Origin of the sequence: Priestia aryabhattai B8W22 (assembly GCF_000956595.1) — a bacterium.
GTDB classification, from domain to species: Bacteria; Bacillota; Bacilli; order Bacillales; family Bacillaceae_H; genus Priestia; species Priestia aryabhattai.
In genome coordinates, this window is the sequence record NZ_JYOO01000001.1 from 57,672 (window position 1) to 115,342 (window position 57,671).

Annotated in this window: 51 protein-coding genes and 3 pseudogenes (2 of these 54 cut by a window edge); 10 read left to right on the forward strand and 44 right to left on the reverse strand. The window is 37.4% G+C overall.

Features of this window, described 5'->3' with window-relative positions:
• The 12 genes and pseudogenes from N178_RS00240 to N178_RS00290 form a co-directional block, all read right to left on the reverse strand.
• A protein-coding gene (locus tag N178_RS00240) for a DUF3231 family protein (protein ID WP_045289484.1) crosses the window boundary here: on the reverse strand, positions 1–77 show its start. The gene continues 958 nt to the left of window position 1, outside the view; 77 of the gene's 1,035 nt are visible here — the first part of the coding sequence; the start codon lies at positions 75–77; its stop codon lies beyond the left edge, outside the window.
• 107 nt (positions 78–184) lie between these two features.
• On the reverse strand, positions 185–1,345 hold the full coding sequence (locus tag N178_RS00245; protein WP_237758348.1) for a Ger(x)C family spore germination protein: 1,161 nt from the start codon (positions 1,343–1,345) through the stop codon (positions 185–187).
• Positions 1,345–2,867 (reverse strand): annotated as a pseudogene (locus N178_RS00250) (spore germination protein). The gene N178_RS00245 and the pseudogene N178_RS00250 overlap by 1 nt, the downstream one beginning before the upstream one ends.
• The gene (locus N178_RS00255; protein WP_045289486.1) at positions 2,854–3,951 is read right to left on the reverse strand and encodes an endospore germination permease; all 1,098 of its coding nucleotides are present in this window, start codon (positions 3,949–3,951) and stop codon (positions 2,854–2,856) included. Before N178_RS00255 ends, N178_RS00250 begins: the two are co-directional and overlap by 14 nt.
• A 194-nt stretch (positions 3,952–4,145) precedes the next feature.
• The gene (locus N178_RS00260) at positions 4,146–4,718 is read right to left on the reverse strand and encodes an HTH-type transcriptional regulator Hpr (RefSeq protein WP_033578720.1); all 573 of its coding nucleotides are present in this window, start codon (positions 4,716–4,718) and stop codon (positions 4,146–4,148) included.
• 231 nt (positions 4,719–4,949) lie between these two features.
• Entirely contained in the window at positions 4,950–6,164 is a 1,215-nt protein-coding gene (locus N178_RS00265; RefSeq protein WP_045289493.1) for a cystathionine gamma-synthase family protein, read from the reverse strand.
• A 191-nt stretch (positions 6,165–6,355) separates the two neighbouring features.
• Positions 6,356–6,493 (reverse strand): hypothetical protein, encoded by a 138-nt coding sequence (locus N178_RS26835; protein ID WP_169746644.1) that lies wholly within the window; start codon positions 6,491–6,493, stop codon positions 6,356–6,358.
• A 134-nt stretch (positions 6,494–6,627) separates the two neighbouring features.
• Positions 6,628–8,505: a sigma-54-dependent Fis family transcriptional regulator gene (locus N178_RS00270; RefSeq protein WP_045289495.1), complete on the reverse strand. Its 1,878-nt coding sequence runs from the start codon at positions 8,503–8,505 to the stop codon at positions 6,628–6,630.
• Positions 8,506–8,768: 263 nt separating this feature from the next.
• Positions 8,769–10,148 carry a dihydrolipoyl dehydrogenase gene (gene lpdA, locus N178_RS00275; RefSeq protein WP_045289498.1) on the reverse strand — a complete coding sequence of 460 codons (1,380 nt, stop codon included), beginning with the start codon at positions 10,146–10,148 and terminating at the stop codon, positions 8,769–8,771.
• 16 nt (positions 10,149–10,164) lie between these two features.
• Positions 10,165–11,391, reverse strand: a complete 1,227-nt coding sequence (locus N178_RS00280; RefSeq protein WP_045289500.1) for a dihydrolipoamide acetyltransferase family protein — start codon at positions 11,389–11,391, stop codon at positions 10,165–10,167.
• 25 nt (positions 11,392–11,416) lie between these two features.
• Positions 11,417–12,451 carry an alpha-ketoacid dehydrogenase subunit beta gene (locus tag N178_RS00285; protein ID WP_013082775.1) on the reverse strand — a complete coding sequence of 345 codons (1,035 nt, stop codon included), beginning with the start codon at positions 12,449–12,451 and terminating at the stop codon, positions 11,417–11,419.
• 18 nt (positions 12,452–12,469) lie between these two features.
• Positions 12,470–13,462: a thiamine pyrophosphate-dependent dehydrogenase E1 component subunit alpha gene (locus N178_RS00290; protein WP_045289503.1), complete on the reverse strand. Its 993-nt coding sequence runs from the start codon at positions 13,460–13,462 to the stop codon at positions 12,470–12,472.
• 473 nt (positions 13,463–13,935) lie between these two features.
• On the opposite strand from N178_RS00290, the pseudogene N178_RS00295 reads away from it, so the two are divergent.
• Positions 13,936–15,271, forward strand: a pseudogene (locus N178_RS00295) (ArsB/NhaD family transporter).
• A gap of 79 nt (positions 15,272–15,350) precedes the next feature.
• On the opposite strand, the gene N178_RS00300 reads toward N178_RS00295, so the two are convergent.
• The 3 genes and pseudogenes from N178_RS00300 to N178_RS00310 form a co-directional block, all read right to left on the reverse strand.
• Positions 15,351–16,727 (reverse strand): NCS2 family permease, encoded by a 1,377-nt coding sequence (locus N178_RS00300; RefSeq protein WP_045289505.1) that lies wholly within the window; start codon positions 16,725–16,727, stop codon positions 15,351–15,353.
• A 255-nt stretch (positions 16,728–16,982) separates the two neighbouring features.
• Positions 16,983–17,309 (reverse strand): Na-translocating system protein MpsC family protein, encoded by a 327-nt coding sequence (locus N178_RS00305; RefSeq protein WP_013082771.1) that lies wholly within the window; start codon positions 17,307–17,309, stop codon positions 16,983–16,985.
• 36 nt (positions 17,310–17,345) lie between these two features.
• Positions 17,346–18,781 (reverse strand): annotated as a pseudogene (locus N178_RS00310) (FAD/NAD(P)-binding protein).
• Between the two features lie 390 nt (positions 18,782–19,171).
• Between N178_RS00310 and N178_RS00315 the strand changes: the two are divergent.
• The gene (locus N178_RS00315) at positions 19,172–20,074 is read left to right on the forward strand and encodes a COX15/CtaA family protein (RefSeq protein ID WP_045289507.1); all 903 of its coding nucleotides are present in this window, start codon (positions 19,172–19,174) and stop codon (positions 20,072–20,074) included.
• Positions 20,075–20,130: 56 nt separating this feature from the next.
• Here the strand turns inward: N178_RS00315 and N178_RS00320 are convergent, their stop codons facing one another.
• From N178_RS00320 to xylA, 14 genes are all read right to left on the reverse strand, one after another.
• Positions 20,131–21,015 carry an SDR family oxidoreductase gene (locus tag N178_RS00320; protein WP_016763765.1) on the reverse strand — a complete coding sequence of 295 codons (885 nt, stop codon included), beginning with the start codon at positions 21,013–21,015 and terminating at the stop codon, positions 20,131–20,133.
• A 337-nt stretch (positions 21,016–21,352) separates the two neighbouring features.
• On the reverse strand, positions 21,353–21,847 hold the full coding sequence (locus N178_RS00325) for a universal stress protein (RefSeq protein WP_026106550.1): 495 nt from the start codon (positions 21,845–21,847) through the stop codon (positions 21,353–21,355).
• Positions 21,848–21,997: 150 nt separating this feature from the next.
• Positions 21,998–22,294 (reverse strand): cytochrome o ubiquinol oxidase subunit IV, encoded by a 297-nt coding sequence (gene cyoD, locus N178_RS00330; protein ID WP_025751946.1) that lies wholly within the window; start codon positions 22,292–22,294, stop codon positions 21,998–22,000.
• Positions 22,295–22,894 (reverse strand): cytochrome o ubiquinol oxidase subunit III, encoded by a 600-nt coding sequence (gene cyoC / locus N178_RS00335; RefSeq protein WP_045289515.1) that lies wholly within the window; start codon positions 22,892–22,894, stop codon positions 22,295–22,297.
• Between the two features lies 1 nt (position 22,895).
• The gene (gene qoxB / locus N178_RS00340; RefSeq protein ID WP_014460555.1) at positions 22,896–24,863 is read right to left on the reverse strand and encodes a cytochrome aa3 quinol oxidase subunit I; all 1,968 of its coding nucleotides are present in this window, start codon (positions 24,861–24,863) and stop codon (positions 22,896–22,898) included.
• A gap of 1 nt (position 24,864) precedes the next feature.
• The gene (locus N178_RS00345) at positions 24,865–25,803 is read right to left on the reverse strand and encodes a ubiquinol oxidase subunit II (protein ID WP_045289892.1); all 939 of its coding nucleotides are present in this window, start codon (positions 25,801–25,803) and stop codon (positions 24,865–24,867) included.
• 406 nt (positions 25,804–26,209) lie between these two features.
• Entirely contained in the window at positions 26,210–27,307 is a 1,098-nt protein-coding gene (locus N178_RS00350; protein WP_045289523.1) for a chitobiase/beta-hexosaminidase C-terminal domain-containing protein, read from the reverse strand.
• Between the two features lie 28 nt (positions 27,308–27,335).
• Entirely contained in the window at positions 27,336–27,647 is a 312-nt protein-coding gene (locus N178_RS00355) for an AtuA-related protein (RefSeq protein WP_045289525.1), read from the reverse strand.
• The gene (locus N178_RS00360) at positions 27,628–28,962 is read right to left on the reverse strand and encodes an acyclic terpene utilization AtuA family protein (protein ID WP_045289527.1); all 1,335 of its coding nucleotides are present in this window, start codon (positions 28,960–28,962) and stop codon (positions 27,628–27,630) included. Before N178_RS00360 ends, N178_RS00355 begins: the two co-directional genes overlap by 20 nt.
• A gap of 10 nt (positions 28,963–28,972) precedes the next feature.
• Positions 28,973–30,268, reverse strand: a complete 1,296-nt coding sequence (locus N178_RS00365; protein ID WP_045289529.1) for a CitMHS family transporter — start codon at positions 30,266–30,268, stop codon at positions 28,973–28,975.
• A gap of 314 nt (positions 30,269–30,582) precedes the next feature.
• On the reverse strand, positions 30,583–31,992 hold the full coding sequence (locus N178_RS00370; RefSeq protein ID WP_045289532.1) for a sigma-54 interaction domain-containing protein: 1,410 nt from the start codon (positions 31,990–31,992) through the stop codon (positions 30,583–30,585).
• 381 nt (positions 31,993–32,373) lie between these two features.
• Positions 32,374–33,795: a D-xylose transporter XylE gene (gene xylE, locus N178_RS00375; protein ID WP_013082763.1), complete on the reverse strand. Its 1,422-nt coding sequence runs from the start codon at positions 33,793–33,795 to the stop codon at positions 32,374–32,376.
• A 301-nt stretch (positions 33,796–34,096) separates the two neighbouring features.
• The gene (gene xylB / locus N178_RS00380) at positions 34,097–35,599 is read right to left on the reverse strand and encodes a xylulokinase (RefSeq protein ID WP_045289535.1); all 1,503 of its coding nucleotides are present in this window, start codon (positions 35,597–35,599) and stop codon (positions 34,097–34,099) included.
• A 57-nt stretch (positions 35,600–35,656) separates the two neighbouring features.
• Positions 35,657–36,994 carry a xylose isomerase gene (gene xylA / locus N178_RS00385; RefSeq protein ID WP_045289537.1) on the reverse strand — a complete coding sequence of 446 codons (1,338 nt, stop codon included), beginning with the start codon at positions 36,992–36,994 and terminating at the stop codon, positions 35,657–35,659.
• A gap of 234 nt (positions 36,995–37,228) precedes the next feature.
• On the opposite strand from xylA, the gene xylR reads away from it, so the two are divergent.
• Positions 37,229–38,386, forward strand: a complete 1,158-nt coding sequence (gene xylR / locus N178_RS00390; RefSeq protein ID WP_045289894.1) for a transcriptional repressor XylR — start codon at positions 37,229–37,231, stop codon at positions 38,384–38,386.
• 266 nt (positions 38,387–38,652) lie between these two features.
• Here the strand turns inward: xylR and N178_RS00395 are convergent, their stop codons facing one another.
• The gene (locus tag N178_RS00395; RefSeq protein WP_045289539.1) at positions 38,653–39,549 is read right to left on the reverse strand and encodes a TetR/AcrR family transcriptional regulator; all 897 of its coding nucleotides are present in this window, start codon (positions 39,547–39,549) and stop codon (positions 38,653–38,655) included.
• A 267-nt stretch (positions 39,550–39,816) separates the two neighbouring features.
• Here N178_RS00395 and N178_RS00400 point away from each other — a divergent pair, with 267 nt between their 5' ends.
• Positions 39,817–41,049: a cytochrome P450 gene (locus tag N178_RS00400; protein WP_045289540.1), complete on the forward strand. Its 1,233-nt coding sequence runs from the start codon at positions 39,817–39,819 to the stop codon at positions 41,047–41,049.
• A gap of 202 nt (positions 41,050–41,251) precedes the next feature.
• Here the strand turns inward: N178_RS00400 and N178_RS00405 are convergent, their stop codons facing one another.
• Positions 41,252–41,716 (reverse strand): hypothetical protein, encoded by a 465-nt coding sequence (locus N178_RS00405; protein ID WP_045289542.1) that lies wholly within the window; start codon positions 41,714–41,716, stop codon positions 41,252–41,254.
• Positions 41,717–41,932: 216 nt separating this feature from the next.
• Here N178_RS00405 and N178_RS00410 point away from each other — a divergent pair, with 216 nt between their 5' ends.
• The gene (locus N178_RS00410; RefSeq protein WP_016763757.1) at positions 41,933–42,355 is read left to right on the forward strand and encodes a CBS domain-containing protein; all 423 of its coding nucleotides are present in this window, start codon (positions 41,933–41,935) and stop codon (positions 42,353–42,355) included.
• Positions 42,356–42,420: 65 nt separating this feature from the next.
• On the forward strand, positions 42,421–42,546 hold the full coding sequence (locus N178_RS27720; RefSeq protein WP_013056562.1) for a hypothetical protein: 126 nt from the start codon (positions 42,421–42,423) through the stop codon (positions 42,544–42,546).
• A 61-nt stretch (positions 42,547–42,607) separates the two neighbouring features.
• Here the strand turns inward: N178_RS27720 and N178_RS00415 are convergent, their stop codons facing one another.
• Complete coding sequence (locus N178_RS00415; protein WP_045289545.1) at positions 42,608–43,657, reverse strand: aldose epimerase family protein; 1,050 nt, start codon at positions 43,655–43,657, stop codon at positions 42,608–42,610.
• A gap of 189 nt (positions 43,658–43,846) precedes the next feature.
• Complete coding sequence (locus N178_RS00420; RefSeq protein ID WP_045289548.1) at positions 43,847–44,371, reverse strand: DinB family protein; 525 nt, start codon at positions 44,369–44,371, stop codon at positions 43,847–43,849.
• A 316-nt stretch (positions 44,372–44,687) separates the two neighbouring features.
• On the opposite strand from N178_RS00420, the gene N178_RS00425 reads away from it, so the two are divergent.
• On the forward strand, positions 44,688–45,587 hold the full coding sequence (locus tag N178_RS00425; RefSeq protein ID WP_045289550.1) for a hypothetical protein: 900 nt from the start codon (positions 44,688–44,690) through the stop codon (positions 45,585–45,587).
• A 57-nt stretch (positions 45,588–45,644) separates the two neighbouring features.
• Here N178_RS00425 and fsa read toward each other — a convergent pair whose 3' ends face one another.
• Both fsa and N178_RS00435 read right to left on the reverse strand, forming a co-directional pair.
• On the reverse strand, positions 45,645–46,313 hold the full coding sequence (fsa, locus tag N178_RS00430; protein WP_013082751.1) for a fructose-6-phosphate aldolase: 669 nt from the start codon (positions 46,311–46,313) through the stop codon (positions 45,645–45,647).
• A 58-nt stretch (positions 46,314–46,371) separates the two neighbouring features.
• The gene (locus N178_RS00435) at positions 46,372–46,881 is read right to left on the reverse strand and encodes a hypothetical protein (protein ID WP_045289552.1); all 510 of its coding nucleotides are present in this window, start codon (positions 46,879–46,881) and stop codon (positions 46,372–46,374) included.
• A gap of 490 nt (positions 46,882–47,371) precedes the next feature.
• On the opposite strand from N178_RS00435, the gene N178_RS00440 reads away from it, so the two are divergent.
• A complete protein-coding gene (locus N178_RS00440) occupies positions 47,372–47,668 on the forward strand; it encodes a hypothetical protein (RefSeq protein ID WP_013082749.1) in 297 nt (98 codons plus the stop codon).
• Positions 47,669–47,774: 106 nt separating this feature from the next.
• Here the strand turns inward: N178_RS00440 and N178_RS00445 are convergent, their stop codons facing one another.
• Entirely contained in the window at positions 47,775–49,226 is a 1,452-nt protein-coding gene (locus N178_RS00445; RefSeq protein ID WP_045289554.1) for an NADP-dependent glyceraldehyde-3-phosphate dehydrogenase, read from the reverse strand.
• Positions 49,227–49,751: 525 nt separating this feature from the next.
• Here N178_RS00445 and N178_RS26840 point away from each other — a divergent pair.
• Positions 49,752–49,892, forward strand: a complete 141-nt coding sequence (locus N178_RS26840; protein WP_169746645.1) for a hypothetical protein — start codon at positions 49,752–49,754, stop codon at positions 49,890–49,892.
• Between the two features lie 71 nt (positions 49,893–49,963).
• On the opposite strand, the gene N178_RS00450 is transcribed toward N178_RS26840, so the two are convergent.
• Positions 49,964–50,410, reverse strand: coding sequence for a hypothetical protein (locus N178_RS00450; protein WP_045289556.1), 447 nt, complete (start codon positions 50,408–50,410; stop codon positions 49,964–49,966).
• Positions 50,411–50,738: 328 nt separating this feature from the next.
• Between N178_RS00450 and N178_RS25605 the strand changes: the two genes are divergently transcribed.
• Positions 50,739–50,894 (forward strand): aspartyl-phosphate phosphatase Spo0E family protein, encoded by a 156-nt coding sequence (locus N178_RS25605; protein ID WP_016763750.1) that lies wholly within the window; start codon positions 50,739–50,741, stop codon positions 50,892–50,894.
• 136 nt (positions 50,895–51,030) lie between these two features.
• Here N178_RS25605 and N178_RS00455 read toward each other — a convergent pair whose 3' ends face one another.
• From N178_RS00455 to N178_RS00485, 7 genes are all read right to left on the reverse strand, one after another.
• Positions 51,031–51,999, reverse strand: coding sequence for an extracellular catalytic domain type 1 short-chain-length polyhydroxyalkanoate depolymerase (locus N178_RS00455; RefSeq protein WP_045289557.1), 969 nt, complete (start codon positions 51,997–51,999; stop codon positions 51,031–51,033).
• A 556-nt stretch (positions 52,000–52,555) separates the two neighbouring features.
• Entirely contained in the window at positions 52,556–53,902 is a 1,347-nt protein-coding gene (locus N178_RS00460) for an MFS transporter (RefSeq protein WP_045289558.1), read from the reverse strand.
• Positions 53,903–54,480: 578 nt separating this feature from the next.
• Positions 54,481–54,891 (reverse strand): GNAT family N-acetyltransferase, encoded by a 411-nt coding sequence (locus N178_RS00465; protein ID WP_045289560.1) that lies wholly within the window; start codon positions 54,889–54,891, stop codon positions 54,481–54,483.
• An 87-nt stretch (positions 54,892–54,978) separates the two neighbouring features.
• Complete coding sequence (locus N178_RS00470; protein ID WP_045289562.1) at positions 54,979–55,263, reverse strand: DUF5316 family protein; 285 nt, start codon at positions 55,261–55,263, stop codon at positions 54,979–54,981.
• 175 nt (positions 55,264–55,438) lie between these two features.
• Positions 55,439–55,921, reverse strand: a complete 483-nt coding sequence (gene ybaK, locus N178_RS00475; RefSeq protein WP_045289895.1) for a Cys-tRNA(Pro) deacylase — start codon at positions 55,919–55,921, stop codon at positions 55,439–55,441.
• Positions 55,922–56,103: 182 nt separating this feature from the next.
• Positions 56,104–57,093, reverse strand: coding sequence for an ABC transporter ATP-binding protein (locus N178_RS00480; RefSeq protein WP_045289564.1), 990 nt, complete (start codon positions 57,091–57,093; stop codon positions 56,104–56,106).
• Positions 57,086–57,671, reverse strand: partial view of an ABC transporter ATP-binding protein gene (locus N178_RS00485; protein WP_045289566.1) — the 3' portion only. It continues 413 nt past the right edge of the window; the window shows 586 of its 999 coding nt (coding positions 414–999); its start codon lies beyond the right edge, outside the window; the stop codon is at positions 57,086–57,088. The genes N178_RS00480 and N178_RS00485 overlap by 8 nt, the downstream gene beginning before the upstream one ends.

Genomic DNA, 57,671 nt, shown 5'->3' on the forward strand with positions numbered 1-57,671 from the left:
CCCATTTCGGGGGCTGTTAATTTCTCTTTCACGCTTGTTTTTTTTGAACCTATTTTAGTTGGTTTGATTGTTTCCATTTATAATCTCCTAATTCGATTTGTTTTTAGGTCGGTCTTTTCTATTTTATCTATTCTTACACTTTTGATTTAACATTATTAGGTGAGAAATGCAGGTTTTCAGTATTTTAATCTATAGTCGGACCTATTCGCTGTTTGTTTCCGTGCTTAACCTGTACGTTGACCTTCACGTGTATTGAGTCTTTTGTTAGAGGAATGGCCCCGTTGCTTTGAACAGCTTTCCATTTACGCAGTTCTTTTTTGTAAAGAACATGAGAAAGCCTGTAAACATCGCTGTTTATACTTAAGCCTTGCGCGTATGTTTCAATAATTTGTTTCTTAATTTTCTGTTCAGCTTCTTTTTTTATAGTTGATAGTTTTTCGTGCTGCGGCATAACTAAAATCGTTGCTTTTGCCCGAACTTTTATATTAAAGGTTAGATTACTACCTTTTAGAACAGGTTCGATCTTTACTTTTTTCTTGTCTACCACAAGATCAATATCGGAATGATCAGGTAGCCTTACCCGTAAACCAGCTCGTACAAATTCATCAGTTATCCATCTAAGCCCTTTGATTTTATTCTCAGAAAAAACTCCTTTTAATTCAGATGATGTAATAACCACTGCTCCGTTTACTTGAATAGCTGTTTCTCTTTTTTGATCCGTTGTTAAATGTTCTTTAGTCTCAACTAAAGGAATGTTTACTTCGTGACTTGGTTCGTTAAGATGGATAATAAGCTCTCTTAAATCAATTGGTGGAATAAATGAGTTTTGCTTAAAAATCACTTTAGGATCGCTCAAGCGAGAAAGAGCGTTAGATACTTCGAACATAGGGGTAGCTAACAACGTTTTTTTCAAAGGGCTTTTTGTAGCATACATCCAGATGTTGTATCTCGTTTCCCGATAACGATCTAAAAAATCCACCGCAGATTTAACAGCGCCATGCTTTAATGCATCGTCCGTTAAAACAAGGAAAGCTAAGTGCCCAAAAAAGATTCTGCGCTGGGAAATTTGATAATACCTAAAAATAGCTTCATCAATGGTTTTTCCTGTTGCATAGCCAACTTCTACTTTGACTTGACCAGCGCCAGCACCGCTTGCCTCGGATTTTGCCAATAAACTTAAATTGATTGTCTGCAGGTAGAGAACGTAACGATTATCTTTAAAATCTACCCCCATTCCCTGTGCGTATACCATTTGTTCCGGTTCATTCGTATCCCAGCACCCCGAAAGAAACAATAAAAAAGAGCTCATAAAAAGTATAAGTAAGTTCCTTATGGTTCTTTTCACTAACTTCCTCCTTCTTCGCGGGTGGAATCGCTTGGGTTAAGCATACTAGCTCTTGTAGCTTTTTTACTTTCGGGCAGGCGGAAGAGAGATTTTAAAATGTTTTTCGCGTCTAGTCGGGTTGCTAATTCGAAATATGGCACACCAAATGTACGAATGTTTGTAATATAGATCATGACTAAAAAGATGGAAATAAAAAACCCAAAAAACCTAAAATGCTGACACAGATAATACTAAAAAAGCGGATCAGTGAAATGGTTCCTATAAGGGACTGATTTGCTAGTGTAAACGTAGCAATCGTAGAGCCTGCAATAACAACAAGCATGGCAGGACTTGTTAAACCGGCTCTAATGGCTGCATCACCGATAATAAGCCCTCCGATTACACTGAGTGTCTGCCCGACAGAAGTCGGGAGTCTAAATCCTGCCTCTCGAAACAATTCAAATAAAAGAAGCATTAATATGGCCTCAAGAGAGGTAGGAAACGGGACACCTCTTCTTGCTTCAACAACCGTAGCTAATAGGCTGAGCGGAAGCTGATTTTGATGAAAAGCCGTCATTGCAACCCAAAAACCGGGCAAAAAAGCAGCGATAGAAAGCCCGAAGATTCGAAGAACACGCTCAAAAGAGCTGTATAAATATGTATTTTCTTTATCCTCAGATCCTTTTAATAAGTAAAAAAGGTTAATGGGTGTAACATACGCATATGAAGTTCCATCAATTAATATAATGAACCGGCCATTTAACAGAGATTGAACCGCAAAATCAGGTCTCCCTGTATAAGCGTGGCGAGGAAAAAAACTATACGGATTTTTATTAATGAGCTCTTCTAGCTGTGTTCCGCTGAAAATACCGTCTATATCAATATTCGCTAACTTCTCCATAATTTCGTCAAGTATCTTCTTGTCCGCTACGTCTTCCATGTATAAAATGCTTACTTTTGTTTTTGTTCGTTTTCCAATTTCTAAAGATTTTGTTAACAAGGAAACCGATTTAAGACGCTTGCGAATTAAAGCAATATTCACAGGTAAGTCTTCAATAAAATTATCTCTAGGTCCCAATATGGTTACTTCATTTTTCGTTTCTTCTGGACTTCTTTGAGGACGGTCAGAAATATCGATAGACACAACAGCGTGTGGTAATCCAAAATCAATGAATAATTTCCCGGAAAAAATTTCTGAAACTGCCTGTTCTTCATTTTGAACGATAGAAACTGAGGGAAGGTTTAATAATTTTATGATCTTGTCTCCTTCTACTTCCCCCTCTAGCTTAGCGCAGCATTCCTCTAATCTTTTAGGGATCATTCCATATAGCATTTCCGTACTCACTAAACCGGTACAATAAATCATAAGCACTCGTTTGTTATAAAAATAAACGGTCTCGAAGTTAATATCGCCGCATTTTCCAAATAAATCTCTTAACGTACGCTCATTGATGATCTGAGAACGAGAAGAACTTTCTTTTAAAAGACTTTCGCTCTCTTGTTTTTTAGAGCTGTAGTCTTTTTGCTTCTTAAAAAATTCCACTTTTATCCCTCCTTGTTTTATGAGAAATTAGAAAGACTATGACTACTAAGAAAAGAGAAAAAGCAACAAACAGCCAGAAAGTAGCCGGTATGATTGTAAAAAATAAAAGATTTGAAAAAGTAAAGTCTGTTATAGGAGCCAGCGTGCATACAGTGATAACCACTAAAATGAGTAAAAGAAACCTTTTGTGGCCTTTTTGAAATGGAACTAATTCTTTCATAATAAAAAGAAAGGTCGAAATGCGGATGAAGGTACCCGACAGCCACTGATAAATAGATAAAAAGTCAATATGCTCTATAAACTTTCCAAGTGATGCAATTCCCCATTCTTCATAGGGAGGGAAACGTTGCTTAGAGGCTTCTACAGGACCAAATTCAGTAATTGCCCCAATAAGAGGCCCAATTGTAAGGCCCGTTAAGAGAATTCCTGCCACCGCTAAATGCTTATAGCGTATAGGCTGCGGTACTTTGTGCTGCAAAAAAAGCAGCAGCAGCAGCTCTACCATCCCTGATCCTTGAAATACAATACTTTTAATAACCGGAAAATAGCCATTTTCTAAAACAGGCTGCAATAAAGAATAATCTTTAAATTGAAAGTTTGTAAAAGAAACAAAAAAACCTAATAGTACAATAAAAAATAAAAGAAACACGTTTACAATACTAATCGTTCTCATGCTCGTAGCGGCAAGTAAGCAACAGGTAAAACCAAATAATAAAACGAGTATAATTAAAGGTGTTCGCTGAAGAAAAATAATATTGATCCACGTAATCGTCTCTCGTAAGGTGGCAATTTCCATAATGGTCAAATAAGCGATTATAAGAAAAATAACAACGTTGGTAAATGACTTATTCATATGTTTTTTCATCCATTGAAAAAGATGTTCGCCGTTTGTTTTTTTATTTACATATACAAGTAAAGGAACCCATATGAGTGTTAAAAGACAAGTAAGAAGAACAGTGACCCAAGCATCGCGCCCTGCCGTTTTAATTAATGGAGATATAAGCATCACATGAGTTTTTAAGCCAATAAACGTCATCGAAAGAAGGATCAGCTGAAAAACAGAAATTGAGTCTGACTTATTCATGGTAACCACTCCTTCTCTCTGATAAATTTACTACTGGTAGCTTATCCTAAATTTCTCATAATATAATGGAGAATCATTATTCACAAAATAAAAAAGAGCTGTTTTATACGTGAAGTTTCTCACGGATAAAACAGCTCGGTCTGTTATTCACTTATTTTCACGAAGCCCTATTCTCTGCCCATTATTCAGCGCGTTCAATTACTAGTTAGCTGGACTTCTTTCTTATCTTCATTTTCTTCTATTCCCGCTTCTTCTATATTCACAAAAGGTTGATCAGCAACGGTCACTAGGTCGCCGCCGCAAACGTGACGAACAACGGTTACGAGCTCTGGAAAATCGGGAAATTTTCCGTATAAAGTTTTTAAAGGAAGTGCGCCTTTGCACACCTTACTGTTATGTGGTTCATATCCTTTGAGCGTGTCAAGCAATAATTGTTCTCCCTTTTCAGTCAGTTTGATGTAGGTATTTCTTTTATCATTTTCCCTTTTGGATAAATGAAGGCATCCTTGATTTTCTAATTTTTTCGAAAAATTAAATGCTGTAGAGATATGCATAGCGCCTAAGTTAGCTAACTCTGACATAGAGATTTCTCCCGTGCTGCTAGCCAAACATAAAATATGATGCTCATTTACATTCAGACCATAAGGTTTCACCCATTGCTCCCAATCATCTTCTGCAGCTCGCCAGATGGCTTTACTTACCTGCATTAATTTAAATCCAAACAATGATGCATCTTTTATTGTGTATTCATTTTCTTGTTTCGACATACTATCATTCCTTATTTGTAGGCTATTGTAAGTTAGTTTATTTTTAAAGCGTGTAAAAACATTTTTATTTCATCTAATTTATCAGTATACCTACAAAATCAGACGAAAAAATACACGTGCAGTTTAATTTCTCAGCTTTATTCCACAATATCTCTGCAATTTTGAAGAAACGTCTACCAACTAAAAAGAGTTGCTTACCTTATTTTTATTTAAAAAGTAATACATGTCTTTTTAATTACTAATAGGTGATGCAGATTCTAAGTGAGCAAATGCTTGTTCTAAGTCTGCAATTAAATCTTCCGTATCTTCAATTCCTACAGATATGCGAACCAGTCCTTCGGATATTCCAAGAGCTTTACGTTCTTCAAGCGTACATTCTACGTGACTAGTCGTTCTTGCCGGACCGTAAATCGTTTCAACTGCTCCTAAATTACCGGCTTTATTTGCATACGTTAACTTTGGCAGCAAAATTTTAATAGCTTCCATTTCTCCTTTTAACACAAAGCTTAATATTCCACCAAAGCCTTTCATTTGTTTTTTGGCAATATGATGATGAGGGTGTGTTTCCAATCCAGGATAATAGACGGCTTCAACAGCTTCTTTCTTTTGAAGAAATTTAGCAATTTCCAAAGCGCTTCGTTCTTGTTGACGTATACGTAATTTTAACGTCTTCATTCCTCTTAAAATAAGATACGCTGACATGGGGTCCATGGTCGCGCCATTGATTTCACGGTAGTGATACACATGCTGCATTAATTCTTTAGAGCCGCATACTACTCCTCCTAAGGCATCCGCATGTCCGCTTAAAAATTTTGTGGCACTGTGAATGACAAGATCTACTCCTAATTGAAGAGGGTTTTGGTTAATTGGTGTCGCAAACGTATTATCAATAATGACCACTGCCCCTACCGATTTTCCTGCTTTCGCTATTCTTTCAATATCAATAATTTTCATCGTAGGATTTGTAGGAGATTCTAAATACAGCACTTTACATCCTTTATTTACTTCCGCTTCAATTTCTTCATGATTTCCCGTATTACATAAGGTTACATCCACTCCAATGTTAGGAAGAAACTCAGTGAAGATTTTGTTTGTTCCCCCATATGTATCTTTTACCGATACGACTCGGTCTCCGGGTTTTAAAAACGTGTATAATGTGCTGCTAATAGCCGCCATTCCGGAGGAGAATGCGACCGCTTCTTCTGCTTCTTCGAGTATCCTTACTTTTTCTTCAAAAGCTTTAACCGTAGGATTGCTCATGCGATTATACGTATAGCCTGGTTTGTTTCCTAACGCAACTTCTTGCCATTCGTCTACATCATCATAATTATAAGCTACGCTGAAGACGACGGGAACTTGAGTGGCATTATAAGCAAGCGATTCTTTTTCTCCTGCCCATACCGCTTTTGTTCCGTCTTGTACATTTCTAAACTGTTTGTCTGTCATTCACTCATCACCTCTGGTTTTGTTAATTAGATATTGATTAGATTATATATTGTATACAATATACTGTATATAGTACAGAATAATCTGATAATAAAATATACGTACATTCCTCATTAAATTTAAAAAAATTGAGATATAACGAAATCAATTCAATCTAAAGACGAACAAATAGGATACATGAGCTGAACTGCTTATGACACGGCAGTTGATTTCCGTGCAAGACTTCGCTTTCCGCGGGCGGGCGCTGAGCCTCCTCGTCGCATATGCTCCTGCGGGATCTTACCTGTTCCGCTGTTCCCGCAGGAGTCTTCGTCTTGCCCTCCAATCAACTGCTAGAAGAACTTAAACAAATCGAACCTACGCTTACCATAACAAAAAAAACGAACCACTAATCAAAAATCTTGATCAATCAATGGTTCATTTTTTACTTCTTCTAAATTTAAAACAGTTAAAAACTCTCAGCTTACAAATTGAATTTTTTTAATCTGTTATAAAATGTACTTCGTGGTATATCTAACAGCTTAGCGGCCAGTGACACATTTCCCTGAGTTTTGCGTAAAGCATCCATCATTAAGTCTTTTTGAACTTTTTCACGAAATGTGAGTGCGGGTAAGGACGTAAAATCGTTTTCTTGTATTTCTTGTGAAGTATCAGAGTGACAAAGGTTCCTCTGACCACCGAAGTTTAAAGAACCCAAATAATTCAATATTGTCTCTTTTTTTGTGTCGGTGTTTAGCGAAATCTTCAAGCGCTCAAGTACATTAAATAATTCTCGAATGTTTCCGGGCCACTGGTAATCTATCAATTTATCCACTAATTCCTTGGGGAAATTCATATTCCAATCATTCGTTTGACAAAAGTACCGCATAAGATGCGGAATATCTTCTTTTCTTTCCCGTAAAGGCGGAAGATGCACGGGGTACACGTGAAGCCGGTAGTATAAATCTTCTCGAAACTTCCCTTCATTGACAAGTTGGCGAAGATCTCGATGAGTAGCGGTAATAATCCGGATGTCTACCGGAATTTCCTGATTGCTTCCCACAGGCGTGACCTTGCGCTCTTGCAATACTCTTAACAAAGAAACTTGCATAGAATGAGGAAGTTCACCTATTTCATCAAGGAAAATCGTACCATGATTAGCCTGTTCAAACTTCCCTTGATATCCTTGACGCCGCGCTCCTGTAAAGGCTCCTTCCGCATAGCCAAATAATTCACTTTCCATAAGTTCCTTCGGAATGGCACCACAATTAAGAGCAATAAAAGGTCCGTTTTTACGCGAACTGTTTTCATGAATCGTTCTCGCCACTACTTCTTTTCCAGTGCCTGTTTCCCCTAAAATATAGACCGTTGTATCCGTAGGAGCCGCATGCTTTATTTCTTCTAGTGTTCGCTGAAAGGATCGGCTTATGCCTGCTTCTCCTTTAAAACAAAATGATTGAGCAGAGATCTGTTTAGTTGTTTGGTTATGAATCGTTTCTTCTGATAAGTAAACAATCTTTCCAATAGAATGACCGTGTCTTTTTGAAATTACAGGCACTTCCATCACTATACGAAATCCCTGTTGTACAATCGTATTCAACTTTTGGCCTGACCATTTAGGTATACATTCCCGAACGGTCTTACTTGCTCCTACAATCATTTCTTTGTAATTGCAAAGCAGCAAGAGCTGCTTGCTATCGACAAAATTCATAGAAGCATGAACCACCTCAATTTCGTCTTTGTGCATTCGAATGCTTAACTCCCGTTCGATTGTATACGCAATGGACGTAACCATTCCAAGCATATAAGGATGAGCTCTGTTTACGGGACAAGAAATATTAATAACCCCAATTAAATTTCCGTCGTCATTTCGAACAGGCGCCGCCGAACAGCTCCATTGATGCGAAGCAATCGAATAATGTTCTGTACCTGTTATCATAATGGGTTCTTCCGTTTGCAGAGCCGTACCGATTGCATTTGTTCCTACTTCTTTCTCTGTCCAACAAGCACCTTCCACAAAATTAATTTTTCTTGCTTCATTCAGTGTAAGTCTATTTCCTGTAATAGATAAAATATAGCCTTCTGGGTCAATTAATAGAGCAACCATTCCTAAATCTGCCGCTGATTGTCTTATTCTTTCTAAGTGCGGCAAAGCCGTTTCGAGAAATAAAGAATTCATTTGTTTTCGAGAATGAAAATCTTCGTTTCTTAAAATCGATCTGCCTTTATCTAGGTAAGGGTTAACATCTGCGCTTTTACAACGATGCCATGATTTTACAATAATGTCGTTTAACCTTGACGATTCAAGTGCCCCTTCGTTTACAAAACGTTTCCATGTGTTTAAAGAAAGTGTAGATTCCATTTCTTACCTCTCCCCTATAAACTTGATTGAATATAGTAAATCAAGGCTTGTTACTATTATTATAAATCACAAAGAAAACGTTATCATTATCAAAGATAGATTCTTAAGCTCACGTTATGTAAAAATTAATAGAAAAACTAGACGAGGATGCAGGAAAATCCCTATACCTCTACCATGATTCCTTCATCCTCTAGTTTACTTTTTAAATCATTCATTTTTACTTTTCATCCTTAAAGAGCTTAATAACTTGAGCACTTGTATAATCATGAGTGAACGGCCTGACCCGTTGAATGCAAAAGAGCTTCATGAATTGCTTCGGATAATGTAGGATGAGCAGCGATAAAGTCTTCCATTACATCCGTGGTCAACTCTCCGTGCAGCATGATGGTTCCTTGTCCAATTAATTCTGTAGCATGTGCACCTACAATGGAGAGCCCAATAATTTCATTAAACTGCGGTTCTACTATTACCTTCACTTTTCCAACCGGATCATTTGCAATCATCGCTTTGCCGTTTGCCGTAAACGAAAATTCTCCGACGCGAATATCGCCGTATTTTTCTCGGGCCTGTTTTTCTGTCATACCGACACTTGCAATTTCAGGGTGAGTATAGATGCAGCGTGGTACAGCTCGATAATTTACGTTCTTATCTTTTCCACATGCGTGTAAAGCAGCAACTGTGCCTTCATGAAAGGCTACATGAGCAAGCTGAATTCCGCCAACTACATCTCCACAAGCATAGATATTAGGTATATTCGTTTGCATATGCTCATTAACATCAATTCCTTGTTTTGAGAAATGTACGCCAATCTTTTCTAAACCTAAATCTAGCACTCTAGGCTTTCTCCCAATTGAAATTAATGCATAGTCAGATTGCAGTTCGTGTAGCTCTTCTTTATGTTTAAATAGAGCTGTTTTATCTTCTGGCTGCATTTCTGTTAGCGAAGCGGATGTGTAAATCGCTACGCCTTTTTTCTCTAACTCTTCCTGTAACGTAAAGGCGATATCGGCATCTTCACCAGGAAGCAGCTGATCTGCCGCTTCCACAATCGTTACTTTTGTTCCCATTTGACTGTAAATGCTTGCAAATTCACAACCAATTACCCCTCCTCCTACTATTAAAAGAGATGAAGGGATAGCAGACAGTGACATTGCTTGTCCACTGTGAATAATCCACTTTCCATCAAAAGGTGCAAATGGCAGACTAGCAGGTTCTGAACCTGCAGCAATAATAAACTGTTCAGCCTCTATCTCATCTACGTGATTTTCGTTTTGCACGGCTAGGCGATGATTTGTCAAAAAGGAAGCTTCTCCTTTCATGACTTTAATACTGTTCTTTTTCATCAAATAGCCAATTCCCTGCACCAGTTTTTTAACAATGGCTGTTTTATGATGCTGAACCCCACCCCAGTTAATTTTCACTTGTTCCAAAGGAAGAGTGATGCCGAATTGCTCAGCTTGCTTAATTTTCTCATAGGCTTCCGCGCTTGCTAATAATGACTTTGTTGGCATGCAGCCCTCATTTAAACATGTTCCACCTAAATCTTTTTGTTCGATTAACGTAACTTGTTTTCCTTGCCGGGCGGCAGTGATTGCCGCCACATATCCTGCAGGACCGCCGCCAATGACAACTAAAGGTTTCACGGAATGCACCACCTTTCTATAAGAGTAGTAAAATAGGTTGCTCTAAGTATTGTTTAATAGTTCCAAGAAAATTAGCTGCAGGTGCCCCGTCCAGTACGCGATGATCAAACGTCAGGCTTAAAGGCAGCACGTTTCTTCTTTGTAAATCGTCTTCTTTATACATAGGTACATCTTCAGTAGCTCCAACTCCAAGGATTCCTGTTTCAGGCGGATTTAATACAGGTGTAAAATACTCTACTCCGTAAGCACCCAGATTAGTAATAGTGAATGTTGAGCCTTGCATCCTATCAGTGCTCAGTTGACCTTGCCGAGCATCCGCTGCTCGTGTTTTAATCTCTGCAGCTAATTCAACTAACGGCATTTTTTCAGCATGTTGCACAACAGGAACAACTAACCCATTTTCTAAAGCCACGGCCATTCCAAGGTGAACATGATTATAGAGATGAATTTCGTTATCGATATAGGCACTGTTCATTTGCTTGTGTTCTTGAAGTGAAAGAACAACAGCACGAGCAATAAAATCGGTTAGAGATATTTTTACACTATGACGTTGTTGAATCACTTCTTTAATTTCTCGTTGAAGAGACAGCAAATCCGTCACGTCAGCTTTCATATTAATCGTTAATTGAGCACTGTTTAATAAGCTATTATGCATTCGGCCTGCAATGACTTTCCTCATGCCAGCTACTGGAAGCGTTTCTTTTTTTGCAGCTTCATCTATTTCAGCTGGTGGATGACTTGTTTCTGAAGCTTTTTCTGTCAGCACTTTCTCTACATCCGCTTTTGTGATTCTTCCTTTTGGTCCCGTTCCTTTAATCATTTCAATATCAATGTTTTCAGATTCGGCTATTTTCCGTGCAATTGGTGAAATGCGCACAGTTTCTTTGCTCTTCTTTGATGAAGCTGCGTTTGCTGGCGGCTCTTCTAAAGAAATAGTGGCGGCTACCTCGTTTTTGGGAACCTGGAGCTCATTTGCTGAACTGTTTTGCTCAGTAAGCTGCTCGTTTGGCTTTCCAACATAACAGATAATCGTTCCAGGAGGCACCCCTACATCTTCTTGCACAAGAATATCAAGAATCACACCGTCCTGCGGAGCTTCAATTTCCATTTCTATTTTTTCAGAATTAATGCTTGCAATCATATCTCCTTTTGAAACGGAGTCTCCAACTTTTTTATTCCATGTCGAAACGGTTCCTTCTTTCATTGCCATACCTAGTTTTGGCATTACAACCTCTGCAGCCATTTGCTTCCTCCTCCTTTCTCTTTACTTACACGCTTAAAAGCGATTTATCTCCGAGCAACTCCGATACAACTTCAATTACTTTTTGCGGTGTTGGCAGATAAATATCTTCTAATGGAGGTGAAAATGGCACAGGTGTATGTGGCGCTGTAATTCGTTTAATAGGTGCATCAAGCATGTCAAATCCTTTATCAGCAACTAGCGCAGCAATGTCTGTTGCTATGCTGCATCTTGGGTTGGCTTCGTCAATAACAATTAATCGATTCGTTTTTTCTACAGAAGAAAGAATCGTCTCCTCGTCAAAAGGGGATAGACTTCGCGGATCCACTACTTCTACGTCAATTCCTTTGTGAGATAATTGATCTGCTGCTGTAAGTGCAGTATTTACTTGTTTGCCAATCGCTACAATAGTTAAATCCGTTCCTTCGCGTTTCACGTCCGCTTTTCCTAATGGAATCGTATAGTAGCCTTCAGGAACCTCACCTTTCATGTTGTACAATGTTTTGTCTTCAAAAAAGATAACCGGATCATTGTCTTCAATTGCTGCTAATAACAAGCCTTTTGCATCGTAAGGGTTAGAAGGCACCACTACTTTAATGCCAGGAATGCTAGTGAACAAAGCGTACAAGCTCTGAGAATGCTGAGCTGCAGCTCTAAATCCAGCTCCATGAGTCGTTCGAATTGTAACCGGCACTTCTGCTTTTCCTCCGAACATGTATCTAAATTTTGCGCCTTGATTCAGCACTTGGTCCAAGCAGCAGCCAATAAAGTCGTTAAACATTAATTCTGCAACCGGTCTTAACCCTGTGGCTGCGGCTCCCATTGCAGCTCCTATATAAGCTGCTTCTGAAATAGGCGTATCAAGAATTCGTTCACGTCCAAATTCTTGCACAAGCCCTTTCGTAACTCCAAGGACCCCGCCCCACGCTTCATCGTCTTGCAGGTGGTCAATTTCCGCTCCACCGGCTACATCTTCTCCGAGCAGAATCACATTCTCATCTTTTCGCATCGCTAGTTTCATTGCTTCATTGATAGCTTCAGACATACTTAATTTTCTAGTCATCTTCTTTTCCCCCTTTAATTAGTAAGATACATAAACATCTGTTAGTAGTTCGGAAGCATCAGGATAATCGCTTGTTTCTGCTAGCTCAACCGCGCGTTTTACTGCTTTTTCTACATCACCTTCAATATCTCTGAGCTCTTTTTCTGTTACTACTTGTTCTGAAAGCAAATAGTTTTCAAAAAGAGCAATAGCATCTTTTTCCTGGAGATGTTCTTTCTTTTCACTGCCTGATTTATACGTTTGTGCGTCGCCTTCGAAATGCCCGTAATTTCGATACGTTACACATTCAATTAACGTTGGGCCTTCCCCTCTGCGAGCTCGTTGAATAGCTTCTGCAGCTGCTTCATAAACGGCCATTACGTCTTTTCCATCCACTCGTACGCCTGGAATGTTATAAGATGCGGCACGATCTGCAATCGTGCTGCAGCTTGAAGCATAAGAAAAGGGAGTTGCCTCTCCGTAGCCATTATTCTCAGCAACAAAAACAACAGGCAGTTTCCAAATGGCTGCTAAGTTAATTCCTTCATGAAACGTTCCTTCATTGCCCGCTCCGTCTCCAAAAAAGCAAACGCTTACATCTTTTGTCTTTTTATACTTAGCAGTTAAAGCAGAACCGCATGCAAGCGGAAAGCCTCCTCCTACAATTCCATTTGCTCCTAAAATTCCTTTATCTAAATCCGCGATATGCATAGATCCGCCTTTTCCTTTGCCTAACCCGGTTACCTTCCCAAATAGTTCAGCCATCATTCCATCTAAATCGCCGCCTTTAGCAATACAATGACCGTGTCCCCGATGAGTGCTCGTAATACTGTCACTGTCATTAAGATGAGCGCACATTCCAACCGCTACCGCTTCTTCACCTGCATACAGATGAACAAAACCAGGCAGTACCCCTTTTGCAAAAATTTGATGTACTTCATCTTCAAACTTTCGAATTTCTGCCATTTTCTGATACATCCAGCTGGCTTTTTCTTTCGTAAGCTTTTCTGTTTTATTTTGAGCAGTTTTCATTATGGTAAGCCTCCTCATTTGATTTCTAGCCTTCACTTAACTATTCTTGCAAGTACCGTGCCAACATGAAAACCGCTATATCTTAGCAATCCATTGTTTTATTTGCTCTCATAAATTTAGACAAAATTGGACACTGTTCCAACTTTGTCTAAATTTGTCCAATTTTAGAGGAATCAATTATGCAAACTGAATTTAAGGTGCATAATAAGCGTGTGGGTTGAAAATCACATGAATAATTAGCAAGAAAGCTTTTATGTAAATATGATATAATGCTGAAGGAATCGTCTTTATTTTAAAGAACACCAAAGCTTTTAAAGGAGGTTGGTTAAAGGAAAGCGGATTTTATAGAAGTTTCACCGTAAAGTTGGATGTAAATTAAATGATGAAAGATGAGGTGAAAACCTGGAAAACATCCAAAGTTTACGTCATCTACACTTCGCGACGTCTAGATGACATATCACCAGGTTACAGTTATGCACAATGCAATTCAACACATTACAAGTTTTCATGTATACGCAGCCATTATTATATTTATCATTACATATTTTCTGATTATGACTGAAAAGATCAATCGCGCTTCAGCAGCTCTTTTAGGTGCCATATTAATGATTTTGTTAGGCATTGTTGATTTTAATAATGCTATTACCGAACACATTCAGTGGGAAACAATTGTCCTTCTTATGGGTATGATGATTTTAGTCGGCATTACAAATAAAACGGGTGTGTTTCAATACGCAGCCATCAAGTCTGCTAAAATTGCTAAAGGTGATCCGGTTCGAATTCTAGTTATTTTATCGATTTTAACAGGCGTCGGATCAGCTTTTTTAGACAATGTGACAACCGTGTTATTAATCGTTCCCGTTACATTTTCGATTACTACTATCTTAAACATTAACCCTTTTCCGTTTCTTATATCAGAAGTGCTGTTTTCAAATATTGGAGGAACGGCAACTTTAATAGGCGACCCGCCTAATATCATGATTGGGGCAGCGAACCCTCACCTTGATTTTAATGCTTTTTTATTAAATTTAGCTCCTGCAGTACTGATTATCGGTGTTGTTACACTGGGGATTCTTGTTCTTATCTATCGTAAAAAGTTAAAAGTAGAAGATAGTAAAAAGCAAGAGCTAATGAGTTTAAATGAAAAAGATTATATTCAAGATTCTGTTTTAATGAAAAAATCGTTAACTGTATTAGTATTAACGATTCTAGGTTTTACCCTGCATTCTGTTTTGCACATTGATGCGGCTATGGTAGCCATTACAGGTGCTGCTGTACTACTGGTAATTGGATTAAGAACTCATGATGAAGTAGAAAGCGCATTTGATTCTGTTGAATGGACAACGATTATTTTCTTTGTCAGGTTTGTTTGTTCTTGTCGGAGGCTTAATTGATGTAGGCATTATTAAAAAGCTGGCTGCTGGCGCGTTAAACGTTACAGACGGCAATATCGCACTGTCAGCTTATCTGATTTTGTGGATTAGCGGAATTGCTTCAGCTGTTATTGATAACATTCCTTTTGTTGCTACAATGATTCCACTTATTCAAGATATGGCTCATGGAATGGGAATGAGCCCTGATTCTGCTCAAATCAATGTACTATGGTGGTCATTGGCTCTAGGAGCATGTTTGGGAGGAAACGGTACGTTAATTGGAGCATCTGCCAACGTCATTGTAGCTGGCATGGCTGTAAAAAAAGGACATAAATTTTCTTTTATGGATTTTTTGAAAATTGGAGCTCCAATTATGCTTGTATCTCTTTTGATTTCAACGTTATATATCTTTCTTCGCTACCTTTTATTCCTGTAAGGAAAGAGCAATTAAAATTTACATGAACAGTAAAAAGACTTCTCAGCTGAGAAGTCTTTTTTGCTCTAGATATATGCGCTCAAGCAGCCCAAACGAAGTTGATAATAAAAGCGGCGCTAATCATATACATAATCCAGTGGATTTCCTTCGCCCTGCCGGCTAACAATTTAACGAATGTATAAGATAAAAACCCTAGCGCTAAGCCTTCGCCGATACTAAACGTTAACGGCATCAAAATAATGGTACAAAAAGCAGGCACAGCATCTGTTATCTCATCTAAAGGAATGTTTTTGATTTCTGTTAACATAAGAGCACCAACCATAATTAAAATAGGCGCTGTAGCAAAAGAAGGAATAATACTAATTAATGGCGTAAATAAAAGACTCACTAAAAACAATATGGCAACGACCAGTGCTTTAAGGCCCGTTTTGCCTCCTTCTGCAATTCCCGCAGCGTTTTCTACATACGCGTTCATTGCGGTAGATCCCATAGCAGCACTGGCTACAGTCGCAAGAGAATCTGCCATAAGCGCTTTATCTAACCCTTTAATTTCTCCTTTTTCATCCATTAATCCAGCTTTTTTAGATAATCCAATCATTGATCCTAAATTATCGAATAGCTCCACAAGTGTAAATGAAAAAATAATAGAGAAAAGACCGTAATGAAGAGCAGATTTAATATCCATTTGTAAAAAAGTTTCTGACATGTTCGGCATTGAAAACGACACAACGCTGCTGATGCTTTTAGGTGCTTCTACTATGCCCAGCACCATCCCCGTAATTGATATCAGTAAAATACTAATCAGAGCAGCTCCTTTGATTTTTCGAGCAGTTAATACAGTTACTGCGATAAAACCTAATAAAGCAAGTAATGGACCCGGTTTTGTAAGTTGTCCAAGCGCTACTAAATTTTCTTTGTTGCTTACAATAATTCCAGCTTGCTTAAAACCAATAAAAGCAATAAATAGACCGATTCCAACGGAAATAGCACTTTTTAAAATAGCGGGTATCCCTTCAATAATCTTCTTGCGCAAGCCTGTTATCGTTAAAATAAAAAACACAACCCCTGAAATAAATACGGCTCCTAAACCTGTTTGCCACGTTAACCCTTCACCCAATACTACTGTATACGTAAAAAAAGCGTTTAGCCCCATTCCGGGTGCTACTGCAATAGGCATGTTCGCCCACAGTGCAAATAAAAGAGTTGCAAAGACAGTAGCAAAAATCGTTGCCGCAATTGCCGCTTCTTTTGGAATGCCTGCGTCTGCTAAAATCGTCGGATTAACAAAGATAATATAGCTCATCGTCACAAAAGTAGTAATTCCCGCAAGAATTTCTGTTTTGACATCTGTTTTACGTTCGGTTAAATGAAACAGCTTATCTAACCATGAAGGATTAGGTGCTGAGTTTTTTGCTAGTTCCATATGCTGAGCTTCCATTTTTTCATTCATCGCCACTTGCTTTTCACTCCTTTAATGATCGATTGGATTTTTTTAACTAGTTTTTACAGCCCCTTTATCAACAAGTGTATATGTAGCCATTTTTCCACTCCTTTTTTATGAAAATATCTATAAAAAGAGCCGTGAAAACAGAAGGAAATCCTTCTATCTTCACGGCTCTTTGCTTCTGTAAACAGAAGATAAGCATCCGTCTTTTACGTGTTTTGCGAAACAAACGATGTCATCGAACGTTTTGCAATTTATATAGAGAAGTTATTTAAAGCAAATAACTGTACAAGAATTCTCTGTAACAGGATCATAATCTCTAAATAAAGAAGTGACCTCGATATCAAATAAAAGCTCTACTTTTTGCTTTAGCATTTTTTTATATTTAGTCGACAAAGCGGCATCAAGAGACATCACTAATTCTCTATATTCTTCACTGAGGGCTTCTAGTGCCGGCATTCTTTTTGATTGAGCTAGAATCAGAATTTTATTATCAATAATATCTATTTTTTGAGTATTCACGCCTACATTAAAAATCTCTTGGCTAATTTGAGTATACAAAGTAGCTATCTTCTTTTTAGAGATCGGCTCCATATGCTTCACCTTTTTCATTGTTAAAAATGTGTTTTGCTATATTGTTTTTACTTGATTATCGTCCTTTGACCAGCTCCCGATAAATTCAGGCTCATTATAGTCAAAGAAATTGGTTAAATTCTCATGGCGGTTATCAATAAAAAGCTGATTGGCTACTTCTGATACGAGCTTTGGTATCGCATATTTTAGACCTGAGAGAGCGGAAGCGGAAATTCCACAGCTAATTAAAGCGGAATAATTAAAAGCAAAAAGGCCATATACCATTTTTTGGCCTTCCCCATCGCGATTTGAAAAAGCAAAGCCATTACTAAGGTAAGGGTGGGCATCCAATACTGGATTGGCGATTTCATGTGGTGCCTTGTAATGATCGCTCCAGCGGGCGATGTGTTTTTCAACGAGGCGTAATTCTGGACGAAGAGCCGGATCTGTTAGAAGCCCTGTGCTAATAATCAAATAGTCAAATGTAAAGATTCCCTGAGGAGTTGTTACCACTGCTTTGTCCTGTTTTTCTTCGACATCCAGCCACGGTGCATGTACGTGCAAATGAAAACCCGGCCATGAGGAAGCGCGTCCGAATGTATCATTCGTAGGCGGCTGATTGTATTCGAAAAAATGAGCCATCACTTCATATTTTTCAGCATCTGATAAAGCGTGAAAACGTTCAATCATTCCTGAAGCTTCCATTTGTCTGATTGGGTTAATACGCGGAAGTTCTTTTCGGCGAACAAATACATGAGCTTCAGCAACTCCTTTGGAAAGTGCATAGTTGGCGTTGTCAAACGCGGAAGCTCCTCCTCCTAAAACAGCAATTTTTTGTTTTTTAACCCGGTAAAGTCAATGGTTTGGGAAGTGTGAGAATACAGGTGAAGCGGCAATTTTTCAGAAATCATAGGCGGTACATGCCACTCTCCTCCTCCTTGAATTCCTGTAGCTAGTATAACTTTACGTGCCATCAGTGTAGGACATGAAGCTCCATTCCCTTCAATATGCAAGCGATGAATACCTGTTTCCGTCGGCTCAATTAACGTTAATTTTATTTCATTTGCCACAGGAAGGTTAAGAATGCTCCGGTACCAGCGCAAATAATTCATCCAATCTCCTCTTGGAATTTTGTCAAGAGCTTCCCAGCCCTCTGAGCCAAATTGTGCTTCCCACCACGCTTGAAACGTAAGCGAAGGTATACCCAAATCGATAGACGTTAAGTTTTTTGGTGTTCTCAGCGTAATCATTCGTGCATACGTTTCCCATGGACCTTCTAAACCCGAACGGTTTTCATCAATAACAAGAATGTTTGACACGCGTTCCCGCAGTAACCCAAAGGCGGTTCCTAAACCGCTTTGACCTCCTCCAACAATGATTACATCGTATAGGTGTCCGTTTTTAGGGATGATTGGCTGTGCTTCTGTTGGTTTCCTAAAGGAAAGGTAAGAAAGATCTGTTTCTACTCTTTTATTTAAAGCATCTAAGCTCATCGTTATCTCTCCTTTCAATAAAGTTTCTCTGTGCTAAAAAGTTCATTATATATCTAACATAAAATGATAGTTTTTATAACATCATTTGATTTATATTTATATTATCACTTTTGGAATATGATTGTATCTCCATTCTCTCTAAAGTTTTTTTTGCAAATTGTACAAAATCACTAATATAATTTTTTATATCTTATGTATGAAAGCATATTTACATTGTTTAAAAGGAAAAAACCATTAAAAAGTTTAGTAAAGAAAGCTTTTCTGATATCAAATTTAAGGGAAACATGTGCGAGTTTGTGACAGTTATTTGTTAATTACGCTCTACTACTTGACTATCGTATTCATCAAATCTATAGTCATAATTAGTAACTCAACAAAGGGAGTCAACGTATGAGAAATTTATTTAAAATAACAGCTATATTTACAACGATTGTTATGTTTATTTTAATGATTGCCGGCAGTCTGGTCACAACTACAGGATCTGGATTAGGGTGCGGAAACGAGTGGCCATTGTGTAACGGGCAGTTAATACCCGAATACGCAGTAGCAACAATGATTGAATATACGCATCGTTTGATTACCGCATTTGCAGGTCTTCTTGTTTTAGCATTTTCTATTTGGGCTTGGATTCGTTATCGCAGAAACCGTGAAGTGAAAATTTTAGCGATTATGAGTATTGCATTTATCGTTATCGAGTCATTGCTCGGGGCTTCTGCAGTTATCTGGCCTCAGTCAGCTGAGGCGCTAGCACTGCATTTCGGTCTTTCGCTTATTGCGTTTACCGGTGTATTTTTACTTTCAATATTTGTTATTCAAAAGGACCGTTCGGACCATTTTATTAAAGGAGCGGTTACAGGCAAATTTAGATGGCTCGCATGGTTTACGCTTATATTTACCTACTGCGATATTTATTTAGGTGCATATGTGCGTCACAAAGGTGCAAGCTTAGCGTGTATAAGCTTTCCTGCTTGTTACGGCAATACTCTTATTCCAAAGCTTTCAGGAACAACGGGCATTCATTTTGCCCACCGATTTGCTGCTCTTGTGCTGTTTGTTCTTATCATTTGGATTATGGTATCTGCCATCAAGCAGTATAAAGAAACTCGCCGTGATATTTACTACGCGTCCATCATTGCGTTTGCTTTAACCATTGCTCAAATATTTAGCGGTATATTTGTTGTCATGTCTCGTTTAAATGTCTTTGCTACACTGTCTCACTCGGCATTTATTACAGCGTTATTCGCTACGCTTAGCTACATTTGTGTACAGACTTTAAAAGGAAGAAGACATTAAAACAGAAATAACTCAAAAAACACGTGCAGTTCATAACTGCACGTGTTTTTTTTGAGTTAAGCTAGTTCTATTCCGCCTGTAATTCCGTAAACTTGAGCTGTTACATAGCTTGCATCCGTTGAAGCTAAAAATACGTATACATTTGCTAACTCTACCGGCTGACCAGCACGCTGTAGAGGTGTATCTTGTCCAAAGCCTGGAATAGCATCGCTTGGCTGCCCTCCAGAAATTTGCAGCGGCGTCCAGATAGGTCCTGGAGCAACTGAGTTGACGCGAATACCTTTTGGAGCTAGTTGCTTGGCTAGTCCGCGAGTGAATCCGTTAATGGCAAACTTTGTAGCTGCATAATCTAATAGATTAGGACTTGGGCTATAGCCTTGTACAGAACTTGTGGTAATAATCGAAGCACCTGCTGGTAAATAAGGCAGCGCTGCTTTTACGGTCCAATATAAAGAGAATACATTTACTTCAAAGGTTTTGCGCAGCTGGTCCGTTTCTAAATCAGCAAGATCTTCTACTGCCTGCTGTTTACCTGCTACGAGTGCTAAAACGTCTAATCCATCTAATTCTTTATAAGCTTTTTCTACTAGCTCCTTGCAAAAAGATTCTTCGCCTACATCACCAGGTATGAGTACTGCTTTTCTTCCTTCTGCTTCAATAAGCTTTTTTACTTCTTCTGCATCAGCTTGCTCTTGCGGCAAGTAATTAAGCGCAACGTCCGCTCCTTCTCTTGCGTAAGCGATAGCTGCTGCTCGGCCAATACCTGAATCTCCACCTGTCACAAGAGCTTTTCTGCCTTTTAATTTACCTGCACCTATGTAACTGTTCTCCCCGCAGTCTGGGATGACGTTCATTTCTTTTTGTACACCAGGCGGTTCTTGATACTGCTTTGGATAGTCTTCATGGAAATATTGAGTTAATGGATTATTTAACTTTGACATATTCCTCACTCCTTTATAAATCAACCTTAACCAACTAAGGAAAAGTTTTCTATATGCTTGTTCTTCCCCTCTTCTTCTTTAATAAACATGTATAATGTGCTCTACTATCCTCACCTTTCTTTCTGCCATTCCCCTGCAATCAACAGCTGTATACATGAAAACGACATTCACCATCACAATAAAAAAATCCGAACGAGTCAAGTTCTCCCTTAAGAATCTTGACTCCTTGTTCGGATGTTCTTTTAACTAAAATACGTTTATCTCCCCTCTTTAAATAAATGGTGAGGGCTTTGTATTTTGCTGTGCACAACAAGTTTTATTTCTCGTCTGTGCCTGGCTACTCTGTTAGTTCTACTTGTAAAGGTTTTGACTCCTCTTCAGCTTCTTTAGGCGTGCGAACGATTAACACATCACATTTGGCATAGCGTAAAATATGCTGAGATACACTTCCGATTAAGATACGCTCTACCGCGTTTAACCCGGTTGCACCGCATACAATTAAATCAACGTGCTTATCGGGAGCAATTTTTTTAGATATTTTTGTTTTAGGAGAACCATGTTCAATTAATGTTTCGACTTTCGTTACTCCAGCCTTAATGGCTAGGTTACTATAGTTGGTTAAAAGTTCTTCAGCAAATTTCTCTGCGTCTTGAAAGCGTGTATCCGTATAGAATGCATAAGGTGATGGACTTAGCGCCTGTATGTCGATAACGTGACAAATTATCAAATGAGCGTTATTTTTTTTCGCACTGTTAACTGCTTTTTTGAACGCCCACTCCGCTTCTACAGAACCGTCTACTGCTACGAGGATGTTACGATAAGCCATATTCATCATAATCTCTCCTTTGTCTTTCGTTTATAAAGAACTTTCTTTGCTACACTTTTATTGTACTTCTTGCGCAAGCGAAAATATGTGATTTTTATCACAATGTAGAAGGATTAATAAAAAATAGAGCCGTGCACATCGTACACGGCTCTATTTTTATTGAACTTGAGAGTTAAAAGTCATTATCCAAATAGATCCTGCTACAATTGTAATAACAAAAACGATTCCGAGTATTAAAGCCATTACATTATAACGGGGCTTTTCTCCGTCTTTAATATGCATAAAGAAAAACAATTGAACAAAAAATTGAAGCACGGCCATTCCTAGAATGCTAGCTAGTAATATATTTTTAGCAAGTACGTGGTTTAATACCAGCAGCAGAGGAATAACGGTTAAAATAATCGAGAAAATAAATCCTATTGTATAAGCTTTTAACGACCCGTGGTTCTCCATCTACATCACCCCCATTAAATACACAACCGTGTAAAGGAAGATCCAGACGGCATCAAGAAAATGCCAGTATAAGCTTATAATCGTCACTTTTCGTTTTGTTACAGAGGTAATTCCGTATCGTTTTAACTGGATTGTAATTGAAATCATCCAAATGATTCCGACAGAGACGTGTAGCCCGTGTGTACTAACCAGCGTGTAGAAAGCCGTAAAAAATGCGCTCGTAGAAATGGTTGCTCCTTCGTGAACCATTGTTTGAAATTCATGAATTTCAAGGCCAACAAAGTATACACCTAAAAGCAGAGTTACGATTAGCCAGCCAATTAAAGGCTTTATTTTTCCTTTGTGCATGCTTAACACGGCTAATCCGCTTGTAAAGCTGCTCGTTAATAAGATAAACGTTTCAGAAACAAATCCTGGGACTTCAAAAAATTCCTTTCCTGTAAGGCCTCCTGCAGTATGATTAACAAGAACGGCATACGTAGCAAATAATGCTCCAAATAAGATGCAGTCCGTTACGAGGAAAAGCCAAAAACCCATAACTTTGATTTCTTCATCATGTTCATGATGATGTTCTCCGTGGTGTGCTGTCGCATATGCCATGTTACCCCACCCTCCCTACTGAATCTTCTGTATGTCGAATTTCATCCACGGGAATATAATAGTCCGAGTTGTATTGAAAAGAACGAGCTAGTAAACAAGCTCCTACTCCTGTCAAACCGAATATCGCTACCCATACCCAGTGGAACGTTAAACCAAAACCAGCAATGAACCAGAAAACCGACATGATAAATGGAATGCCTGAATTCTTAGGCATATGAATTGGAGAAAAAGCCGCTGTTTCCTTCGCTTTTTTCTTTTTTCTTTCTTCTTTTATCGTCCACCACGCATCTTGCCCGGTTACTGTGGGAATTACTGCAAAATTGTAGTGCGGCGGCGGTGAAGGGATGGACCATTCTAATGTACGTCCATTCCAAGGATCTCCTGTTACATCTCGTTCTCCGTACTTAATGCCATGAAGAATCTGCCATGCTTGAAAAATAAACCCTATGCCCATAAAGAAGGCTCCCACTGTAGAGATAACGTTCAGCGGTCCCCATCCCATGTCAAAATCGTACGTATAAATACGGCGTGTCATCCCCATAAATCCTAATGCATATTGAGGCATGAAGCATACGTAAAAACCAATATTCCACGTCCAAAATGCCCATTTACCAAGACGGTCATTTAGTTTAAAGCCAAACATTTTCGGCCACCAATAGTACAAACCTGCAAAAAAGCCGAATACAACGCCTCCGATTAACACTTGGTGAAAGTGTGCAACTAAAAAGTAGCTATTGTGATACTGATAGTCTGCAGGAGCTGCTGAAAGCATAACACCCGTTGCTCCTCCCACAACAAAGCACGGGATAAAAGCAATTGTCCATAACATTGGCTGCGTCATTTGAATACGGCCGCGGAACATCGTAAATAACCAGTTGAACACTTTAACGCCCGTTGGAATTCCGATGGCCATCGTGGTAATAGCAAAAAACACATTCACATTAGCGCCTGCACCCATCGTAAAGAAATGATGTACCCATGTAAAATACGATAAAACGCTAATAATCATCATTGAAAAAACCATAGATTTATAGCCAAATATTTTCTTTTGAGAAAACGTTGCAACGATTTCAGAAAAAATGCCGAATGCAGGAAGTACAACGATATACACTTCAGGATGTCCCCACATCCAAATTAAGTTAATGTACATCATTGGATTTCCTCCGCCGGTCATGGTAAATAAGTGTCCGTCAAAGAAGCGGTCAATAAACAATAAAGCAAGCGTTACGGTTAATACAGGAAACGCGAAAATGATAATAATACAGCTTGCTAGAACAGACCACGTAAATAGCGGCATATGCATAAGTTTCATACCGGGCGCACGCATTTTTAAAATGGTCATAATGAAATTAATTCCAGAAGCCAAGCTGCCAATACCTGATATTTGAATGCCCCAAATATAAAAATCTTGACCTGGTCCAGGACTGAACTGCATGCCAGAAAGCGGCGGATAACTTAGCCACCCTGCATCTGGCGAGCCTCCGATTACAAACGACAAATTGAAAAGCATGGCGCCAAAGAAAAATAGCCAAAAGCTTACCGCGTTTAAAAAAGGATAGGCGACATCTCTTGCTCCAATTTGAAGCGGCACAACGATATTAAAGAAAGCAAACATAAGCGGCATTGCCATAAATAGAATCATAATGGTTCCGTGCGTAGTGAAAATTTCATTGTAATGATTAGAATCTAGAAAATGCCACTGGGGAAATGCTAGCTGCATACGCATTAATAATGCATCTACTCCGCCTCGAAACAGCATTAACAATGAAGAGAGCATATACATGATTCCAATTTTCTTATGATCCACCGTTGTGAGCCATTCACGCCATAGCCACTTCCACTTTTTAAGATATGTAAGAACAAAAATAATACCGGCTAGTGTTAACAAAATGGCGACATCTGCTCCGTAAATCATCGGCTCCCCTGTCACAAAAAAATGAGATGAAAAATCTTTTAATTTGTCTAACAACTTATTTTCCTCCTTCCTGGTGCTTGTGCTGTGTATGTGCTTGTTCATCAGAAGCCACATTCATGGTCTTCATATCTTCATTTTTCATATGGTGATGCTGACTATAATATTGACCGCCATTTTTAATGACAATTTCTTGGAACAAACCTTTAGGAATGGTAGAATACGATTTCTCCAAAGAAAGACCTTGTTTTGCAAGACTGTTATAATCAGCTTTTGTTAAAGCTGGTGCTGTTTCTTTTACTTGTTTTATCCACTGATTAAATTCTTTTGTCGATGTAGATTTAACTTTAAAGTTCATATGGGCGAACCCTTCACCCGTAAAATTCGCTCCTGAACCAAAATATTCTCCCTTGTGATCAGCTTGCAGCCAAAGCCCCATGGCCATTCCCGGCATGGTATATAATTGTCCTCCCAGCTGAGGTACCCAAAAAGAATTCATAGGTGCGTCTGACGTTAGCACGAATTGAACGGGCACATCTTTTGGAATTTTGACATAGTTGACTGTCGCAATATCTTGATCCGGATATTGAAATAACCATTTCCAATCAAGAGACGTTACTTCAATCGTTAGCGGCTTTACATCTTTTTTCGGCGGATCTACTAATTCATAAGTCGTCTTGGCCGTAGCGAAACCTAAAATGCCGATAATAATAATGGGGATGCCCCACCAAATAAATTCAAGACGCTTGCTATCGTCCCAGTCTGGTCGATACGGAGCCTTGTTTCCAGGCTTATCACGGTAGCGTAAAACGATATACACAAGCAGACCTAAAACAGGAATAACGACAATTGTGCATAAAAATATGGAAAAAATAATTAAATGGTATTCTTTTTGAGCCACCGCCCCCTGAGGATTTAAAATCAAATAACGACTATCACAGCCTGCTAAAAAAATTGTAATGAATATGGAGAGAATGATTAACTTGCTAATATGCATTGATTTTTGCTTTCTCACCTAAGTTCAGGCTCCCTTCCTCTAAATCTCTGTACATAATAATGGTATATAAACGTTCATATTAGAGATGCATCTCAACAGATCAAAAGGCTAAAAACCTCCTAACATATTGAATTTTGTCATGACATATTGCTTACTCCTAAAAAATTATCATGTTGTGTTGTTAAAGGGTGTGATATTTATCACACTTGAAGCGATTTTTATGTAGTTTGAACGCCTTTACCATAAATTCGTCACATATTTGGGTAAATGTGGTGTGTAAGAGGAGGGTCAGCATTGCCTTGTGACTAGCCTAATAAAAGCAAAAAACTCTTCCAGTTTTTATTAACTGAAAGAGTTTTTCATAAGTATTAGATGAAGTATTGAGCTTTAACATTTACTGATTTGCTTATTTGACCTGCTGAAACATCCAATCAATCATTTTCTGATTTTGATACGTGGGAACCCATGAAGCATGATCATACTTTAATTCTTTAGGATATTCCGTATATAGTGGATGCCCCCCAGCTTTCTTTATAGCCTCTATTATATTCCTTGAATAGGTAACAGGAATAACAGAATCGTCTTCAGCATGAAATGCCCATATTGGTTTGTGGGTAAGAAGGTGCGCTTTAGCTGGATTGGCTCCTCCCGCTATTGGAACCATAGCAGCAAACAAATTAGGGTGTTCTATATTTAAGTTAAATGTGCCAAACCCTCCCTGAGATAGTCCTGTAGAATAAAGGCGATTACTATCTATATTGTAGGCTTTTCTTACACTTTGTAGAATTTCATAAGCCGTTTTTAAATCCTCTGATGTTTCGAATACTTTTGCTAAGTCGACTTTATTGTTATCGTCTCTTGTAACGGTAAAGCCTCCGCTTGGTACATTACGAGCTTGAGGAGCTAAAACAAAAGCGGGGTGCTTTCGTTGATTTTCTGGTGAAGCCCAAACGATAGCTCCGTCGTTGCCAAGAAGCTGTTTTTTATTATCATTTCCTCGTTCACCACCTCCATGTAAAAATAGCACCAAGGGATATGATTTTGTAGAATCATAGTCTTTAGGCACATAAAGTCGGTAGGGCATTGTTTTATAAGTGAATGATAAAAATTGAGTAGCTATAGATTCTCTACTTTCAAATGAATAAGTAAATATAGCTAGATCACTATGATTCTTTTGATTTTTATTTTTCGCGTTTCCTCTTATGGAAATTGCTTTAAGCACCGTATCATTATTAATAATGATTGGATTTGTATACTGAGTGCTTTTAGTAGTTGGAGTGCTCCCATCAAGTGTATAGTAAGTCTTCGCCCCTGGTGTGTTTGTCTTTAATTCAACCTTCTGCTCCAAATAATAAGTACCTGATAAAACTGAAGAGGTTGGTTTTTTTACGTTTCTATAATTATTTTCTTCTTTTGCCGCAACAATATTTAAAGGAAAGAAAGCTAGAATAAGAACTCCTACAGTAATAAAACTTAGAACTTTTTGTATTGACGTATTGTTCACTGATAAAGTACCTCCTTTATACTATTATTCAAATGTCTACTTCCATTTCTAGAAGGGCATAACTTAAACTCTTTCCGTGCGTATCCATTCCTAAAGAAGTAGTGACTCCACCAAGTAACGCGCGGTGACATACAAATTGAAATGCTGATATATTAGGAACTTCGTAGCGAACAATGTCTCCTTCTACAATATTTCTTAAGTGTTTTTTTACTTCCAAAGCAGTCACTTTTTCACGTAGCAAGAAATAGTCTTTTTCGTCATATGGAATTAGTGATAGCATAAGCGTGTTTCCTTTATCTCCAGCTCGACTGTGAGCAAGTTCATATAATTTCTTTTTCATTTGTTAAGCTCTCCTTTAATGTAAGCTGTGTTTCTATTTTGTTACGTGAAATCAACGTAGAAATAATTCCTACTACCTCATTAACATACTTTCTTGCTCCGCCTCCGCCTGCGGGTCCATTTGTATAAAGAGCTTCTACCTCTTCTCCGATTTTAGCAGCTTCCTTTGAAGTAAGACATTTCCCTGCTACTCTCAGCCTAATTTCATAAGGAGCTGATTCTTGAAAAGAGACTCTATGAACGGAAGAAATACCAATATAATCAATTCTTAAGTCGACTACTTTATTTTTTAAACGCTTATATAAAATTTCACCAGCTAGCTTAGCTCTTTCTACAGCATTGGATCCGGCGTAGGAGATTTCCCCTTCTCCAATAACACCTGCTTCGTAACCTACGCTGACTTTTAACGTTTCAGGCCTTGGTATACCTGTTCCACCAGACACTTGAATTTGGTTCAATTTAATTTCCTGTAAATGAACGGAAGTAAAATCTGCAATAACATCCGGTGTTATATATTGATGGGGGTTAGTTACTTCGTAAAGAAGCTGTTCTTTTACAGTAGCTAAGTTAATGACTCCTCCTGTCCCTTCTACTTTAGTAATGATGGCTGTCCCATCTTCTTTAACATCAGCAAATGGAAAACCTAATTCAGCAAGCTTTGAGACTTCTTTTTTTCCCGGATCAGCAAAATAACCACCAGCTACCTGCCCCCCACACTCCAATAAGTGTCCAATTACTGTTCCCTGAGCAATTTTATCTACGTCGTCTAAAGACCATCCAAAGTGGTGCACCATTGGAGCAACAAATAAAGACGGATCTGCTACTCTACCAGTAATAATAACTTGAGCCTCTGTCTCTAGAGCTGGCAATATTGTTTCTACACCTAGGTAAGCGTTTGCGGATATGACGTTATCAAAATGAGATATCGGTTCATTTGTTTCTAGAGTCAATCCATTTCTATCTATCGACTTTAGTACATCATCTCCCGTTACGGCTACTACCTTTATCTCAATGTTTAGTCGATTAGCTATTTCAACAACTTTTTTAGCAGCACCTATTGGATTGGCTGCTCCCATATTTGTGATAATCCGCACTTTCTTTTTCTTAATAATAGGTAAAAGAATCTCTAGTCTTTCTTCTAACAAGGGATCGTAACCCATTAAAGAATTTTGACTTTTTCTTTTTTGAGCAAGTGCGATTGTTCTTTCAGCTAAACATTCTAATACTAAATAATCTAAATTTCCTTTTTCAGCCAATATAACAGCCGGTTCTAATCGATCTCCTGAAAAACCCGCTCCTGATCCAATTCTTATCATTTTCATCACCTCAAATAGTAATTGCTCCTGTTATTAATGCCACAATTGTCATAACAATGGTCGTTCCAAACGCCCACTTAAAGATAAAACGCTGATGATCGCCTAAATTTACACCCGCTAACCCGACAAGAATAAAAGTTGAGGCGGTTAAAGGACTTAATGGAAACCCAGTCGTCATCTGTCCTAAAATAGCTGCTCTGCCAATTTCAATTGGATCGATACCAAAGTTAGAAGCCGTTTGGCTAATAATAGGTAACACTCCAAAATAGTAAGCATCCGGTGTAAACACTAAGCTAAGAGGCATACTTGTAACCGCTACTAGTACAGGTAAGTAAGAAGCTAGTGATTCAGGGATAATACTAACCATTGCAGAAGCCATTCCATCTATCATCTTTGTTCCTGTCAGAATACCCGTAAAAATGCCTGCAGCAAAAATCATCGTAGAAACAATTAACACGTTGTTTGCGTGGCTTAGTAAGCGTTTTTGCTGCTCTTCTGGATTGGGATAATTCACTAAAAGAGCAATTACAAAAGCCACAATAAATAAAATCGGTAAAGGTAGCCATACTTTAATTAACGCGATAAGAAGCAAAATTGTTAAAGCAAGATTAAACCAAAAAAGCCGTGGTCCTTTTGCTTCTAGAGCAGCTGCATGTTCTGTAAACCCTTGTATATGTGCTTCCAGTTCAATGACTCCTAGCCTCTGCCTCTCCTTTTTCCCAAGCCAAAAAGCAGATGCTAACACCCATACAATCCCAGCAATCATTGCGGGAATAACAGGGTTAAATAATTGGGAAGAATCTGCATTAAATGTCGTCATGGCTCTAGCAGTAGGGCCTCCCCAAGGAGCTAGGTTCATAACTCCTGCTCCTAAAGCAACCACTCCTGATAAAATAAGAGGGTTCATCTTTAATCTCTTATAAAGAGGTAGCAGCGCTGTAATTGTAATCATAAAAGTGGATGCACCGTCTCCGTCTAATGACACAAGCATTGTGACGATAGCTGTCCCTACGACTACTTTTAACGGATCTCCTTTAACTAGACGAAGCATTTTAGAAATCATAGGATTAAATAGGCCTGTATCAATCATTAAACCGAAGTACAAAACTGCAAAAACAATCATAATACCTGTAGGCGCTACTTTTATAATGCCTTCTAACATCATGTCTCCCATTTCTAGCCCAAATCCGCCTATCAACGCAAAAACAGTTGGCACGAGAACTAAGGCAATCAATACAGATAAACGATTGGTCATAATTAAAAATAAAAATACGCCAATAATTAAAAACCCTAAAAGTGCTAACATGTAATCCCCCCTGCCCTAAATTTACAGATTCAAAAATCTTAGATGTAAAAACCTTCGGTACTTTTTGTTCTTGCAGGATTCATGCCAAGAATATATAAAAATGGAAACAAACCTTTATTAAACCCCTTCAACATGTGTTGAAAAAAATTTACGACAAAACAAAAAAGAAAGCGTTAACAATTAAACTGCTTTCTTTTTTTGTTTTTGTAATCTAAATTCTACTATTTTAGAAATAATCACTGCCCAGCAAAAAAATAGGCTTCTTAATACATATTCTTCTGTATTTCTAAAAATCTAGACATCTTTCTAAAGTCTTAGAAATGAATATGATATTTTTTCATTTTATTGTATAAAGTAGCTAAAGAAATATCTAAAACCTCTGCTGCTTTCCTTTTTCCTTCAATATTATTTGGATATTTTCTTAATATTTCCTGAATAAATTCACACTCTTTATCTTGTGTAGCTTGTTGCAGTGTTTGACTGCTTTTTTCCGTTTTACCTGCAACGCCTGAAAATCTTTTTTCATTTTTAATCATAAATTCTGGAAGGTGATGAAATAAAATATCTGTACCTTCCGTCATACATGTGGCGTAATCAATTACATTTTTTAATTCTCTTACGTTGCCAGGCCAATGATAGGCTTGAAGAAAGTCTAGTGTATAGCCGTCAATTGTGTAGGAAGTATTTGTAATCGAGTGCTCAATAAAGGAATAGACAAGTTTACGTATATCTTCTCTCCTTTCTCTTAAAGGAGGTATCTCTAATTGAATGACATTAAGTCTATAAAATAAATCTTCTCGAAATTGTTTCTTATTCACAAGCTGGTGTAGATTGCGATGCGTAGCAGCAATGATCCTTACGTCAACTGCACGTTCAGTAGCTTCTCCTACCCTTCTGATCTTTTTCTCTTGCAGAACTCTTAACAACTTAGCCTGAAGATCATAGGACATATCTCCAATTTCATCTAAAAATATAGTTCCGTTGTTTGCTATCTCGAATAGTCCAGCCTTCCCGCCTTTTTTAGCATTTGTAAAAGCACCGTCTCCATATCCAAAAAGTTCACTTTCTAACAGAGACGAAGGAATAGCTGCACAATTTACAGGTATAAAAGGACCATGCTTGCGCTCACTTTTATTATGTATAGCCTGTGAAAATAATTCTTTTCCTGTGCCGCTTTCCCCAGTTACAAGAATAGGAAATTGAGATTCTGCTACTTTTTCAGCTATATAAACAACGTGCCTCAACCCTCCTTCCCCACCAATTATTTGTTCAAATGTATATTTTGCTTCGTAGATAGAATCCATTCGGTTTTCTAAATTCTTTAACTTTTCGGTTTGTCTTCTCAATTCCTTTGATAACTTGTCAACTTCATTAAGACTTTTACAAACCGATACGGCTCCTGCAATTTTACCTTCTATTATAATTGGAGCCATATCCACCATATATTCCCGATTTTTTTCTTTTCGATATACGCCTACTCTGCATTGTTGATCTTTTAGAGTATTTGTTAACTGAGCTCCTGGGCGATATTCTATTAGTGGCTTTCCGATAATATCACTTTTTACTCCTGTAATCTTTGTATACTCTGGGTTAATAAATCTAACAATCCCTTCTCTGTCGATAACTAGAATACCATCATTTATCGAATTTATAACTGCATGCCACCAGTTAAACTTTTTAGAAGAGAAGTCGACCTCTATGTGCTCTGGGAATGTATTCCTCACAGTATTGTAAGCTCCTTTCTATAATAACTTGAGAGTAGATTCTTGCTTTATTTATAATTATCAACTAATTTTCTCTTTTTTGAAACAGAGTCCGCTCAATTAATTTGAATAATCTGATTTACATAAGTGAATATAACCTCGCTTTCTCCATTACTATTACTAATGTGTAAATTCATTGCACCGTTATTTATATTTACGATGAAACACTCCTCATAAAGAAAACTATATTTCTATTTTCAAAGAGACTTATCACTATAGCAATATCTTTTAAAAAAGCTATCCACTTTCTTCATAAAGATTACATATTAAAAACACCTAAAGATAGTTTAGGTGTTTTTGAAAGTTTTATATTCATCTTTTCTCTAAGTAAAAGCTCAATAGTTATATGGCCTTCTTACTCTTTGAAGCCCCTTGTTTTTTTCTCCACATATTTTCCATTTGTTCGAGAGTTCTACCTTTCGTTTCAGGAACAAATTTCCAGACGAATAAAGCAGAAAGTACACTCATTAAACCGTAAAAACCATATGTTAATCCTCCGCTATATTCCATCATCACGGGATATGTAGAGGAAATAAAATAGTTAGCCGCCCACTGAGCAGCTACGGCAATAGCTACAGCACGACCTCTAATTTTATTAGGAAAAATCTCTGAAATGAGCACCCAACAAATTGGTCCCCATGACATCATAAAGGAAGCTGTATAAATAATGATAAATACAAGCGTCCCTATACCAATGATGTTTGAAAAAGCCATGCTTGCTACACCGAACATTCCAATGGCCATTCCGATAGACCCTGTTATTAATAAAGGTTTTCTTCCCAAACGATCAACTGTCAAAATTGCAATTACTGTAAAAATAACGTTTACTAATCCCATAATAATGGTTTGCAGCATAGAAGAACCTTTAGCCGCTCCCATGCTTTCAAAAATACGCGGAGCATAATATAGAGCTACATTGATTCCTACAAACTGTTGAAATACAGAAAGCAGTATACCTACAACGATAACTAATTTTCCATATGCCAATAATTTTTCAGACGAAACATTGGTAGAAATTGTTTGTTTAATATCTTCTAAAATTGCTTTCGCTTCTGAAGATCCATTAATTTTAGTTAGTATGGCTAAAGCTTTTTGATCTTGATTCTGTATAGCTAAGTAACGAGGCGTTTCAGGAACTAAAAACAAGAGTGCTGCAAAGAGTAAAGCTGGAATAGCTCCTGAAGCAAACATGTATCTCCAACCTACATCATTAATCCATTCTAAGGTTTCCCCATTTGCAATACCCCAATTCACGAAGTAAACGACTAACATTCCAAAAATAATCATAAATTGATTGAACGATACCAATCTGCCGCGAATATCTGCCGGTGCAATTTCTCCTATATAGATGGGACAAATGGCTGATGCTAAGCCAACACCAATCCCACCTATAATGCGGTAGAAGTTAAAAGCTAGTAACAAAGAGAGTGTCGGTTCCCCTTTTGTGAAAAATAAAAACTCAGGATAAGAAGCTCCTAACGCTGAGACTATAAAAAGAATAGCTGCTAGTATAAGTGATTGTTTGCGTCCTAGTTTCGTCGCAAAATAACCAGATACCAATCCTCCAATAATACATCCTATTAAAGCACTTGATACAGTAACACCGTGTGCTAAAGATCCTAACCCTAAGCTGTCAATAAGATACACCTTTAATGATTCTTCAGCTCCAGATATTACAGCTGTATCATATCCAAACAGTAACCCCCCGATAGCGGCAACTAAGGTAATAGAAAAAATATATAATGAGTTTCGATTTTGTTTCATGCGTTGTTAAAAGCAGTTAGTTAAGAGTAACAGTAGAAGTTCTATTTCTAACTGAGTTCGCACTTATTTGAATGCGTTTTCAAATTCTTGGAGCACAAAAGAAATTTTCTTCGTCCATTCGACTAACTGCTCTTATCCTCCCCTCTAATGTACGTATTTTTCTATTGAATCAAATCTTACTACAGCATTTTCTATACTTCCTTTTGTGTCAGGTATATCGATATACAACCATAATCAATTGATACAAGTTACTTTTATATGAAGCTCCTTTTTAAAGCAAGGTTGCATATTTTTCAACCTATTACTTCCTTTTAAATTCGCCTAGCTTTTTACTTAAGTCGTGTGTTTGAGGATATACTTCTTTATATAATTCATAAAGCTGTTTATAGACTTGTACATGTTCTGCATTAGGATAATATGTTTTCGAAGACGTAATAAATACGTTTGCACACTCTTCCAATGAGTTATACCAGCCACAGCCATAAGCTGCTAGCATGGCTGCTCCTAACGCTGGGCCTTGTTCAGTAGACAACTTTACGATTTTCGCATTAAAAACGTCTGCTTGAATTTGAAGCCAATGATCATTTTTTGCTCCGCCCCCAATGGATACAATAGACGTAATTTCCTTTCCGTTTTCTCGAAAGATTTCAATTGACTCATTTAAAGAAAACGTAATACCTTCAATAACCGCTCGCGTAAAGTCTCTCTTTTTATGAGAGGCATCCATTCCTATAAAACTTCCGCGAATCGTAGCATCTGCATGCGGTGTACGTTCCCCGACTAAGTAAGGGGTAAATAAAAGGCCGTTTGAGCCGATTGGGACATTTTTTAGGTCAGCCAATAATTCTTCAAACGTGACGTTTTTTGCGAAATTGTCCTTAAACCAGCTTAAACTGTGCCCCGCAGATAGCGTAACACCCATCGTATAAAAGGCATTTTCTTTTCCATGATTAAAATAATGGACTTTTCCATCAAAGTCTCTATCGCTTCGTTCCTCATAAGAAAGAACAACACCCGATGTCCCAATGCTACATAGTGTTTCCTCTGATGATAAAATGCCGGCGCCAATTGCTCCGCAGGCATTATCTGCTCCACCTGCAAATACTTTCGTTGAAGTGGCTAATCCCGTTTTTTGAGAGAACGCTTCACTAATATTGCCTATGCATTCACTAGATTCAACTAGTGGCGGACAAAGATTAATATTGATTCCTGCTAATTGGCAAAGCTCATCATCCCATTTTTTCTTGCTGATGTTTAATAATAATGTACCGGCAGCATCTGAATATTCACTATGAATAAAGCCGGTCATTTTAAAGCGTAAATAATCTTTAGGCAGCATAAATACAGCTGTTTTTTCAAATATAGCCGGTTCATACTCTTTTACCCACAATAATTTAGGAAGAGTAAATCCTTCTAAAGCCTGGTTTTTTGTTATCTTTAAAAGACGTTTTTCTCCAATGACTTTATAGAGATGATGACATTGTTCTGTTGTTCTTGTATCATTCCACAAAATGGCGTTACGTAATAGGTTGTAGTTTTCATCCAGCATCACAAGGCCATGCATTTGTCCAGAATAACTAATTCCTTCTATATCTTCGGGTTTTATATTAGCGTTAGCAATTAATTCACTTAAAGCACTAGCCGTCTGCTGAACCCATTCTTCTGGATTCTGTTCACTATACCCTGTTTTTTCATGAAGGAGAGGATAATTCTTAGAAACCACAGCGCAAATCTTGCCTTTTGTATCAACTAAAATCGTTTTTACGGCGCTTGTTCCTAGATCAATTCCAATTACATATTTCATCTTGATACCTCCGCGTTTATAAACGAGAGTAGAATTGTTTCTACTCTCGTTTGTCTTTTAAACTTCTAAAATATATTGATTTAAAATGGCCTTTAACCGTTCTTGTCTTCCTGATTTATTCACAATATTCGGATTTTTAAACGCGTACTGCTCCAGTGTATGGAAGTTAGCTTTTCCTTCCACAATCTCAAGCCCAATTCCCTCTTTAAAGCTGCTGTAGCGCTCGTTAATAACATTTTCGAAAACACGATCTTCTACTAATTTATGTGCTACTTTTAACCCTCGAGCAAACGCATCCATTCCTGCTACATGAGCATAGAGTAAATCGTCTTGTTCAAAAGAACCTCTGCGCACTTTAGCATCAAAGTTTAATCCTCCGCTGCCCAGCCCTCCATTTTGCAGGATTTCATACATTGCTAGCGTTGTAGAATATAAATCCGTTGGGAATTCGTCTGTATCCCAGCCTAAAAGAGGGTCACCTTGGTTTGCATCCACTGATCCTAATAAGCCTTGTACTCTGGCTACTCGTAATTCGTGTTCAAATGTATGCCCAGCTAACGTTGCGTGGTTAGCTTCTAGATTAAGTTTGAAGTATTTATCTAATCCGTATTGTCTTAAAAATGAAATAGTTGTTGCTGCATCGGTATCATACTGATGTGTCGTAGGCTCTTTAGGTTTAGGCTCAATTAAAAACTGCCCCGTATATCCAATTTCGGTTGCGTAATCTACAGCCATATGCATAAATCTGGCTAAGTTATCTAACTCTAACTGCAAATTTGTGTTAAGCAGTGTTTCATATCCCTCACGACCGCCCCAGAATACATAATTTTCTGCACCTAGTTCTTTTGCTGTTTCAAGCCCCTTTTTTACTTGAGCCGCCGCATAAGCAAATACATCTGCATTACAAGAAGTAGCTGCACCATGAACGAACCGGGGATTTGTAAACATATTCGCTGTGTTCCATAATAACTTTACGTTACTTGTTTGCATGTATTCTTTGATCATAGTGACGATAACATCAAGATTTTTATTTGTTTCTTGCAACGTACTGCCCTCCGGAGCAATGTCTCGATCATGAAATGCGAAGAATGGAACATTTAATGTTTCAAAAAGTTGAAAAGCTGCCTCAACTCTCGCTTTTGCTAAATCCATTCCATCATATCTATCCCAAGATCTTTGCATAGTAGCTGCGCCAAAAGGATCCGTACCATCTGCTGTAAACGTGTGCCAGTAAGCAACAGAAAAACGCAGCTGATCTTTCATCGTTTTACCGCCTACTACTTCTTCAGGGTTATAGTATTTAAAAGCTAAAGGATTTTTAGAATCTTTACCTTCGTATAAAACTTTGTTTACGCTTTCAAAATAATTAATTTTATTAGTACTAGTTTGGACCATTTGTCATTTCCCCCTTTGATTTAAGTGAACAAGTTTATCCATCAACTATCTTAATTGAGTTAGTTTGTTTATCCAATAAACTAACTTTATCTCATCATATACAAAATAAATGTTTTTTTCAATGTTTTTTTTAGAAAATTTAGTTATAATATTAGATATGATACTTTTAAATATCTAATTCAAGCTTCAAAAAACACCAACTTAGTTCGATAGATAAACAAAGGAGTGGTTATTATTCAAATTGCAGATCAAGCTTTAGTAAAAAAAATGAATCAAAAATTAATATTAGATGAAATTTTAAAGAACTCCCCTGTCTCCAGGGCAACTCTCTCTGAGATTACAGGATTAAACAAGTCTACTGTCTCCTCTCAAGTAAATACACTGCTTGAAAAAGATTTTATTTTTGAAATTGGGGCAGGGCAATCTAGAGGTGGCAGAAGACCTGTAATGCTTGTTTTTAATAAGAATGCAGGCTACTCGATTGGTATTGATATAGGAGTCGACTATCTTAACGGAATTCTAACCGACTTAGAAGGAAATATTATTCTCGAGAAGACTTCTGACTTGTCTAGTTCTTCCGCTAGTGAAGTAAAAGAGATTTTATTTGCACTTATTCATGGTTTTGTAACCCATATGCCTCAGTCCCCTTATGGTCTAGTCGGAATAGGAATTTGTGTTCCAGGTCTTGTAGATCGTCATCAGCAAATTATTTTCATGCCTAACTTAAATTGGAATATCAAAGATTTGCAGTTTTTAATTGAGAGTGAGTTTAATGTTCCGGTTTTTGTTGAAAATGAAGCTAATGCAGGAGCATACGGTGAAAAAGTATTTGGTATGACAAAAAACTATGAAAACATCGTTTACATCAGTATTAATATCGGAATTGGAACTGGACTTGTTATTAACAACGAATTGTATAAAGGTGTTCAGGGTTTTTCTGGGGAAATGGGTCATATGACGATAGATTTTAATGGACCCAAATGCAGCTGTGGAAATCGAGGCTGTTGGGAATTATATGCTTCTGAAAAAGCGTTACTGGCTTCGCTCTCTAAAGAAGAAAAGAATATTTCTCGAAAAGAGATTGTGGAACGCGCAAATAAAAATGATGTAGAAATATTAAATGCACTTCAAAACTTTGGCTTTTATATCGGAATTGGATTAACCAATATTCTTAATACATTTGATATAGAAGCTGTTATCTTGAGAAATCATATAATTGAATCTCATCCTATTGTTTTAAATACGATTAAAAACGAAGTTTCTTCTAGAGTCCATTCTCATTTAGACAATAAATGTGAACTATTGCCTTCTTCGTTAGGAAAAAATGCACCTGCTTTAGGAGCTGTTTCTATCGTTATTGATTCTTTTTTAAGTGTTACCCCTATAAGTTAGTTAAGTGAACGTAAAGGTTAGCAAACTATATCACGTTTGATCTTAAGAATGAAGAAGCTACTTTCGATGAATTGATTTGCTATAAAAGGGAAAGAATTACCCTCTTCTATTAAGAGTGTTAGGTCTGTCTCCACCCTCACCTTTTCATCCCATGCAGCCAGTCACCTATCATAACGGCAACTGGCTGTTTATATGTTATTAGCAACCTGCTCTTTTCTAAACTACGGAGAGTCTTGCCTTTTGGGTTAGTTTACCTGCTTTTCAAATTATGAATCATGTCTTGTCAGAGTAGTTATGACTTCCTTATATTCCTCTAACTCTTTGGTCTGTGCGAGAGTATTGATTTTCTCTAGCGATAAAAGAGAGTTCTGAATAATAAATGTGCGAGGCTCCGTATCATTTTGCAGTAATTCATCCGATATAAACGTAACAAATTCTAGACTTCTCTTTCGTTCCTCTTCATTTGTTAGTTTATTTTCAATCACCCGTTTTAACTTCGCAGTTACACGCGTCAGATCTGTCGAAAAATGACTTTCTGTTTTCTCATTAAATACCGCAGAGTAAACGGAAGGGTTAAATAACTGTTCTTTTTGTTCTGCTACTTCGATTACGATTTCCTCTGTACGCTTCATACAATAACGGACAATTTGTTCAATAGGTAATGGATAGTTCAGCGCTTTGTTCATTTTAAACATATTGTTAAGCATTCCTTCTAGCAGCACAGCTCCATCAAATAAATAAGGAGAAGTCTTAGACGGAAAAATCTGCTGAAAACGTTCATATATCCAGTTGAATGTTGCCGCTTTTAATTCTTCTATATAATGAAATGTTTTAACTTCATTTAAAATGAGTGTACTCTCAATCATTTCAGGAATTTTGTTTTGCTCTGCAAAGTTCATCATAAAGATCATCTGTTCTTGAAATCCCTTCTGATTATCCTCTCTATATTCAATGGCTACTTTTTCTCTTTGTAGAATAAGTGATTCTTGCAGAGACGAAAGTAATGAGATAAGCAGTTCGCTTTTAGATGAGAAATATTTATAAAATGTTCCTTTTGAAATCCCGCTTCTTTCTAATATATCTTGTACCGAAGTGTCTACGTATCCTTTTTCCATAAAAAGCTGGTGTGTATGCCCTAAAATATCGAGCTGTTTTTGATTCATTGCTGTTACTCCTCTGTTTACAATTTACTTTTTATTTAGTATAACTTATCTGCCTTTTCCTACGTGAATTTTATCCTTTTTCCTTGATAACCAAGTAAAAATAATTATATACTATTAGTACATTTTTATACTATATGTATAAAAATGTACTAATAGTATAGGTTAATTCGACAAAGTAACTATTTATCTAGCAAGTGACAACTACTGAGCGCTATGTAGCTAGTAAATTCCAAATCTATACCTATTCTGAAGGAGGAATAAGATCATATGAACAAAGAAGTCATTCCCGTTACAGAAATTCCAAAATTTCAATCACGTGCAGAAGAGTTTTTCCCTATCCAATGGTATAAAGAAATGTTGAACAACTCCCCCGTTTATTTTCATGAAGAAACAAACACATGGAATGTATTCCAATACGAACATGTTAAACAAGTCTTGAGCAACTACGAATTTTTTTCAAGCGATGGACAAAGAACCACTATTTTTGTTGGAGATAATAGCAAGAAAAAAAGCACGTCTCCAATCACCAATCTTACAAACTTAGATCCTCCTGACCACCGGAAAGCGCGATCTTTGCTTGCTGCCGCCTTTACTCCTCGCAGTTTAAAGAACTGGGAACCGCGAATCAAACAAATTGCAGCAGACCTTGTAGAAGCGATACAAAAGAATTCAACTATTAATATTGTTGAAGATTTATCTTCTCCTTTTCCTAGTTTAGTTATAGCAGATTTATTCGGCGTACCGGTAAAAGACCGATATCAGTTCAAAAAGTGGGTAGATATTCTTTTTCAGCCTTATGACCAAGAAAGATTAAAAAAGATTGAACAAGAAAAGCAACGTGCAGGAGCTGAATATTTTCAATACCTCTACCCGATTGTCGTTGAAAAGCGCTCCAACCTTTCTGATGATATTATTTCAGACTTAATTCAAGCGGAAGTTGATGGTGAAACATTCACAGATGAAGAAATTGTGCATGCTACCATGCTGCTTTTAGGTGCAGGAGTTGAAACCACAAGTCACGCCATTGCAAATATGTTTTATTCTTTCTTATATGACGACAAGTCGTTATACAGCGAGCTGAGAAGCAATAGAGAATTAGCTCCAAAAGCAGTAGAAGAAATGCTTCGATATCGGTTTCATATCTCCAGACGAGATCGCACGGTTAAACAAGATAACGAGCTATTAGGCGTTAAGCTAAAAAAAGGAGATGTCGTGATTGCGTGGATGAGTGCATGTAATATGGATGAAAATATGTTTGAAAACCCTTTTTCTGTAGACATTCATCGTCCAACTAATAAAAAGCACTTAACATTCGGAAACGGACCTCATTTTTGTTTGGGCGCCCCTCTTGCCCGACTTGAAATGACAATTATCTTAGAAGCATTTTTAGAGGTCTTTTCTCATATCGAACCATTTGAAGATTTTGAATTAGAACCGCATTTAACAGCTTCAGCTACGGGTCAATCTTTAACATACTTGCCCATGACGGTGTATAAATAAAGGTTATGTACGTAATAAAGCAGAGAAACGTGAAAGAGATTTACCTTCTCCGTCACGCTTCTCTTTTTGTTATTCCGCTATTTATTGCACTTTTAGTATCTCTGCTAAGTATTTATGTACTACACTTGAAAATACTCAATACCATTTACAATTGGCAGTAAACGAAACTTAAATGCCGATGAGCTCGTTAACGAACTATCAGCTATTGCCTTCTTTGCCTTAATACACCTTCTATAAAATGCTGATACAAATAATTAATAAGAGCAGTGGCAATTGAGATGAGAAAAAGTTGAAAGCGCGTCATGTTTACCATTTTATATACCTTCAGTTTTTCTGCCAGACTGGTCAAAGGATACGCAAATAGATAGTCAAATAGGACGTTAATTAACAAATATTTTTTGAAATTCCCATAAGTCAGCTTAAAGACCCAAAAATTAGCTATAAAAAACGGTCCAAAGATAAAAGATATATCGCTTGAAAATTTAGGGAAAAGAGGTTTCCTCACTTTCCACCACGTAAAGCTTTTAGATAACTCACTGATAAAAGCAATAACTAATGAACTAAATGTTAAAACAGGTAGGTATCTTTTAAAGACAAATTTATCAACTTTTACTATAGACAGCCAAGGCAATAAAAGTAATGCCAAAAGCGTTAACTTTCCTTTCATTATGTACCCAACTCCTGCCGTTACAAAAATGTAAGCTAAATCATATTCTTTTTAGTTTGTGTAATAGGCTCTTTTTTATGTGTTTATTACACTGTGTTAGTTCTTTTATTCACCTTTTATTACAAGATTTTTTGCTTTCAGGAAATTATTGATTCTCATATTCTGCATGTGCATGGAGAAAATACGGAGGTGAATGTTTAAAAGGAGGAATTAAAAATGACTACAGTACGTGAAGTTATGACTAAAGATGTGAAAGCTTGTGCACCGCACGATCCAATAACAGCAGCTGCAAAATTAATGCGTGATATTAATTGTGGCTCTGTGCCGGTGTGTCAAGAAAATCGAGTAATGGGAATGATCACAGACCGTGATATCGTGTTAAACTGTGTGGCGGATGGAAAAGATTGCAACACTGTGCATTGCCATGATTGTATGACTAAAGATGTAATTACGTGTTCTCCGGATACGGATATTCATGAGTGTGCACGTATGATGGCTGACCATCAAATTCGCCGCATTATTGTAGTGGAGAATAATAATATGGTTGGAATCTGTGCAATCGGCGACCTTGCGACAGTGAACGTATATGTTGATGAAGCCGGTGCGGCATTAAGCGAAATTTCTAATCAAGTTCATTAAAACTTTTTAGCATATAAATCCTTAATGCTTGTACAAAATAACCCTGTCTGCAAGGAGGTGCTAATATGCCAAATTTAAACGATAACAAATTTAAAAAGATTCAGTCTGAGAGTCAAAAGCAAGGAAAGTCTCAAGAGGAATATGCGGCTGAGCTTGACGCTAATCGTGCAAAAAGCCAAAAGAAAAAATAACAATAAAAAGGATTACAATCGGCAGAGGCTCGTTTGTAATCCTTTTTATCATCCCGCTTTGTTACAGGCGGCGATCAGTTATAAATGTATAGTGAGTATATGCTTCATACTTCTCACCGGGCTTTAATACACAAGAAGGAAAATGCTTATGATGAATAGCGTCTGGCAAACCTTGTGTTTCTAAGCAAACGCCAAGGTATTTCTCTGAGTGAACCCCTCTAATTTCGAACTCTTCGTCTAGATGATTCCCCGTATAGAGAACAACTGAAGGCTGATCCGTTTTGACTTCTATTTTGCGGCCGCTCGCAGGATCAAATAATGACATCTGATTTTCAGCTTCTAAAAGAAATGGATGATCGTATCCTTTACCCACTAATATATTTTGCGGATGTGTGGATTGCACTCCTTCCTTGAGACTATGCCCTTCTCTAAAATCAAATGGGGTATCTGTGACGTTTAACACTTCTCCAGTAGGTAAAAGATCATCATTCAACTCTAAGAATTGGTTACTTTTCAGCTTCAAAACATGATCCAACACCGTTTCTTTTAGATTTCCGCTTAAATTGAAATACGTATGATTTGTTAAATTGATAAGAGTATCTTGATCTGTTGTTCCTTCGTAAGAAATATGGAACTCATTTTTATTCGTTAATGTATACGTCACTTTCACTTCAAGGTTGCCGGGATAGCCTTCTTCTCCGTCTTTACTTACATATGTAAATTCAACGCCTACATGATCACTTGCATCAATTGTTTTGGCATTCCATATTTTGTGACTAAATCCTTCTGCTCCGCCATGCAAATGGTTGTTTCCTTCATTTTTCTCTAGACGATAGGTTTCATTATTAAGTTCAAACGCTGCTCCACCTATACGCCCCGCTACGCGTCCGACCACAGCTCCGAAATAAGGAGAATACTTTTGGTATTCTTCTATTGAATCAAATCCCAACACAACACTTTCAATCTTCCCTTCCGAATCCGGCATTTCAATATTTGATATCACACATCCATAGTCAAGGCAGGTGATTTTAAGCCCTTCATCATTTAATAAAGTATAAGCATGTACAGCTTGATTGTTTAGTTCGCCAAATTTCTCAAAATTCACTTTCATTTTTAATCAGTCCAATCCTCTTTTTATTCGTAAATTGCTTAACGGACCCTATATGTTATAAACATCGGATATGTTTTTATAGTTCCCTCTGCAATCCTTCCTGAATCTTCATTATTCTCATTTTATTGTAATCGTGTACATTTCCTAATTCAAGCTTGAATGATAAAGGCTGGCTACCGTTTGTCGTTGCTATTTCTTTAGTATTCCTAAATATTCTTCCCAAGGTCCTACATCTTCTCTGTATCGTTCTGCCATTACTCGAACAATTTGGGCGATATGCGTTAAATCGTGAGCAATCCAAGTCGAGAGCAACTCTCTGACTTTTACCTCGCCAAACTCCGGGTGTTCTCCTCTCATTTCAAGAAGCTTTTCATGCTTAATTAGAAGCTTTAGTTGTTGTAAATTCTGCATTCTTATCATGTTGAATTCAAGAAGCTTTTCATCAATCGAACTAGTAGATTCCTTGTGTAAATGAGCATAGCGGTCAAACGGAGGGAAAGCTTCCCCTTTTCCTTCTTGAAGGATGAATTCTAGCCTTGGTATCCAATTGTTTTTTTCTGCTTCTATTAAATGTTCTATTACTTCCGAGGTATTCCAAGTTCCTTCTCCTTCATTGCAATGCAGCCACCCTGCAGATAGTCCCGATAAAAATTTTTCAAGCGTTTGTGGCGTATGCTCAAGTATTTCAATCGCTTCTTTTAAATTAAAATTCATATAAATTCCCCTTTCGACAAATATGACTTTCAACGTAATAATAATGAGCTGTCAGTTATGTGAAAATTCTTGCGATTATAGTCAATTTTACCACAATTAACTTCTATTAAAGGTAGAAGCTAATCTTCTACTTACTTTAAGGCTTACTAAAACAAAAAACAGAACACATGTTTGGTTTTTCTGTAGAAATATGATAAAATATACATAGGCTAGAACGCAGTGAGTATCAGCCTGGATGGATACTGCTCATCGGTAAAATAGATTGCTAGCGACTTTTTCATCTTGAGCTTTCCGTTTGAATTGGAGTGAGACAACAGTGAGTAAAAATCAAAAGCGATGGACAAAAGAAGAAGATAGATTTCTTATCCAACACTATGGCGCTATGACGCTTCAAAAGATGGGTGAGCATTTACATAGAAGTAAGGAATCGGTTAATAAACGGCTTACTCGATTAAATCTTCGTGCTTCAGATACAGCTTTACGTAAAAAATGGACGCTTGAACAAGATGCTTTTTTACAGGAGAACATTGATCTCATGAATAACCGTGAAATGGCACACTCCTTAGGCAGAAGTCCTTCTTCTATTGCTACGCGCATAAAAGTTTTGGGACTAACACGAAAAACTGCGATGCGAAGATGGACAGTACAAGAAGACGAATATTTGCTAAGGTATTACGGAGTAAAATCCCTTTCGCGCATATCAGCTAAATTGCAGCGAAGTGTGCAAGCACTAGAATCGAGGTTAAGTCGTTTAGAGGTGTATGGAGCTAAATCGCACGTAGGACATATTACAGCGTGTGAACTAGCAGCCTGCCTTGAAATAGATGTTCATACAATTTACAAGTGGATTCATAAAGAGAATCTACCGTATAAAATGATCATCGCCAAGACAAGAACATTCATGGGAATTGACATTCAATCTTTTTGGAAGTGGGCTGAACAAAATAAATCGTGCCTTAACTTTTTTAAAATACCTAAAAATACGCTTATTCCAGAACCAGCGTGGGTGGATGAACAAAGAAAGCTAGACTATGTAAAGCGCCCTAAATACGAGCATAAAAAGTGGACAGCAGAAGAAGATGCCAGATTGTGGCGTATGTTTTATCAGGAAAAGCGCAATCAGCGAGAAATTGGAGAGCTGCTCGGGCGTTCGAGAAATAGCGTGCAGCGACGCTTAGAGCGTTTGCGTAAAAAGAAACTAGCTAAGTTAAAATAAAAAAGTTTGGAGTAAGCATAGCTTATTCCAAGCTTTTTTTATTGATATGATTTTTTGTTAAGCTTTAACTGCTTTTTCCCAATCTGCTGCAAATTTTTCCATTCCTTGGTCAGTTAACGGGTGTTTTGCTAATTGCTCAATAACAGCGTATGGAATTGTGGCAATATGAGCCCCTGCAAGTGCTACGCGCGTTACATGATCCGGATGTCTTACAGATGCGGCAATAATTTGAGAGTCGATATTTTGAACGCGGAATAACTCAGCAATTTTAGATACTAGCTGTACCCCGTCTTCTGAAATATCATCAAGACGTCCTAAAAATGGAGAAACATACGTCGCTCCAGCACGAGCTGCTAAAAGCGCTTGGTTTACTGTAAAGATTAGGGTTACATTTGTTTTTACGCCTTTTTTTGCAAGATAGCGCGTCGCTTCCAAGCCAGCCAATGTCATAGGCAGCTTAATCGTAATATTTTTATCTCCGTCGTTAATTTTAATCAGTTCTTCTGCTTGAGCGATCATGTCTTCAGCAGAAAGTGCGTCAGGCGTTACCTCAGCGGAAACGGATTCAACTTCCGGTACCATTTGAAGGATTTCTTCGATGCGGTCTTCAAATCTTACGCCTTCTTTTGCTACTAAAGATGGATTGGTTGTCACACCAGCCAGAACACCTACTTTGTATGCTTTCTTAATATCCTCAAGGTTTGCTGTATCAATAAAAAATTTCATCTCACTATTCCTCCTTATTGTTGTACATCAATCTGCATTTCAACTTGCGAACTATAGCCTAACCAATTTGTTGCAGGGCATATAGATTTTCTATAGAAGCGTTTTCAATCTCTTTTGCAGTTAATACCTTTAATTTTTCTAAAAATTGTATGGCGTCCACTCGGTCTTCAATGTCTTCTTCTGTACGAATATTCTCCGTTTTAATCTGATGGATACATTCGTTGATGACTTCTTTGTACGCATTCGTTTTGATAAACCATTCTGCTAATAGCGTTTTTGTTGCTTCTCTTTCTTCTTCACTTTTAACTGCAAACAAACTCTCTGTTTCCGTTTCACTCAGCATAAGGCTGCTAAAATCGTGATTCATACAAAGCCAAAAATAACCTTTTTGGCTATCGTAATACTTTCCTTCTCTTAAAAGAAAATACTTGATTCCAAATTTAATTTTATGAGATTGATTTTCTGAACTCGGCATATGAATTTCTTTTATTTCTACGCTTTCTGATACATCCAGATATGTTTCTAAACCGTACTTTGTATTCACTATTTTTGCATCCAATATGTCCATCCTCATTCTCCTTTTCTCAAATTCTATTTATTTTTATAAAAACAGAGGTCTGATTTTATGTAATAATGAATCCAGTTTTTGTGGATGTTTTTCTTAACCAACCGACATGTTTTACTGTTTACGCTTTCATTATATATCAGATTATTCGAAAAATCATCAAAAACAATCAAATTCATTCAAAAAAAGTCATAAAATCTTATAAAATAGTCAAAAAAGGTCATCATCTATTAAAAATAGATGAACTTTTATATTGATTGCTTGCTTCAATGTATTTTAAGGTAACTATCTCTGCAAAAAAACCGACTTTTATTACATACCCTCTATGCAAAAATATACCCTCCCATTTCACCAATTTTTCACTTTAACATGATATCCTGTAGTATAATTTTGTTTCACGTGCTAATTCCTATGAATTTTTGCTATTTAAGGTTATTCATTTTTATTAGTGGGAAAGTTACATAAATACAACACGTTATAGGGGGACTTTAACATGGATAAAAGAATTGAAACATTAAAAGAAAAGCTGCCTGATAATCATAAGGAGGTTGCTGTTCTGACCTCTCATATTTTTGATGCGCTTGATAAATTAACAACTGAACATCGCAGATATGTTGATATTTCAGCAGCAGCCAAAATAAAGCCGAATCCGGATGAAGAGAAAGCTTTTTTTGATACCATCTATCAAGTGAAAACACTCATTATGTCAGAGCTTGAAAAAACCGTTGAAGATATTGAGCACAAAGGTGATAAAAACTGGCATAAAAACTATAAAGATGGAATCGAGTGATAGGTAAATAAGACGTTTAAAAGCCTGTACTTTTTGGAGCACAGGCTTTTTCCTTTGAGATTCTCTACACTCTACTGGATCGATTTGGAGAGCTCTGGGAATTCAATTATTGAAGGTTTAATACCGTTACTTTTTCACGAGTCATCGATTCAATACTTTTACGAATGCCTTGAGCGCCCATACCGGATCCTTTTACACCGATAAAAGGGAAATGATCGGGACCGCGTTCTGTGCGGCCGTTGATTTGAACGGAACCGACTTCAATTTTATTTGCAATTGAGAAGGCTTTATTAATATCTTTTGTAAAAACGCTTGCTTGCAAGCCAAATTCTGATTCATTTGCTATGTCAACGGCTTCTTGATCAGAAGCGACGCGGATAATTGGTAACACAGGACCAAATGGTTCTTCCCATGCTACACGCATAGTATCATTCACGTCATCTAAAAGCGTAGGGTAGATAAGGTTTCCTTCCCGCTTGTTTCCAGTCACAACTTCTGCACCTTTTCCGAGTGCGTCTGCAATTAAAATTTGAATAAAGTCCGCTGCCTTGCTATCAATTAATGGAACGATCGTACATCCATCTTCAGGAGAACCCACTGATAGTTTATGTACTTCTTCTTTTAGGATGTCGACCAGCTCGTTTGCCACTTTTTCATGCACAAGTACACGTTTAATGGCTGTACAGCGCTGACCGGAATAAGAAAATGCTCCGCTGATAATATGTTTTGCTGCTTCCTGCAAATCTGCATCTTCACATACAATACCTGGGTCTTTTCCTCCTAGTTCTAGCACAAGAGGAATCATGCCTGCCTTTTTAGCTAACTGAGTACCCGTATTTGTTCCTCCGGTAAACGAAATCATGTTAATGCCTTTATGTTCAACTAAGTAATCACCAATTACAGATCCGCGACCCGTTACGACGTTTACAAGTCCTTGTGGAATACCTGCTTGATCAAGAGCTTCAATCATCTTAATACCGCTGATCGCTCCTTGCGTTGCGGGCTTGAAGATCACTGCATTTCCTGAAATAAGCGCAGGCGCCAGCTTAGCAGCTGACAAATTTACCGGATAATTAAATGGAGGAATCGCGAGGACAACCCCTAAAGGTACACGTTCAACAATGGCAACTTTAGACTTAGAACCTCCAGGAAAACTATCTCCTTTCATGCTTTCTCCATTCATATGAAGTGCTTCTTCAACTGTATAACGAATGAAATCAGCTGTGCGCACGACTTCATTCCTTGCATCTTTTAAGCTTTTTCCAACTTCTTTCATAATAATTTCGGCAATTTCACTCTGCATTTTTACCAGCTCATCTGCCCACTTATATAAATATTTTGCACGGTCTTGCAGAGAAGTTTCTGCCCACCCCTTTTGAGCTTTCTGTGCGGCATGTACTGCTTCATCGACTTCTTCTTTTGTGATAGCCTGCACTTTTCCAATCACATCATGACGGTATGGAGAAACAATATCGATCGTCTGCCCTGATTTGCTTTCTTTCCACTCACCGTTAAGATAAAAAGAATAAGTTGATACATTTAAAACCGTTGTTGTCATAAAAAGTCCCCCTTAATAAAAGTGAAATTAATTATCAAAATTTTCAGTCTTTTTTACGAATGAAAACTCTGTGAATATTTGAGCAAAAAGAATTCTACCTGTATTCATTTCTATAACTTTTATATCCCGTGTAACTTCCTTAATCTTATACTGCTTGCTTGTTGCCTTTAAAGCAGCAGCTTTTTTCTTTTTAACTCAAAACAAAGCCTCGTATAATTTAATGAATATTTCGTATTTTTAATATATATAAATTTCTTTCATTCGTACAATACAAATAAGTTATCTCAATGATTAATAATTTTAATGATTCATGTCCCGAATACGAAGAAATCTTTATGGTTTCCTACTTTTTTAAGTGAAATGTCTGTTTTAAGCTCCCTTGATTGTATTTACTTTGGATGGAAATCCAGACAATGCATACACTCTTTTTATTTTATGTGTTGAGAAAATAAAATAAGGGTATAAAATAAAGATAGGAAAATGAAAATGAAAGTAGAATATATATTCTAAAGGGAGGGATTTATTGTGATTGTTACTTTAGGTTTTATGGCATCAATTATTGCTTTGTTTATGCTTTTTACTAACCGGACGTCCAATATCCCGGAAGAAATAATCCATGAAACAACAAATGCCAATAAAGAAGAGCAGTATATGTATTATATATAAAGCGTCTTAACAGACGCTTTTTTGTTGCGCTTTTTACAAAGTCTAAAGCAGTTAGAAACGGCCCTCACCTATTATTTATCTTTATTTATCAGTGCCTGATAGCCATAAATAGTTAAACAGAAACTAATAAATGAAAAAAAGATATGTTTTGGTTTAAAGCTGACTAACGTAAATAAGTCCAATTTTTGATACAAGTAACTTAGCGGAAAAGCAAATAGTGAATCCATAAGTAAATTAACGAAGAAAAATCGTTTAAAGCTACCAAACGTAAAATGAAAGATCCACAGTGTTCCTACTAAAAAGGGGCTAAAAATAAAACTGCTATCGTTTAAAATTTTCCCTTTCCACCCTCCTTTTACCCTCCACCACTTGTAAGGAATAGCTAATGAACACATTCCAATTACTAACGATGAGGCAAAAAGAGAAGCGGGAAAATAGGTTCTAATTGATTTTTTTTGCATAAGAACAAGGGAAATCCATGGAAGAAGCAATTGAAGAATTCTTATGACATTGGGCATATTATTAACTTCTCCTTTCTTATGTTAACATGCCTAAATGTAATCGGATTATGCCTATATCCGCAAAACAGAGTAAGCTCTGTTACTCCGTGGGTTATTTTATAACCGGTGGAGCAATCATGACTAAGACAGAGTACAGCTTCCAGCAAAACGTTTAAGAGTTAATTCTTTTCAAATGAAAATATTTGAATTCAAAATACGACAGACTTCGACACTATCTATTTGTTACTATATTTTTTAGGTTATATTTTTAAGATTTGAACCGTTTTCACATAAATAATTCAATAATTTAAACCTTTAAAATGACGTGGCAAGTGGAGGAAACTTAATGTGTTTCAAATGTAGACTACTGCTGATAAAGATAGAATTTATACGAAAAATGATGATGATGATTGCCCTAGAAGAAGGGTTTACAAGTAGTAATACGATTAAAATCAGTCAGGATCTAGATGTATTGTTAAATCGGTTTGAAGCTACTTGTTAAGAAATGCTGGCTGATAACACAAAAAGGATCTTTCGATAAGATCCTTTTTTACTGTTGGTAGACGATTATTCGTTTCAAAAAAATGAAAGGCTGATATTATGTAGTGGTACATTGTGAATGCTCTTTCATGCTCTATTTAATCATTCTGGGCTTCAAAAAAATCCCACATCATTTTTGAAGCATTAGGACCTTTTGAATCAGTATCTGATCCATTGTCATTTCCTCCTGACCATGCATGCCCCATATCCTCTACCATAATTTTTTTTATCCAGATTTTATTTTCTGCATCTACGTAGTCAGACATTATGTAGCTATAATGATTTCCGTTGTCTTGTGACGTATAAAAAGCAGCATTTTCATGTAGGTCTATACCGAAATTCTTGTATGTATAAATCCACTGCTGAATTAATGTAGACGCATTAATTGGATTGACTGTTGTATCTGATTGACCATGAAACGTAATGATGGGAACAGGCCGTGCATAAGGTCCCATTTTTTTATAAGCTTCATCACCGTCAAGTTCAGGATTGAAAGAGCCGTATAGCATGACTTCTCCAGCTGTGATGAGGTCTACAGCACACGCATTACTGCCTGCTGAATGAATGCCTACCGCTTTAAATACATCAGGATAAGCAATAGCCATCACATTTGCCATAAATCCTCCAGCTGACATGCCAGCAAGGTATATATTAGTAGAATCAATCGCATATTTAGCGGTTATGTGATCAATCATATCTTTTATTATGTCTGGCTCTCCATTACCGCGAAACTGGTTATACTCATAAAACCAATTCCAGCACCCGTTGGAATTAGCAAAGTAATTCATCTGAGGATAGAGAACAATAAAACCTTTTTCTTCTGCTAGCTTATTCATCTCCGTACCCGCAGCAAAATCATCTGCATCTTGTTGACATCCATGAAGCATAACGATTAATGGTACTTTACTTAATCCAGTATATGTACTTGGAACATATACCTTGTAGGTAAAATAATCATCATAATTATACTCTTTCCAAATAGGACGAAAGAACGCACTCTGTAATTCTATTAAAAACGTTGAAGCAGTTAAAGCTGGATTCATAAAAAAGGAACATAAAGTATTCACGAAGTTTACCCTCTCTCTATTTCTGATGTATACTCTCTATTTCGTTATATCACAAAATAATCCTTTTATTATGTAGCTCTTCTTTTGTATATGCCTTTAATTATTTTCCTCTTCATTCTTTAGTCGTACAAATTCATGAGGTAAGTTACGCACTGCGTTGGATAACAACTTTAGGTGATTTTATTAAACTTAGTATAACGACTAGCCAATCAGGAAAATTTTAAAGGAAGTGTTCAAAATGGCTAAGGCAAAGCCTCATTTTAAACATTACTGGAATGAGACCATACGAGGACTTATTATCACCAAATAATAGACAAAAATCCTACTACAGAAAAAAGTTGTGCAGCACGGATAGGTTAGTAAGGCTAGCCCTTTACGATAGCGATAAAACAGTGGGTCTTATCGAAGAAGGCACGCATGAGTTTAGCTTAAAAGAACCTATCTTTCCATATTCTGAACCAACTACAAAATAAATATCTTTCAAGTGTATAAAAAAGGACTGGCTTTTTATAGCCAGTCCTCTTTATGTTATCGAACGATTATTTGTTTAAAAAAATTAAAAACTCACATTATTTGGCGGGATGTTGTCGTCTTTGTCATCTGTTTTCAACTCGGACTCTATGTATGAATCTTTAGAGGATTCTCCCATACGCCAATAAACAAGAAAACTGATGGCAATACACCCTGCTACATAGAAAAAGAAAAGTGATTCATGGCCGATACTTTTTAGCCATAGGGCAATAAATTCTGCTGTGCCTCCAAATATAGCAACTGTAAGTCCATATGGTAATCCTACACCAAGAGCTCGAATTTCTGTTGGAAAAAGCTCAGCTTTTACAATAGCGTTAATAGATGTATAGCCTGTTACAATGATAAGTCCAACTGTCATTAATAAAAAAGCCATGACTGGGTTATGTGCTTGTTTCATAAAAAGAAACAGCGGTACAGTCAATAATGTTCCTAAAATCCCAAAGCTCATTAACAGCGGTCTGCGTCCAATTTTATCAGATAGCATACCTGCTATTGGCTGAATGACAACAAATACAAGCAGCGCACAGAAGTTAATCCAGCTTACGACTCCTTTATCTAGTCCTACACTGTTTACCATAAATTTTTGCAAATACGTCGTATACGTATAAAAAGCGACCGTTCCTCCTAATGTTAAGCCAATAACGGTCAACACCGCTTTAGGATGCTTCATAAGTGCTTTAATTGTCCCTGCATTTTCACGGCTTTCAGAGTCCATTTTAGAAAATTGTTCTGATTCATCCATTGTACGGCGCAGCCATAAAACGCTTAGTGCTCCGATTGCTCCAATAACAAAAGGAATACGCCAGCCCCATGAAATCATATCTGCTTCACTAAGAACGTTTTGCAGAATAATTTGAACACCTAATGCCACCAGCTGACCAGCAACAAGCGTCACATACTGAAAGCTTGAATAAAATCCTCTTCGCCCGCTGCTTGCCATTTCAGAAAGGTAAGTTGCAGACGTTCCGTATTCTCCGCCTAAGGAAATTCCTTGCAGCAAACGCGCTAGTACTAGAATAATAGGAGATAATAATCCTATGGTGCCATAGCTAGGAGTACAGGCGATAATAAAAGAACCGCTCGCCATAATGGTAATAGATAAGGTAAGCGCAGCCCGACGACCATAACGATCCGCGTAGCGTCCCATTAATAAACTACCGATTGGACGCATCAAGAAACCGACAGCAAAGATCGCCGCTGTGTTAAGCAGCTGACTTGTTGAATCACCTTCTGGGAAGAATTGTGATGAAAAATAGACGGCAAAAGCAGAGTAAACATACCAATCGTACCATTCAATTAAATTTCCAACAGATCCTTTGAAAATATTACTTGTAACGCGCCTGTTGTTTGCAGCTTCACTGGTATGAGCCATGAGTGATCCCTCTTTTCTTTGAGTGTTTAATGTTGGTTCTCCTGTAACATGAAGTAGTAAGTAATTTACCAGCAAATCTTTTTAAACAGCTAGATTGTATTGCTTTCTATAAAACCTGTTCAACCAATTACTTATATAATGAGAGCGCTTAAAAAAGGTTGGATAATTCATTTCAATATCATCTATAGATAACAAAATAAGCGGTTTTAAAAGCGGCAGCTGTCTATTACATATGTAGTGTTAATCCTCCCTTCTATTTATATATTGTACTATTGATTTATTAGAAAATATAATATTTTCTAATTATTCATACAAAAATTTTACAAAGTTCGGTTTTCTAATTTATATGACAAACAGAAAAAAAGCCATGTTCTTTAAGTAAGAACATGGTTAAGAAAATACTCTTTTCAACTTGTAAGTGTAAGCTGCTTACATTTACATAATATGTAGAATAAACATAACTTGTACTAAGCTCTAACCTAAATTTAAGATAATTATCGAATTTTAATCTTATCCCTTATTATATATACAGCCATAGATGCTCTATAATGTTGTTGCATCGGCGACCTTAATTTATCTCATTTAACTTTAAATTCACACAAAAAGCGTTCCACTCCGAGATATTTTTCACCTAAACTTGTTATTTGGAAGCCAAAATTAGAATAAAAGTTTACTGCCTCTTTATCTGTCTCAGCAAAAATAGAATGTATATCATAGTTCTTACAAAGAAAGCGAATCATGCTGCTTCCTATTCCTTTCCCTCTCTCTTTTGGTAAAACAGCTATATGTTTTATAACAGCTTCCTTAGCGTTAAAAAATTCAACTCCTATACAGCTAACGGTTCCTCCATTTATTTCAATACTATATAATTTCCGACTTGGCAAACAAATGTATTTTTTATATTCTTCATCAACCTTCTCTTCTAAAGTTGCATAAGATAAAAGTTTTTTTATGGCCGAACTTACCGCAAGTGAAGTGATTTCTTTCATTCTAGCGCCTCTTTTCGCTATTATCTTATGAATAATTAGTTTATTTTTTAGGACCTTACGGCTTGCACTTATATGCCAAAGAATAAACTATACGAAGTAGTGAATGAGAAGAAATACCCCGAGAACTGGAGCGGCAGCTAACATAAGGTTTATAGAATTTGTAATTCTCCACTTCTTGTCTGTTTTTGATTCTGTGGCAAGATTGGCTCTCATTCGATCACCGCTTACAGCTGCTCCAGATATAATGATGGCTACCCCTACTAATAGAATGAAAGCGGTGAAAAGTACTGTTTCTGAATTTACGTTAGCTATTGTACATGCTACTAAAAGAATAAAAGATAAAATGAACCCACCAATAATTGATTTAATCATCTCTGTCTTCCTCCTAGTTTTTTTATAATCCCCTACACATTATCTATATAATATCATTTTTTCTATATTTTTACTTTTATTTTCTTTACTTCAACAAGTAAAAAGACAATAATTAAGGTAACTAAAAAAGCGAAACGCTTATGTCTAAGTGCGTTTCGCTCAAGGGAACTACATTTTAACTATCTTTTGTGATGTCTGCCGGACGTATACGAATTACTTTTGATAAGTCACTTAGTGGTAGCTGTATCTGATGACCTACACGCCCGCCTGAAAAGTAAATCGTTTCACAGTCTTCTGCCGTAGAGTCAATGAAGGTTGTGAACTGCTTTTTCATTCCGATAGGAGAACACCCGCCGTGAACATATCCTGTAAGTGGCAACAGCTCTCTTTGAGGAATCATTTCTAAAGACTTTTCACCAGCTGCTTTTGCCGCTTTCTTTAAGTCAAGCTCCTTTTCAACCGGTACCATGAAGACATAATGTTCTTTTGATTTCCCTACGGTCACGAGTGTCTTGAAGACTTTAGCAAGATCCTCTCCGAGCGAAGTAGCTACCTGTACCCCACTCAGATTTTTAGTTTCATAAGAATAATAATTGTACTCAATCTTTTTCTGATCTAAAATTCGCATTACGTTCGTTTTATCTGCTTTTTTACCCATAATTATCACCGATACCATCATAACACGTTTTGTTTTCATATCTCCATATATTAGGATAGGTAGATTATTTTGTTTACTAAAAAAGCCACTAGAGACGCTAGTGGCTTTTTTCATTCCATACATTCAATTGTTCTACTGCCTCAATACGTTTATCTATAGTTTATATAGTTAAGATTTCCACCTTAACTATATAGGTGACATTTTACTTTATGCTTGCTATCAATCACTGTATCTTCAGGTGTTTCTTTCATGCAGCGGTCAAATGCGAACGGGCATCTTTTATGAAACGCACACCCTGAAGGTGGATTAAGAGGAGAAGGAATTTGACCTTTAACCTCAATTTTTTCACGTTTTTCATGTTCGTGAATTGCCGGGACAGATGATAAAAGAAGTTTTGTGTAAGGATGACGAGGATTTGAAAAAATCTCATCTGTTGGTCCTTCTTCTACTAGTCTACCTAAATACATCACGCCAACGCGGTCCGCAATATGCCTTACGACGCTTAAATCGTGGGAGATAAAGAGATACGAAAGCTTCATTTCTCTTTGCAAACTGCGCAGCAAGTTTAAGATTTGTGCTTGAATGGATACGTCCAGTGCTGAAACCGGCTCATCACAAATAATAAGCTTTGGGTTTAAAATCAATGAACGCGCAATTCCTATGCGCTGACGCTGACCACCTGAAAATTCGTGCGGATAGCGGTTGTAATCTTCTTCGTTAAACCCAAGCTTTTTTAATAATTCAATGACAAGCTGCTTTCGTTCGCTTTTGGCGCCTACATTATGAATTGTTAATGTTTCTTGAATGGAAGCCCCAATCTTTTTCCTTGGGTTAAGGGAAGTATGCGGATCTTGGAAAATCATTTGCAAATCTTTACGAATTGTCCGTAAGCGTGATGCTTTGGATTCGAAAATACTTTCTCCATTAAACTGTGCTTCTCCGCCCGTTGGTTCTACTAATTTTAAAAGCGTGCGCCCTGCTGTACTTTTTCCACAGCCAGATTCACCTACTAATCCGTACGTCTCACCTTCATAAATATCAAAGGATAAATCTTGAACCGCTTTGATTTGTCCCTTCGCTTTTCCTAAAGCTGAACGAACCGGATAGTATTTTTGCAGGTTGCGAACTTCAAGCAAGGGCTTGGCGCTTTGCTGTTTTGCTTCACTAGACATACGCAACCTCTCCTTCTTGAATTTTTTCATAGTGCCAGCATCGAACGCGATGCGTATCATCGGCATGCTCTAAAACGGGTACTTCTTTATGGCATTTTTCCGTTGCAAACGGGCATCTTGGTGCAAAACGACAGCCGTCTGGCACGTTTGAAAACGGCGGAACCGTTCCTGGAATAGACGAAAGCTCTTTTGTTCTGTCACCATCTAAATGAGGAACCGACTTAATTAAGCCCATTGTATAAGGATGAAGCGGCTTTGAAAACAGCGTTTTAACGTCCGTTTCTTCCATCACTTGTCCTAAATACATCACGGCTACTTTTGTACAAATATTAGCGACAACTCCTAAGTCATGGGTGATGAACAGCACGCCCATGTTGAGCTTGTCTTTTAAATCCATCATAAGGTCAAGGATTTGCGCTTGAATGGTTACGTCTAAAGCCGTTGTTGGCTCATCGGCAATAAGAAGCTTCGGCTCACAGGCTAAAGCCATCGCAATCATAATGCGCTGCCTCATTCCACCCGAAATTTCATGCGGATACTCTTTTGCTCGCTGTTCTGGAGACGGAATGCCGGTTAGT

Bases quoted from the DNA above. Each gene is read 5' to 3' on its own strand.
- N178_RS00420 (WP_045289548.1), bottom strand. From the start codon at position 44,371: ATGAATTTTAATTTAAAAGAAGCGATTGAAATACTTGAGCATACGCCA.
- N178_RS00255 (WP_045289486.1), bottom strand. From the start codon at position 3,951: ATGAATAAGTCAGACTCAATTTCTGTTTTTCAGCTGATCCTTCTTTCG.
- N178_RS00270 (WP_045289495.1), bottom strand. From the start codon at position 8,505: ATGGAATCTACACTTTCTTTAAACACATGGAAACGTTTTGTAAACGAA.
- N178_RS00355 (WP_045289525.1), bottom strand. From the start codon at position 27,647: ATGAAAAAGAAATTATATGAACTTGCTCACAGTCGAGCTGGAGATAAA.
- N178_RS00395 (WP_045289539.1), bottom strand. From the start codon at position 39,549: ATGAATCAAAAACAGCTCGATATTTTAGGGCATACACACCAGCTTTTT.
- N178_RS00265 (WP_045289493.1), bottom strand. From the start codon at position 6,164: ATGACAGACAAACAGTTTAGAAATGTACAAGACGGAACAAAAGCGGTA.
- N178_RS00280 (WP_045289500.1), bottom strand. From the start codon at position 11,391: ATGGCTGCAGAGGTTGTAATGCCAAAACTAGGTATGGCAATGAAAGAA.
- N178_RS00480 (WP_045289564.1), bottom strand. From the start codon at position 57,093: ATGTCTAGTGAAGCAAAACAGCAAAGCGCCAAGCCCTTGCTTGAAGTT.
- xylE (WP_013082763.1), bottom strand. From the start codon at position 33,795: ATGAAACAAAATCGAAACTCATTATATATTTTTTCTATTACCTTAGTT.
- N178_RS00450 (WP_045289556.1), bottom strand. From the start codon at position 50,410: ATGCCCAATGTCATAAGAATTCTTCAATTGCTTCTTCCATGGATTTCC.
- N178_RS00320 (WP_016763765.1), bottom strand. From the start codon at position 21,015: ATGTCAAAGTTAAATAATCCATTAACTCAATATTTCCATGAAGACTAT.
- N178_RS00315 (WP_045289507.1), top strand. From the start codon at position 19,172: ATGAGAAATTTATTTAAAATAACAGCTATATTTACAACGATTGTTATG.
- N178_RS00405 (WP_045289542.1), bottom strand. From the start codon at position 41,716: ATGAAAGGAAAGTTAACGCTTTTGGCATTACTTTTATTGCCTTGGCTG.
- cyoC (WP_045289515.1), bottom strand. From the start codon at position 22,894: ATGGCATATGCGACAGCACACCACGGAGAACATCATCATGAACATGAT.
- N178_RS00290 (WP_045289503.1), bottom strand. From the start codon at position 13,462: ATGAAAACTGCTCAAAATAAAACAGAAAAGCTTACGAAAGAAAAAGCC.
- xylB (WP_045289535.1), bottom strand. From the start codon at position 35,599: ATGAAATATGTAATTGGAATTGATCTAGGAACAAGCGCCGTAAAAACG.
- N178_RS00410 (WP_016763757.1), top strand. From the start codon at position 41,933: ATGACTACAGTACGTGAAGTTATGACTAAAGATGTGAAAGCTTGTGCA.
- xylA (WP_045289537.1), bottom strand. From the start codon at position 36,994: ATGGTCCAAACTAGTACTAATAAAATTAATTATTTTGAAAGCGTAAAC.
- ybaK (WP_045289895.1), bottom strand. From the start codon at position 55,921: ATGGGTAAAAAAGCAGATAAAACGAACGTAATGCGAATTTTAGATCAG.
- N178_RS00435 (WP_045289552.1), bottom strand. From the start codon at position 46,881: ATGGACATATTGGATGCAAAAATAGTGAATACAAAGTACGGTTTAGAA.
- N178_RS00465 (WP_045289560.1), bottom strand. From the start codon at position 54,891: ATGAAAGAAATCACTTCACTTGCGGTAAGTTCGGCCATAAAAAAACTT.
- N178_RS00360 (WP_045289527.1), bottom strand. From the start codon at position 28,962: ATGATAAGAATTGGATCAGGAGCGGGTTTTTCAGGAGATCGATTAGAA.
- fsa (WP_013082751.1), bottom strand. From the start codon at position 46,313: ATGAAATTTTTTATTGATACAGCAAACCTTGAGGATATTAAGAAAGCA.
- N178_RS00345 (WP_045289892.1), bottom strand. From the start codon at position 25,803: ATGCATATTAGCAAGTTAATCATTCTCTCCATATTCATTACAATTTTT.
- N178_RS00325 (WP_026106550.1), bottom strand. From the start codon at position 21,847: ATGAATATGGCTTATCGTAACATCCTCGTAGCAGTAGACGGTTCTGTA.
- cyoD (WP_025751946.1), bottom strand. From the start codon at position 22,294: ATGGAGAACCACGGGTCGTTAAAAGCTTATACAATAGGATTTATTTTC.
- N178_RS00260 (WP_033578720.1), bottom strand. From the start codon at position 4,718: ATGTCGAAACAAGAAAATGAATACACAATAAAAGATGCATCATTGTTT.
- N178_RS00305 (WP_013082771.1), bottom strand. From the start codon at position 17,309: ATGGAGCCGATCTCTAAAAAGAAGATAGCTACTTTGTATACTCAAATT.
- N178_RS00470 (WP_045289562.1), bottom strand. From the start codon at position 55,263: ATGATTAAATCAATTATTGGTGGGTTCATTTTATCTTTTATTCTTTTA.
- N178_RS00440 (WP_013082749.1), top strand. From the start codon at position 47,372: ATGGATAAAAGAATTGAAACATTAAAAGAAAAGCTGCCTGATAATCAT.
- N178_RS25605 (WP_016763750.1), top strand. From the start codon at position 50,739: ATGTGTTTCAAATGTAGACTACTGCTGATAAAGATAGAATTTATACGA.
- N178_RS00445 (WP_045289554.1), bottom strand. From the start codon at position 49,226: ATGACAACAACGGTTTTAAATGTATCAACTTATTCTTTTTATCTTAAC.
- N178_RS00365 (WP_045289529.1), bottom strand. From the start codon at position 30,268: ATGTTAGCACTTTTAGGGTTTTTAATTATTGGCGTATTTTTATTTTTA.
- N178_RS00460 (WP_045289558.1), bottom strand. From the start codon at position 53,902: ATGGCTCATACCAGTGAAGCTGCAAACAACAGGCGCGTTACAAGTAAT.
- N178_RS27720 (WP_013056562.1), top strand. From the start codon at position 42,421: ATGCCAAATTTAAACGATAACAAATTTAAAAAGATTCAGTCTGAGAGT.
- N178_RS00400 (WP_045289540.1), top strand. From the start codon at position 39,817: ATGAACAAAGAAGTCATTCCCGTTACAGAAATTCCAAAATTTCAATCA.
- N178_RS00415 (WP_045289545.1), bottom strand. From the start codon at position 43,657: ATGAAAGTGAATTTTGAGAAATTTGGCGAACTAAACAATCAAGCTGTA.
- N178_RS00285 (WP_013082775.1), bottom strand. From the start codon at position 12,451: ATGACTAGAAAATTAAGTATGTCTGAAGCTATCAATGAAGCAATGAAA.